The 57,671-nt window shown below is 45.6% G+C and carries 47 protein-coding genes (1 of these 47 running past the window's edge); 21 read left to right on the plus strand and 26 right to left on the minus strand.

The window, feature by feature from the left end; all coding sequences use genetic code 11:
• Positions 1-105 precede the first annotated feature (105 nt).
• Complete coding sequence (locus Q4Q49_RS14220) at positions 106-555, minus strand: DUF4826 family protein (protein ID WP_311999656.1); 450 nt, start codon at positions 553-555, stop codon at positions 106-108.
• A gap of 280 nt (positions 556-835) precedes the next feature.
• On the opposite strand from Q4Q49_RS14220, the gene Q4Q49_RS14225 reads away from it, so the two are divergent.
• Together Q4Q49_RS14225 and Q4Q49_RS14230 are read left to right on the plus strand one after the other, a co-directional pair.
• Positions 836-1,870, plus strand: coding sequence for a Glu/Leu/Phe/Val dehydrogenase dimerization domain-containing protein (locus tag Q4Q49_RS14225; protein WP_311999657.1), 1,035 nt, complete (start codon positions 836-838; stop codon positions 1,868-1,870).
• Between the two features lie 192 nt (positions 1,871-2,062).
• Positions 2,063-2,407: a hypothetical protein gene (locus Q4Q49_RS14230; protein ID WP_006081947.1), complete on the plus strand. Its 345-nt coding sequence runs from the start codon at positions 2,063-2,065 to the stop codon at positions 2,405-2,407.
• Positions 2,408-2,545: 138 nt separating this feature from the next.
• Here Q4Q49_RS14230 and Q4Q49_RS14235 read toward each other — a convergent pair whose 3' ends face one another.
• The 4 genes from Q4Q49_RS14235 to ppsA all read right to left on the minus strand — a co-directional run bounded on the left by Q4Q49_RS14235 (position 2,546) and on the right by ppsA (position 9,208).
• Positions 2,546-2,962 carry a MarR family winged helix-turn-helix transcriptional regulator gene (locus Q4Q49_RS14235; RefSeq protein WP_006081948.1) on the minus strand — a complete coding sequence of 139 codons (417 nt, stop codon included), beginning with the start codon at positions 2,960-2,962 and terminating at the stop codon, positions 2,546-2,548.
• A gap of 148 nt (positions 2,963-3,110) precedes the next feature.
• On the minus strand, positions 3,111-3,581 hold the full coding sequence (locus Q4Q49_RS14240; protein ID WP_311999658.1) for a DUF1285 domain-containing protein: 471 nt from the start codon (positions 3,579-3,581) through the stop codon (positions 3,111-3,113).
• 117 nt (positions 3,582-3,698) lie between these two features.
• A complete protein-coding gene (locus Q4Q49_RS14245; protein WP_311999659.1) occupies positions 3,699-6,740 on the minus strand; it encodes an FAD-binding and (Fe-S)-binding domain-containing protein in 3,042 nt (1,013 codons plus the stop codon).
• A gap of 98 nt (positions 6,741-6,838) precedes the next feature.
• The gene (gene ppsA / locus Q4Q49_RS14250) at positions 6,839-9,208 is read right to left on the minus strand and encodes a phosphoenolpyruvate synthase (RefSeq protein WP_311999660.1); all 2,370 of its coding nucleotides are present in this window, start codon (positions 9,206-9,208) and stop codon (positions 6,839-6,841) included.
• A gap of 124 nt (positions 9,209-9,332) precedes the next feature.
• On the opposite strand from ppsA, the gene Q4Q49_RS14255 reads away from it, so the two are divergent.
• From Q4Q49_RS14255 to Q4Q49_RS14270, 4 genes are all read left to right on the plus strand, one after another.
• Positions 9,333-10,145, plus strand: a complete 813-nt coding sequence (locus Q4Q49_RS14255) for a pyruvate, water dikinase regulatory protein (protein ID WP_106650736.1) — start codon at positions 9,333-9,335, stop codon at positions 10,143-10,145.
• Positions 10,146-10,327: 182 nt separating this feature from the next.
• Positions 10,328-11,392 carry a 3-deoxy-7-phosphoheptulonate synthase gene (locus Q4Q49_RS14260; RefSeq protein ID WP_311999661.1) on the plus strand — a complete coding sequence of 355 codons (1,065 nt, stop codon included), beginning with the start codon at positions 10,328-10,330 and terminating at the stop codon, positions 11,390-11,392.
• Positions 11,393-11,591: 199 nt separating this feature from the next.
• Complete coding sequence (locus Q4Q49_RS14265; protein ID WP_006081955.1) at positions 11,592-12,056, plus strand: acyl-CoA thioesterase; 465 nt, start codon at positions 11,592-11,594, stop codon at positions 12,054-12,056.
• Positions 12,057-12,275: 219 nt separating this feature from the next.
• Positions 12,276-12,938, plus strand: a complete 663-nt coding sequence (locus Q4Q49_RS14270; protein WP_311999662.1) for a response regulator transcription factor — start codon at positions 12,276-12,278, stop codon at positions 12,936-12,938.
• 64 nt (positions 12,939-13,002) lie between these two features.
• Here the strand turns inward: Q4Q49_RS14270 and cysB are convergent, their stop codons facing one another.
• A complete protein-coding gene (gene cysB, locus Q4Q49_RS14275; RefSeq protein WP_106650738.1) occupies positions 13,003-13,986 on the minus strand; it encodes an HTH-type transcriptional regulator CysB in 984 nt (327 codons plus the stop codon).
• Between the two features lie 228 nt (positions 13,987-14,214).
• On the opposite strand from cysB, the gene zomB reads away from it, so the two are divergent.
• Positions 14,215-14,994, plus strand: coding sequence for a flagellar motor control protein ZomB (gene zomB / locus Q4Q49_RS14280; RefSeq protein ID WP_006086247.1), 780 nt, complete (start codon positions 14,215-14,217; stop codon positions 14,992-14,994).
• 223 nt (positions 14,995-15,217) lie between these two features.
• On the opposite strand, the gene topA is transcribed toward zomB, so the two are convergent.
• Positions 15,218-17,860 carry a type I DNA topoisomerase gene (gene topA / locus Q4Q49_RS14285; RefSeq protein WP_311999663.1) on the minus strand — a complete coding sequence of 881 codons (2,643 nt, stop codon included), beginning with the start codon at positions 17,858-17,860 and terminating at the stop codon, positions 15,218-15,220.
• 330 nt (positions 17,861-18,190) lie between these two features.
• Here topA and astB point away from each other — a divergent pair, with 330 nt between their 5' ends.
• A complete protein-coding gene (astB, locus tag Q4Q49_RS14290; protein WP_311999664.1) occupies positions 18,191-19,525 on the plus strand; it encodes an N-succinylarginine dihydrolase in 1,335 nt (444 codons plus the stop codon).
• Positions 19,526-19,631: 106 nt separating this feature from the next.
• Here astB and Q4Q49_RS14295 read toward each other — a convergent pair whose 3' ends face one another.
• The gene (locus Q4Q49_RS14295) at positions 19,632-22,070 is read right to left on the minus strand and encodes a hypothetical protein (RefSeq protein ID WP_311999665.1); all 2,439 of its coding nucleotides are present in this window, start codon (positions 22,068-22,070) and stop codon (positions 19,632-19,634) included.
• A gap of 222 nt (positions 22,071-22,292) precedes the next feature.
• On the opposite strand from Q4Q49_RS14295, the gene Q4Q49_RS14300 reads away from it, so the two are divergent.
• The 4 genes from Q4Q49_RS14300 to Q4Q49_RS14315 all read left to right on the plus strand — a co-directional run bounded on the left by Q4Q49_RS14300 (position 22,293) and on the right by Q4Q49_RS14315 (position 26,384).
• On the plus strand, positions 22,293-23,615 hold the full coding sequence (locus Q4Q49_RS14300) for a dicarboxylate/amino acid:cation symporter (protein ID WP_311899639.1): 1,323 nt from the start codon (positions 22,293-22,295) through the stop codon (positions 23,613-23,615).
• A 210-nt stretch (positions 23,616-23,825) separates the two neighbouring features.
• A complete protein-coding gene (locus Q4Q49_RS14305; protein ID WP_259541658.1) occupies positions 23,826-24,185 on the plus strand; it encodes a hypothetical protein in 360 nt (119 codons plus the stop codon).
• A 184-nt stretch (positions 24,186-24,369) separates the two neighbouring features.
• Positions 24,370-25,044 (plus strand): response regulator, encoded by a 675-nt coding sequence (locus tag Q4Q49_RS14310; RefSeq protein ID WP_106650745.1) that lies wholly within the window; start codon positions 24,370-24,372, stop codon positions 25,042-25,044.
• Positions 25,035-26,384, plus strand: coding sequence for a sensor histidine kinase (locus tag Q4Q49_RS14315; RefSeq protein ID WP_311999666.1), 1,350 nt, complete (start codon positions 25,035-25,037; stop codon positions 26,382-26,384). Before Q4Q49_RS14310 ends, Q4Q49_RS14315 begins: the two co-directional genes overlap by 10 nt.
• An 81-nt stretch (positions 26,385-26,465) precedes the next feature.
• On the opposite strand, the gene Q4Q49_RS14320 is transcribed toward Q4Q49_RS14315, so the two are convergent.
• A complete protein-coding gene (locus Q4Q49_RS14320; protein ID WP_311999667.1) occupies positions 26,466-27,161 on the minus strand; it encodes a 2OG-Fe(II) oxygenase in 696 nt (231 codons plus the stop codon).
• Positions 27,162-27,279: 118 nt separating this feature from the next.
• Here Q4Q49_RS14320 and Q4Q49_RS14325 point away from each other — a divergent pair, with 118 nt between their 5' ends.
• On the plus strand, positions 27,280-28,542 hold the full coding sequence (locus Q4Q49_RS14325) for an HD-GYP domain-containing protein (RefSeq protein WP_028759711.1): 1,263 nt from the start codon (positions 27,280-27,282) through the stop codon (positions 28,540-28,542).
• Between the two features lie 161 nt (positions 28,543-28,703).
• Here the strand turns inward: Q4Q49_RS14325 and corA are convergent, their stop codons facing one another.
• The 4 genes from corA to cobB all read right to left on the minus strand — a co-directional run bounded on the left by corA (position 28,704) and on the right by cobB (position 31,658).
• A complete protein-coding gene (gene corA / locus Q4Q49_RS14330; protein WP_028759710.1) occupies positions 28,704-29,651 on the minus strand; it encodes a magnesium/cobalt transporter CorA in 948 nt (315 codons plus the stop codon).
• A 127-nt stretch (positions 29,652-29,778) separates the two neighbouring features.
• Positions 29,779-30,150: a hypothetical protein gene (locus tag Q4Q49_RS14335; protein WP_028759709.1), complete on the minus strand. Its 372-nt coding sequence runs from the start codon at positions 30,148-30,150 to the stop codon at positions 29,779-29,781.
• A 330-nt stretch (positions 30,151-30,480) separates the two neighbouring features.
• Positions 30,481-30,930 carry an ATP-binding protein gene (locus tag Q4Q49_RS14340; RefSeq protein WP_286994283.1) on the minus strand — a complete coding sequence of 150 codons (450 nt, stop codon included), beginning with the start codon at positions 30,928-30,930 and terminating at the stop codon, positions 30,481-30,483.
• Positions 30,927-31,658, minus strand: coding sequence for a Sir2 family NAD+-dependent deacetylase (gene cobB / locus Q4Q49_RS14345; protein WP_311999669.1), 732 nt, complete (start codon positions 31,656-31,658; stop codon positions 30,927-30,929). Before cobB ends, Q4Q49_RS14340 begins: the two co-directional genes overlap by 4 nt.
• A 257-nt stretch (positions 31,659-31,915) precedes the next feature.
• On the opposite strand from cobB, the gene fur reads away from it, so the two are divergent.
• The gene (gene fur, locus Q4Q49_RS14350; RefSeq protein ID WP_106650752.1) at positions 31,916-32,347 is read left to right on the plus strand and encodes a ferric iron uptake transcriptional regulator; all 432 of its coding nucleotides are present in this window, start codon (positions 31,916-31,918) and stop codon (positions 32,345-32,347) included.
• Between the two features lie 82 nt (positions 32,348-32,429).
• Here fur and Q4Q49_RS14355 read toward each other — a convergent pair whose 3' ends face one another.
• The 10 genes from Q4Q49_RS14355 to sdhC form a co-directional block, all read right to left on the minus strand.
• Entirely contained in the window at positions 32,430-32,927 is a 498-nt protein-coding gene (locus Q4Q49_RS14355) for a GNAT family N-acetyltransferase (protein ID WP_261273128.1), read from the minus strand.
• Between the two features lie 97 nt (positions 32,928-33,024).
• The gene (rnk, locus tag Q4Q49_RS14360) at positions 33,025-33,432 is read right to left on the minus strand and encodes a nucleoside diphosphate kinase regulator (protein WP_311999670.1); all 408 of its coding nucleotides are present in this window, start codon (positions 33,430-33,432) and stop codon (positions 33,025-33,027) included.
• 380 nt (positions 33,433-33,812) lie between these two features.
• Complete coding sequence (gene sucD / locus Q4Q49_RS14365; RefSeq protein ID WP_107947892.1) at positions 33,813-34,685, minus strand: succinate--CoA ligase subunit alpha; 873 nt, start codon at positions 34,683-34,685, stop codon at positions 33,813-33,815.
• Positions 34,685-35,851 carry an ADP-forming succinate--CoA ligase subunit beta gene (gene sucC, locus Q4Q49_RS14370; RefSeq protein WP_107947894.1) on the minus strand — a complete coding sequence of 389 codons (1,167 nt, stop codon included), beginning with the start codon at positions 35,849-35,851 and terminating at the stop codon, positions 34,685-34,687. Before sucC ends, sucD begins: the two co-directional genes overlap by 1 nt.
• A 105-nt stretch (positions 35,852-35,956) precedes the next feature.
• Complete coding sequence (gene odhB, locus Q4Q49_RS14375; RefSeq protein ID WP_220590442.1) at positions 35,957-37,147, minus strand: 2-oxoglutarate dehydrogenase complex dihydrolipoyllysine-residue succinyltransferase; 1,191 nt, start codon at positions 37,145-37,147, stop codon at positions 35,957-35,959.
• Between the two features lie 31 nt (positions 37,148-37,178).
• Complete coding sequence (locus Q4Q49_RS14380; RefSeq protein ID WP_311999671.1) at positions 37,179-40,010, minus strand: 2-oxoglutarate dehydrogenase E1 component; 2,832 nt, start codon at positions 40,008-40,010, stop codon at positions 37,179-37,181.
• Positions 40,011-40,224: 214 nt separating this feature from the next.
• Positions 40,225-40,932: a succinate dehydrogenase iron-sulfur subunit gene (locus Q4Q49_RS14385; RefSeq protein ID WP_106650759.1), complete on the minus strand. Its 708-nt coding sequence runs from the start codon at positions 40,930-40,932 to the stop codon at positions 40,225-40,227.
• A gap of 11 nt (positions 40,933-40,943) precedes the next feature.
• A complete protein-coding gene (sdhA, locus tag Q4Q49_RS14390; RefSeq protein WP_063884037.1) occupies positions 40,944-42,710 on the minus strand; it encodes a succinate dehydrogenase flavoprotein subunit in 1,767 nt (588 codons plus the stop codon).
• Complete coding sequence (gene sdhD / locus Q4Q49_RS14395) at positions 42,711-43,058, minus strand: succinate dehydrogenase, hydrophobic membrane anchor protein (RefSeq protein WP_220590444.1); 348 nt, start codon at positions 43,056-43,058, stop codon at positions 42,711-42,713.
• Complete coding sequence (gene sdhC, locus Q4Q49_RS14400) at positions 43,052-43,447, minus strand: succinate dehydrogenase, cytochrome b556 subunit (RefSeq protein ID WP_311999672.1); 396 nt, start codon at positions 43,445-43,447, stop codon at positions 43,052-43,054. The genes sdhD and sdhC overlap by 7 nt, the downstream gene beginning before the upstream one ends.
• 415 nt (positions 43,448-43,862) lie before the next feature.
• Between sdhC and Q4Q49_RS14405 the strand changes: the two genes are divergently transcribed.
• From Q4Q49_RS14405 to Q4Q49_RS14420, 4 genes are all read left to right on the plus strand, one after another.
• Entirely contained in the window at positions 43,863-45,149 is a 1,287-nt protein-coding gene (locus tag Q4Q49_RS14405) for a citrate synthase (protein WP_006081983.1), read from the plus strand.
• A 298-nt stretch (positions 45,150-45,447) separates the two neighbouring features.
• On the plus strand, positions 45,448-46,512 hold the full coding sequence (locus tag Q4Q49_RS14410; protein WP_006081984.1) for an efflux RND transporter periplasmic adaptor subunit: 1,065 nt from the start codon (positions 45,448-45,450) through the stop codon (positions 46,510-46,512).
• A 12-nt stretch (positions 46,513-46,524) separates the two neighbouring features.
• Positions 46,525-49,782: an efflux RND transporter permease subunit gene (locus tag Q4Q49_RS14415; RefSeq protein WP_259510541.1), complete on the plus strand. Its 3,258-nt coding sequence runs from the start codon at positions 46,525-46,527 to the stop codon at positions 49,780-49,782.
• A complete protein-coding gene (locus Q4Q49_RS14420) occupies positions 49,779-52,826 on the plus strand; it encodes an efflux RND transporter permease subunit (protein ID WP_006081986.1) in 3,048 nt (1,015 codons plus the stop codon). The genes Q4Q49_RS14415 and Q4Q49_RS14420 overlap by 4 nt, the downstream gene beginning before the upstream one ends.
• A 129-nt stretch (positions 52,827-52,955) precedes the next feature.
• On the opposite strand, the gene yqfB is transcribed toward Q4Q49_RS14420, so the two are convergent.
• Positions 52,956-53,273 (minus strand): N(4)-acetylcytidine aminohydrolase, encoded by a 318-nt coding sequence (gene yqfB, locus Q4Q49_RS14425; RefSeq protein WP_311999673.1) that lies wholly within the window; start codon positions 53,271-53,273, stop codon positions 52,956-52,958.
• Positions 53,274-53,623: 350 nt separating this feature from the next.
• Between yqfB and Q4Q49_RS14430 the strand changes: the two genes are divergently transcribed.
• Positions 53,624-53,821 (plus strand): DUF2986 domain-containing protein, encoded by a 198-nt coding sequence (locus Q4Q49_RS14430; RefSeq protein WP_011847029.1) that lies wholly within the window; start codon positions 53,624-53,626, stop codon positions 53,819-53,821.
• A gap of 246 nt (positions 53,822-54,067) precedes the next feature.
• On the opposite strand, the gene Q4Q49_RS14435 is transcribed toward Q4Q49_RS14430, so the two are convergent.
• Together Q4Q49_RS14435 and Q4Q49_RS14440 are read right to left on the minus strand one after the other, a co-directional pair.
• A complete protein-coding gene (locus Q4Q49_RS14435; protein ID WP_311999675.1) occupies positions 54,068-55,615 on the minus strand; it encodes an MATE family efflux transporter in 1,548 nt (515 codons plus the stop codon).
• Positions 55,616-55,662: 47 nt separating this feature from the next.
• Positions 55,663-56,517, minus strand: coding sequence for an ion transporter (locus Q4Q49_RS14440; RefSeq protein WP_311899649.1), 855 nt, complete (start codon positions 56,515-56,517; stop codon positions 55,663-55,665).
• Between the two features lie 172 nt (positions 56,518-56,689).
• Between Q4Q49_RS14440 and Q4Q49_RS14445 the strand changes: the two genes are divergently transcribed.
• Positions 56,690-57,202: a murein L,D-transpeptidase family protein gene (locus tag Q4Q49_RS14445; RefSeq protein ID WP_106651838.1), complete on the plus strand. Its 513-nt coding sequence runs from the start codon at positions 56,690-56,692 to the stop codon at positions 57,200-57,202.
• Between the two features lie 173 nt (positions 57,203-57,375).
• Positions 57,376-57,671: the beginning of a VOC family protein gene (locus Q4Q49_RS14450; RefSeq protein ID WP_311999676.1), read on the plus strand. It continues 385 nt past the right edge of the window; only the first 296 of its 681 coding nucleotides appear in the window; its start codon is at positions 57,376-57,378; its stop codon lies beyond the right edge, outside the window.

A 57,671-nucleotide genomic window follows, 5' to 3' on the forward strand; every position in this document is an offset into this window, starting at 1 on the left:
CCACTCGCTCTTAAGCGAGTGGCATTACTCAGTTGAGTGCCTTATGGTTATTTCAGTTATCGGTATCAATCAACGCAAGAGACTGTTGTATCAACTCATTTGAATTTAAGCATTCCACAGTTTATCGTCATTGTGCATACGATATAAACTCTCGGCGCGCGATACCAGTAATTGCGCAAATTTAGCTTGAGTGGCATCACGGGTTGCACCCGAACGCACTAAGTATTCCGCCTGCATTTGCCACATCATAGAGAAATGACGTACCGCATCACGGGCCGTTGCCGCCACTTTCACATCGACGAAATCCGAGGGTAAATCGCCCGACATTACCCAATAGGTTTTGTTGCTGGGACGTTTTGATTCCATTTTCCAAATCGCCATGTAAGGCGCAAGATAACGACTTTCATCGGCCAAGACTTTAGTTGGGATCACGCCTTTTTCAGCGAGGAAACGATTCGCTTTTTGAAATTGAGTTCTGACCCACTCTTGACGCAGCTTTTCTATTTCTTCCGCTGATAAATTCTGTTGAGTTTGGTCGACAGCTTGTTCAGTCATACTTCCGTCCTATCTTATTGTTATAACGCGAATCTAATTCTTGGGATCAGTACGCGATTCATTCTATTCGTTACATTAAATTCAGTACAATCCATTTTCAACCGCAAAGCTTACGTTTACGTAAAGTGGAAAGCTAAATTGCCACAAATAATGTATTTATTCGGTCATTATGCATGGTTGAGAGTATCGCTAAATGCTATGGTTCTGCAATAAATATAACAAGCAGTCGATAGAGGCTCATCTCGTCGGCTTTTTCATTGTGTATAGCGGAGAAATTCACGTGGCTGTATTTAATCATGTATCCTTTGACGAACATGAACAGGTCGTATTCTGTCATGATAAAGAAAGTGGCTTAAAGGCCATTGTCGCCATCCATAACACCAACCTTGGCCCTGCCGTGGGTGGTTGCCGGATGTGGAATTACCAATCGGATGATGAAGCCCTGACTGACGTATTACGCCTCTCTCGTGGCATGACTTACAAAAACGCCCTTGCCGGTTTAACCATGGGCGGCGGCAAATCAGTGATCATCGCCGATCCTAAAAGACCAGACCGCGAAGCCCTATTCCGCGCTTTTGGCCGTTTCATCAATAGCCTCGGCGGCCGCTATTATTCCGCTGAAGATGTTGGCACTACTACGGCTGATATCATGATCGCCCATGAAGAAACCCCTTATATGGCAGGTCTTGAAGGCAAGAGTGGCGACCCATCACCGTTCACCGCCCTTGGCACTTATTTAGGCATCAAAGCTGCGGTTAAACATAGACTCGGTTTAGACAGCCTAAAAGGCCTTAAAATCGCCGTTCAAGGCGTAGGTCACGTAGGCTATTACCTGTGCAAACACTTACATAACGAAGGCGCTGAACTGATTGTTACCGACATTCATCAAGCCTCGTTAGACAAAGTCGCTACCGACTTCGGCGCTATTGTTGTCGCGCCTCAAGAAATCTACGCGCAAGATGTGGATGTGTATGCTCCTTGCGCCCTTGGCGCAACTTTAAACGATGCGACCTTACCGCAACTGAAAGCCAAAATTGTTGCTGGCTGTGCCAACAATCAATTAGCTGAAGTACGCCACGGTGAACAGCTGAAAGAAATGGGCATACTGTACGCGCCAGACTATGTGATCAACGCAGGCGGCATTATCAATGTGTCATTCGAAAAAGATTACGATGCGGCGAAATCGACCGCTAAAGTAGAAGAAATTTACAACACCCTGCTGAAAATCTTCAGCCAAGCTGATGCACAGAACCGTACAACCGGCGCTGTAGCTGATGAAATGGCGAAAGCCATTATCGAAGCCGCAAAAAAGTAATTTTTCTGCCCGCGTAACATCCCCAAAAGCGACCTCTGGTCGCTTTTTTGTTATCTAAAATTTAATCTAACGCTAAGCTCATGGTTTAGCCGCGCTTTTAATTTCGACACAGAATATTCATTAAATCACGCTGGAAAACGTCATATTTGTCTGCTTGAATTAGCCTATCAGGTCCCAGCACAGGATAGCGCTATGATCCGTTTCAAGTATGATCTCAACCAAGATGTAGTTGAACTGCAAGCCAGCAATTGGAGCGGTTTAGAGCGGGTCTTTGTCAACGGTCAGATGGTGTCGCACAAACTGAATTTTAAGCCTCAGAGCGAACACACTATTCAACTTAAAGACGGCGCACCTTGCAAGTTTGAACTGCTTATCGATCCCCAAACCGATGAGTTGATGTGCCGGATTTATAAGCAGCACACCCTCGTCGCCAGCCTAAAACAAGGCAAAGAAAATTTGTTAGCCAGCCGCCGTTATTTGCAACACTCAGTAATAGCCGTCAGCTTACTGTGCGTCTTTGCACTTTATTTGAATTGATTACACCAGTTTAATCCCGCGAAGTGACAGATGAATGATGGAATTAAACTGGAGAAAATGAATTTAGACAACCGCATACAGATAGCAGCGAAAACGGCTAAACCGCAGTCTCCCTCCATACCGAATGAATCCGTATCATTAAGCCAAGCGATTGATCTTATTTAACAGTAAGACGAACTGCTGCTGCTCCTCATCACTGAGGTTAGACAGGAATTTTTCGTTGACCCGCTCAGCTTCGCAAATCAGATCTTGCTCTAACGCTTTGGCTTCATCGGTCAAAAAAATTTGAAAGGCGCGCCGATTATCGGCTTCTTGATGGCGGGTAATAAGACCTTGTACCTGCAACTGATCGAGTAAACGCGTCATAGTATAATTTGCCACATCGCAACGCTTAGACAATTCAGTTTGGCTGATGCCTTCCTCTTGCCACAAAGCAAATAGCACAGGCCACAGTTTTATATCGAGTTGATATCGCTTAAGATGCAGATCGAGCTCATTTTGCAGCTCGATATTTAAGTGGGAAACAAGATAGCCTAAGCTTTCATGACGATTCAAACAGCACCTCCTACAACAAAGGTTTTAACGCGTTTTCACTTACTCTGTGCGCAATCATAAGAACCCAGAGTCAGTTTTAATACTACCACTTAACCCGCAATAAACTAGTTAACACCACAGCTAATTATGCGATTAACCTACGAACTCACTACTCATTTAAATCATATAAATTGAATTCATTCACAAAATTATAGTAACAGGCACGGCCTAATTTTCCCCATAACCCGCGCTCAAGCGGCAAATAAACACTGTCATCGGTGAGCTTCATCTGCCTTATATCCACATCGTGGTGCAGTGTTTCAATGCTAGTTCTCACATCAAGCAGAGAATGGGGTTGTGCTCGCTCGAAATCGACAATCAGCAGCGGCGCATCTTCAACCCGTACTCGCACCTTCTCCACTGGGGTAATTAAAAAATACTCATCATCGATGCAATGCAAAATACTGGCGAACAACTTAGCAAACTTTGCTGGTAGCGATGTACCTAAATACATCCAATCACCCAAGGCGTTAATGTCAAACAATGGGACTTCACTGCACAATGGCGCAACCGAGGTTAGCCTACTATCGGCGGCGAATTGTTTAAGTGTGTGCTCAATACTGTCTGTCATCTTTTCCATCTGCGGTCTCCATCATCCATAAAAAACCAGCCTCGCGGCTGGCTTTAGTGTGACATTCAACACTGGGATATGCTAGTGAGGATAATAACAAGCTCACTAGCTAAGCGATAAACACCACTAGATATTTGCTAACTCAAGCAAGGCCTCCAGTGGATGTTTTGGCTTGTAACCGGCAAAACGTTTTACTTGGCTCCGGCAAGAATAGCCCGACACTAACACTTGCGGCTGTTCAATTTTTGCTAGCGTTTGCTGCCAAGACATCTCAAACAAGGCTTTAGAGCGCTCTAAGTTTTCCGCCTCATGGCCGTAGGTTCCGGCCATACCACAACAACCTAAATTGACTGCGCTTAACTTAGCACCAAAATGGGCGAAGATTTTAGTCCACTCGTTGGCAGTATTTGGCTTGGCCGTCGATTCAGTGCAATGACTAAACCAGGTATATTGCTTATTTTGTGGCGCTTTCGCGGGTAAATCCTTGATGACATTCAGTAGCCATTCGTTAGCTAACTTGACCTCAAAAGTACCGCGATTAGCCCCTAAGACTTCGCGGTATTCGTCGCGATAACACAAGACTAAGGCAGGATCGATGCCGACCATCGGCATGCCCAGTTTATGAACTTGATTCAAAAAATCTGCACTCGACTGCGCCGTTTTCGCAAACTTATCTAAAAATCCCTTGATATGCGTTGGCTTACCATTGGGTTTATAGGGCAACAACACAGGTTTTAACCCAAGCTTTTCAATCAACTGGATAAAGCGCAGCACAAGACCTGAGTCATAGAAACTGTTAAAGGGATCTTGTACCACCAACACAAACTGTGAGCGCGCCTCTTCTGGAATTGCCTGTAGTGCCGCTAAGTCATAACCGCGGCTTGCATGACCATCGAGTCTTTGCTTCAAGGTCGGCACAGATAACGCAGGCGCATCCACATAACCAATCGCCTTTTTAATCACCCATTGGCTCAATGGATTTTGCGCGGCAAAGTTAGTGAGACGCGGTGCCGCGGCCATTAATGGCAAACTATCTTCGATACCTGCAACAAGATAGTCCTTAGCCGGTCTTAAATAACGTTGATAGTAGATATTAAAGAACTGCGCCCTAAACTTAGGCACATCCACTTTGACTGGACATTGTCCAGAGCAGGCTTTGCAGGCCAAACAGCCCTTAAGCGATTCCATCACCTCGTGGGAGTAATCATAATCACGTTTGGCATTGATGGTATTTTGAATGCGCTGCAATATACCAAAAGGTTTCGCTTTTGCGAGGGCATTAACATCAACCCCTTCAGCCTCAAGTAGCCTTAGCCACTCTCTCATGAGTCCTGCACGTCCCTTAGGCGACTGTACTCTATCGCCTGTCACCTTAAACGATGGGCACATGGGCGAATAGCTACTGTAATTAAAACACAAGCCGTTGCCGTTACAATTCATCACATCGGGGAACGCATCCCGTACTTCGATGGGAATTTGTCGGTCAAATTTACCGCGCTTAACACTGTCAACATCGTAATAGAGGGCGCCAGTCTGTTTAGGCGCCACCAGCTTGCCGGGGTTTAATCGGTTGTCGGGGTCGAACAAGCCTTTGATATCTTGTAGAACGCCGTATAGTTCATCACCAAAGACAGCAGGACCGTATTCACCACGCACGCCTTTACCGTGCTCGCCCCACATCAGGCCGCCATATTTAAGCGTCAGTGCAGCCACTTGATCGGAAATGACCCGCAATAGTTTTTCATCTTCAACATCGCACATATCAAGCGCAGGCCGTACATGCAACACGCCCGCATCCACATGACCGAACATACCGTATTGCAGATTATGGCCATCGAGTACTGCGCGAAACTCCATAATATAATCGGCGAGTTTTTCGGGCGGCACCGCAGTATCTTCCGCAAAAGCGATAGGTTTACGACGTCCTTTAGTGGCGCCGAGTAAGCCAACGGCTTTTTTGCGCATGCCGTAGATTTTTTCGATACTTGGCTTGTCTTGTGTCACTTGGTAACCCAATACGCCGCACTCGCCTTTACTGATCTGCTCAGTCAACACAGCTTCCAAACTCGCCAGCTTTTGCTCAACTTCGACCGTGTCACCGGCAAATTCGACCATATTGAGGCCATCAATAACTTTACCAGGCACTTCTTGGATCAGATCCGATACCGAGTGCCAGACAATATCTTCGCGGGCTAAATTCAGCACTTTTGAATCGACGGTTTCGACCACAGTCGCCCGCGCGGCGACTAAGGATGGCGCATGACGCAATGCCGATTGGAACGAATCGTACTTAATGTTCACCATAGCGCGCTCGGTCGGCAGCGGGGTGAGATTGAGTTTAGCTTCGGTTATCACCGCAAGCGTGCCCTCTGAGCCCGTTAAAATCCGAGATAAATCGAATTGTGTCAGGCTGTCGTTCCACACGTGTTTTAAGTCATAGCCCGTGAGGAAACGGTTAAGCTTAGGAAATTGGTTTTCAATCTGAGTACGCTTTTCGCGGCATACCGCCGCCACAGCAGAAATCAGTTTCTGCCCCAGCGGATTATCACTGACGTTATCTGGGTTACACAGTAGTCCCGCATCTAGGGGGTGTGTATCCAGCACACTGCCATCAATCAACACACTGCGAAGCGCCAGCACGTGATCTGAGGTCTTACCATAAACCAGTGAGCCCGCACCCGAGGCATCGGTATTGATCATGCCACCAATCGTGGCGCGGTTTGAGGTGGATAAATCGGGACTAAAAAAGAATCCATGGGGACGCAATACATCGTTGAGCGCATCTTTAACGACACCAGCTTCGACTCGCACCCAACCTTGCTCAGCATTCACTTCGAGCACGCGGTTCATGTAACGCGACACATCTAAAATCAAACCATGGGTGAGGGATTGTCCGTTGGTGCCCGTACCACCGCCCCGCGCACTAAAGGTCACGCTGCGAAATGCGTCGCTGGCGGCCAGCGTCAATGCAATTTGGATATCCTGCTGATTTTTAGGATATAACACGGCTTGAGGTAAAAATTGATATACAGAGTTGTCGGTGGCTTGCACTAAACGTGCGCTGTAACGTTTGTCTATATCACCGGAATACTCACTTTGCTCCAGTGCATCAAGGAATGCCACATATACTGGTTCTAATGTTTGTTGATGTGATAGCAGGGGTAACATAGATGGCTTCTGTCAATTATCGTTATGGCGCCATTATAAACAAAAAAAAGCCGCTAAAAAGCGGCTTTTTTAACAAGTTTATAAAATGACTATCTAGATCAAGCGTGCGCTTCGGCTAAATACAACCAAGTATCAATCACAGTATCAGGGTTTAATGACACTGTATCTATGCCTTGTTCTACCAACCAAGCGGCAAAATCAGCGTGATCTGAAGGTCCTTGACCACAAATACCTATGTAAGCGCCCTTCGCTTTAGCCGCTTTAATGGCTAATGAAAGTAGCATTTTAACGGCTTCATCACGCTCATCAAATAAGTGGCTGATGATACCTGAATCACGGTCAAGGCCGAGTGTCAGCTGAGTTAAATCGTTTGAGCCGATAGAGAAACCATCGAAATGCTCAAGGAATTGGTCAGCTAACAAGGCGTTTGAAGGCACTTCACACATCATGATGACGCGTAAACCATCTTTGCCGCGCTCTAAACCTTGCTCTTTGAGCAGGCCGACCACTTGTTCAGCTTCTTTCACTGTGCGAACGAATGGGATCATGACTTCAACGTTTTTCAGACCCATGTCATTACGAACGCGTTTGATCGCTTCACACTCAAGCGCAAAACAGTCACGGAAGGATTCAGAGATATAACGGCTTGCACCGCGGAAGCCCAACATTGGGTTCTCTTCTTCTGGTTCGTATCTGTCACCGCCAACCAAGTTTGCGTATTCGTTAGACTTAAAGTCTGACATACGGACGATCACTTTCTTCGGATAGAAAGCTGAACCTATGGTCGCAATACCTTCAACCAGACGGGCAATGTAGAACTCAACTGGAGATTCATAACCTGCGATCATCTCGTTGATTTCAGTTTGCAGCGCAGCGTCTTGTTGATTGAACTCAAGCAGTGCCTTTGGATGAATACCGATCATACGGTTGATGATGAATTCTAAACGCGCTAGACCCACGCCTTCGTTTGGCAAACGGGCAAAATCAAATGCACGATCAGGGTTACCCACGTTCATCATGATTTTCATTGGCAATGTAGGCAGAGAATCAACACGGTTTGAAATCACTTCAAACTCTTGTTTACCTTCGTAGATAAAGCCAGTGTCACCTTCGGCGCAAGAAACAGTCACGATTTGACCATTCTTGATACGGTCAGTCACGTCACCACAACCTACGACAGCTGGCACACCCAATTCGCGGGCGATAATCGCCGCGTGACAGGTACGACCGCCACGGTTTGTGACGATAGCACTTGCGCGCTTCATGATAGGTTCCCAATCTGGATCTGTCATGTCAGTCACTAACACGTCACCTGGTTGGATTTGATCCATATCGGCGATTGACGTTAATACTTTGGCTACGCCGGTTCCCACTTTATGACCGATAGCGCGACCTTCACAGATCACAGCGCCACGGCTCTTTAAATGATAACGCTCAATCAATTGCACATCTTCACGGCTACGAACCGTTTCTGGACGCGCTTGAACGATATACAATTTGCCGTCGTTACCGTCTTTTGCCCACTCGATGTCCATTGGACGACCATAGTGTTGCTCGATAATCACAGCTTGTTTTGCCAACTCTTCAACTTCAGCGTCATTGATTGAGAATTGACGACGCTTGTCAGCACTCACGTCTTCAATTTTCACTTGTTTGCCGTGAGCAGCATCATCTGAATACACCATTTGGATGAGCTTGCTACCGATATTACGGCGCACAACAGCCTTATGACCTAAGGCTAAAATGGGTTTATGAACATAAAATTCATCAGGGTTTACCGCGCCTTGAACAACCATTTCACCCAGACCAAAAGATGAAGTGATAAACACGACATCGTTATTGCCAGATTCAGTGTCCATAGTGAACATCACACCTGAAGCCGCTTTGTCTGAACGAACCATGCGTTGCACGCCAGCAGACAAGGCAACACCGTGGTGTTCGTAACCTTGGTGAACACGGTAAGAAATCGCGCGGTCGTTAAAGAGTGAAGCGTAAACGTGCTTGATAGCCGTCAGTACAGATTCAAAACCTTTAACGTTTAGGAAAGTTTCTTGCTGACCCGCAAAAGACGCATCTGGCATATCTTCTGCTGTTGCAGAAGAACGTACCGCGAATGACGCTTCGCTAGTTTCAGCGGCAAGTTTATCGTAAGCTTCACGAATGGCTTGCTCTAATGCTGGTTGAAATGGGGTGTCGATAACCCACTGCCTGATCTGTGCACCTACTTTAGCCAGCGCATTGACATCATCTACATCCAGTGTGGCTAGAATGTCATAAATCTTCTGGTTAACTCCGCTTTGTTCAAGGAACTCGTTGAACGCATGGGAAGTTGTCGCAAATCCGCCAGGTACTTGAACACCGGCATTGGCCAGATTGCTGATCATCTCGCCTAGAGAAGCATTTTTACCGCCAACTAAGTTGACGTCACCCATGCCTAATTCTTGATACCAGAGTACGTATTGCTGCACAGTTCTATCTCCGCAAGTTTATTTCAGTGGCCCCTTCACACGAGGGCAGCGGCATTTTACACTCCTGCCGAACACGCGTAAATCTATAATTTTATTTGTAATTTTATTACTACAAGAGGTCAGTATGGCACCAAAAGTATTCTATATCTCCGACGGGACAGCGATCACAGCTGAAGTTTTTGGTCATGCGGTTCTCTCGCAATTTCCATTAGAATTTGAGTCACTTACAATTCCATTCGTTGAAACTCTGACGAAAGCGGAGCAAGTTAAGCGACAAATTAATGATTGTTTTATTACAACAGGTGAGCGGCCGTTAGTGTTCCATTCCATCGTCAAACCAGAAATTCGCGACATTATTTATTCGAGTGAAGGCTTAGATTATGATTTTTTGAATACTTTCGTGGCACCACTCGAACAACATTTAGGGGTTTCAGCTTCTCCGGTGCTACATCGCACCCATGGAAAAGCCAATCACGGCTATGAAGCGCGAATTGATGCCATTAATTTCGCCATGGATAATGATGACGGCCAGACCATGAAACACATGGATCAAGCCGATCTAGTTCTACTTGGGGTCTCACGCTGTGGCAAAACGCCCTCTAGCCTGTATTTATCGATGCAGTTTGGAATCAAAGCAGCAAACTACCCTTTCACCGAAGATGATATGGATAACCTCAAGTTACCTGAAGCGTTGAAACGCAATAAGAAAAAGCTGTTTGGTTTAACGATTGACCCCGTGCGTTTACATGAAATCCGTCAGAGTCGAATGGAGAATAGCCGCTACTCGTCACTCAAGCAGTGCCGCTTAGAAGTCAAAGAAGTCGAAATGCTATTTAAACGTGAACGCATTCCTTATATAGATACAACGAATCATTCCGTGGAAGAAATTGCCACCAAAATCTTGGATGTCACGGGCCTAGAACGCCACATGTTCTAAGCTTGTAGAGCAAAAAGCAGCAAGATAAACCGAGTGAATTTAGCTTAATTGAATCTAACTTAAATCAAATTCATTGCACAGTTGCCGACAATTAACACAATTGGCGCTGTGCAACTCGTTTCGATTCGTTATAATCCGAGGCAATCTGGCGAAAAGCGCCGCACGCAAGCTCGGTATTTTGAATGACCATAAAAACAGACGAACTACGCACTTCCTTATTAGCAAAAGTCATCTCACCTGCGCAACTGGCATCTGAGTTCCCATTAACTCAAGATGCGGCCGATTATCTGGTTCAGCAACGTCGTGAAGTCGAAGCCATTATTATGGGTGAAGACCAACGTCTATTGGTGATCGTAGGCCCATGCTCAATACACGATACTAAAGCTGCATTAGATTATGCTCAGCGTTTAGCTATATTACATCAAGAATTGAAAGATGATTTGTGTATCTTAATGCGGGTCTATTTTGAGAAACCTCGCACGGTTGTCGGCTGGAAAGGATTAATTTCGGATCCCGATCTTGATGGCAGTTTCGAGCCAAACAAAGGCCTACGTATTGCTCGCGAGCTACTGCAACAAATCACTGAATTAAAATTACCTATTGCCACCGAATTTTTAGATATGGTGAACGGTCAGTACATCGCCGATCTCATTACTTGGGGCGCAATTGGTGCACGCACCACTGAAAGCCAAGTTCACCGTGAAATGGCCTCGGCACTGTCTTGTCCTGTTGGTTTTAAAAATGGTACCGATGGCAATATCAATATCGCCGTCGATGCAGTGCGCGCCGCGCAAGTTCCGCATATTTTCTATTCACCGGATAAAGATGGCGCAATGGCGGTTTATCGTACCCACGGTAATCCGTTTGGTCATATCATTCTGCGCGGCGGCAAAACGCCTAATTACCACGCCGAAGATATCGAAAAAGCACGTCAACAACTTGCCTCTGTTGGGGTCACTCAACGTATGGTGGTTGATTTCAGCCACGGTAACAGTGAGAAAAACCACCTTAAGCAGCTTAACGTCGCCGATGAAATCATGGCGCAAATGCGGGCAGGCAGCACTGCCATCGCCGGTATTATGGCTGAAAGCTTCTTACAGGAAGGCAACCAGAAAGTCGTTGTAGACCAACCACTCTGTTATGGCCAAAGCATCACCGATGCCTGCTTACATTGGGATGACTCAGAAGTCCTGTTGCGTAAACTGGCAGCCGCTTCCCGAGAGCGAAAAGTACTGTTAGCGAAATAAGCCTGACGCTCGAAAAAATGTCCGAAGCGATATACATTTCCAATAAAAAACCGATCTTAGATCGGTTTTTTTATTAAGAGCGGTTTAATAATCTTCAGCCACATTCATAATGAGCGTTAAAGCCAGTGCATTTCTATCTTTAAGAATTAAAAATCTCTATAATTCTGCCTTATTTTGCTGCATTACCTTAGGTTGCTGTATGTCGCTTACGCCCATTTCTCCAAACACCGAAAATACCTCCCGAACCGAAACCCCTGAAGCACAATTCCCAGAAGCGATTCAAACGCGAATCGATTCCTCAGAAGCGCGGGTTATCAAGGCGGTATTTCCATCCATCACTAATCATCACAATACCTTATTTGGTGGTGAAGCTTTAGCGTGGATGGATGAAACAGCCTTTATCGCTGCGACTCGTTTTTGCCGTAAAACCTTAGTAACTGTGAGTTCCGATAGAATCGATTTTAAAAAACCGATCCCCGCAGGCACATTAGCCGAACTGATCGCGCGGGTGATCCATGTCGGTAACACCTCATTGAAAGTTGAAGTGAATATCTATGTCGAAGACATGTATCAAGACCATCGAGAGCATGCCATACGTGGTGTGTTTACCTTTGTTGCGGTTGACGAACAACGAAATCCCACCCAAGTGTGGACATACGAGTAGTTTGTAGACGATTGAAAGACACTGAACCGCCCGTCATCTCGGGCTTTTCATCGCGACGTTGCAATTTAAATATGTTTTTTATAACACCGACCAAAGTCTAACAACCAGAAACATATCAAAATTTTGTCCTGATTCATGAATAAAGCAATAGGATCCTTGATTACTTTTCTGTTACATTGAGTTCAATCTTCACGCGCACCGAACATAATCATAAAAGCCATGAAGCTAGAAAACTTAAATATTATTATCGCAGACGATCACCCATTGTTCAGAAATGCACTACGTCAAGCGCTGACCACAGCGTTTGAACATGCACAATGGTTTGAAGCCGACAGTGCTGATGCACTGCAATCTGTATTGGATGTCCGTAGCGTCGACTACGATCTTGTACTGTTGGATCTGCAGATGCCAGGTTCACACGGCTACTCCACCCTTATCCATCTTCGCTCACATTATCCCGATTTGCCCGTTGTAGTGATATCAGCCCACGAGGATATCAATACCATTAGCCGTGCAATTCATTATGGCAGCAGTGGTTTTATCCCCAAATCGGCCTCGATGGAAACCCTCAAAGAGGCGCTAAGTGCAGTGTTATTCGGGGATATTTGGTTACCTAAAGGCACTGAGATTATTGATATCGATGACGATGCCGTTGATAAAATGGCCAGTAAATTATCCGATCTCACGCCGCAGCAATATAAAGTGCTGCAGATGTTTGCCGAGGGTTTGTTAAATAAGCAAATTGCCTACGATCTTGGCGTTTCAGAAGCGACCATTAAGGCGCACGCGACTGCCATTTTTAGAAAACTGGGCGTTCGCAACCGTACCCAAGCTGTTATAGCACTTGCTCAACTTGAAATGGATAAAGTCGATTTATCTTAATCGCTCATCTCACAAAAATGCCGCTTAAATTAGCGGCATTTTTATGTCGGCAACTCGTCGCCAATTAACGCATTGGCAAATTTTTATCAGCAAACATTTCATCGATAAGCTGCTGGTCCCGTAAGGCGACGGCTTTCTCCACTACGTCACGGGTTAAATGCGGCGCAAAGTGCTGAATAAAATCATACATATAACTACGCAAGAAGCTGCCCTTCCTGAAGCCAATTTTAGTCGTACTGTGAGCAAACAAATGGCCAGCATCAATCGCCACTAGATCTTTATCAATATTAGGGTCAATCGCCATAGAGGCGATAACGCCCACACCTAATCCCAAACGGACATAGGTCTTCAGCACATCGGCGCTGGTCGCACTAAAGACGACACGCGGCTCTAAATTGGCACGATTAAAGGCTTTCTCAATTTCAGAGGCTCGGTCAAAACCGAACACATAGGTCACTAAGGGGAAGCGCGCTAACTCTTCGATGCTAATCGGATTATTTAAGCTACGAGTCGCAAGGGGATGATCTTTAGGCACCACGATGGAGCGATTCCAGTGATAACATGGCAGCATAATCAAGTCGGAATACAAATGCATTGCTTCGGTCGCAATGGCGAAATCCGCATCACCGCGCGCGGCCTGTTCGCTGATCTGCGCCGGCGTCCCTTGGTGCATGTGTAAATTCACTTTAGGGTAACGATCTATAAACTGGCGAATGATCGTCGGCAATGCATAGCGCGCCTGAGTGTCTGTCGTGGAAATATTTAACTCGCCTTGATCGGGCTTAGTATATTCCTCAGAAACTTTTTTAATGCTCTCAACTTTACCCAAGATATCATTGGCAATGCTGATCACTTGCAAACCTGCAGGTGTGACATGGGTTAAGTGCTTACCGCTACGACCAAATATTTGGATCCCCAACTCATCTTCAAGCATGCGAACTTGTTTACTGATCCCAGGTTGAGAGGTATACAAGTTTTCAGCTGTCGCCGATACATTGAGGTTATGTTTTACGACCTCAGCAATATACCTGAGTTGTTGCAGTTTCATCTTATTTCCTTGTTTCAAACACGCAAAATGCCATTAACAACTGAGCCCTCAAAGCACTCTCAGCTATAATCAATCGTTATAGTATATAGTAAAACTTAAAGCAAATAGGAATATAGAGCACAAGTCTGCAGATTCATACGACAGAAATGATAACCTAGGCTAAGATAACTATGCTAGTTTATTGATTTATTGTAGCATTAGCTCAATTGGATAAATAATGGAACATCTATGTCATTCACCTTGGTTCTGATCCTCATCGGTGCGCTTTTACTGCTTGTTATCGGAATTAACGTATTACAACAACAAAAAGAACGCGTAGAGGCTGAGCGGCGCATTGAATTTGCCCGTCAAAGAGCAATTATCGATGAAACCGAAGCTGTGTTATCAAACACAGGGATGATGCCTTGTAGCACGAATATTGTGTTGGTTTTGTACCGTCGCGTGCAAGATGCCTTGCAGGCTGCGACAGCTATTAGTAATAGCCAACAACAGTCTGATTACCAGCGCCGACTAGCCGATATCAACAATCAAATAACAACCTTACAGTCTGGTCAACCTCAATCACCACCGATTGAGAATTTCAGACTACCCGATAACGACAAACAAATTTTAGCGCTAGTGCAAACCTTGAAAAAGCTCAAGGCGATACTTAGAGCAGAACATAACAAAGGGAAAGTCGACCCGAGCATTTTTGCTCAGGAAGAAAGTCGTATCGACAGTTTACAGCTCAGGATCAATGTTGACTCCATGCTTTCCCGTGCAAGAGCGGCCAGTTTTATGAAGCAATATGGTTCATCAAAACAAATGGTGACCAAAGCACTATCGACATTGCACGCGATTAAGGCACAAACACCTAATGATCCTTTCATAGGTCGTAAAGTGGATGAGGCTAAACAATTGCTTGATGAGATTATGGGCGCACAGAAACAATCTGAACCCAGTGCTCCTAGACCTAAGAATGAAGAAGATGATATCGACATGCTGTTTCAGCCGAAAAAGAAATGGTGATCAGTTACTGTGTGCTTACCTTTAAGTTGAATTAGCGGCACGTCTTACACTCGTTCTTCAGCGTTATTGGGCGTGGTGAGTGAGTGCGAGTAAAGCGAGCAACATTTTTGGCTCATTATCTACAGCAACAAATCAGTCTCTAAAGAAAATCGAAACAAAAAAGCCAGGTCATCATTGACTTGGCTTTTTTATTCTCTTGCCGTTAAGCTAACTCAATCCGCCGCTATGCGCTTTTCTTGGCTTTCTTGGTAGTCTCACTCACCCACTTGCCATTGACGTAATGCGCTGACCAACCAGTGGCTTTACCGTCGACTTCAGTCGCAACGTATTGCTCTTTCGTCTTACGGCTAAACTTCACCGCAGCTTTATTGCCTTCGTCATCAGTTACGGGGGCATCGGCTAAATACTGGTATTTAGGCCACAGTAGCTCACGGTATTGAACCAGCTCTTCAACCAGAGGTGCGCGGGTTTCCCGTGATTTAGGGAAAGTGCTGGCTGCTAAGAAGATCCCTGCTGCACCATCACGTAATACGAAATGGGCATCCGATTTGCTGCATTTCAGATCAGGCAAATAGATAGGATCTTCTTTTGGTGGCGCAGCCTCACCGTTCTTCAGTAATTTACGGGTATTTTTACATTCGCTATTGGTACAACCAAAATACTTACCAAAACGGCCGTTTTTCAGTTCCATGTCGTGGCCACAGCGATCACACTCAATCAGCGGACCTTCATAGCCTTTGATCTTGAATTGGCCTTCTTCGACTTCATGGCCTTCACAAATTGGGTTGTTACCACAGACGTGTAGCTTACGCTTCTCATCAATTAGGTAACTGTCCATTGCGGTGCCGCAAATACCACAGCGATGCTTAGCACGCAGCGCATCAGTCTCGGCATCTTCACTGTTTTCACTGATCGCCTCAACGCCAGGTGTGAGGTTCATCGTTGTCTTACAACGCTCTTTAGGCGGTAATTCATAACCTGAACAACCCAGGAAAACACCAGTCGTTCCTGTACGAATACCCATAGGGCGACCACAGGTTGGGCACTTGATATCCGTCATTACCATTTGGTTAAGACGCATGCCACCTTCTTCGGGATCGAGCTCCGCTTTTTCTAATTGCTTAGTAAAGTCAGCATAGAAACCATCGAGCACTTTTTTCCAATCTAACTCACCGCGAGCCACATCATCTAATGTTTGCTCCATGCTGGCGGTAAAGTCATAGCTCATTAAATCAGCAAAACTGCCGACTAATCGCTCGCTGACAATTTCACCCATTTTTTCGGCATAGAAACGACGATTCTCAACTTTTACATAACCCCGATCTTGAATCGTTGAAATAATAGTTGCATAGGTCGATGGGCGGCCAATACCGCGTTTTTCTAATTCTTTAACTAAAGAAGCTTCGCTGTATCGTGCAGGCGGTTTCGTAAAGTGTTGTTTAGGTTGCAACTCTTTTAACGCTAATACATCGCCTTGTGCCACAAATGGCAACGTATTGTCTTCTTCGTTTTTCTTCTTGAGTGCTGTTTGCACGCGAGTCCAACCATCAAAACGTAAAGTACGTCCCGTTGCTTTGAGCTCATAGTCACCCGCTTTTACGGTCAACTTAGTGGCATCATATTGGGCTGGCGTCATCTGACACGAAACAAACTGTCGCCAAATCAGCTCATATAAGCGCTGAGCGTCACGCTCCATGTCCGATAAAGTCGCCGCTTGGACATGAACGTTCGATGGACGAATCGCTTCGTGAGCCTCTTGTGCGCCTTCCTTAGAACCGTAGCGAATCGGTTCAGCGGGTAGATATTTATCACCAAATTCTTTGGCAATCATATCACGCAAGTTTTCAACGGCTTCTTGACTCAAATTGGTCGAGTCGGTACGCATATAAGTGATATGACCAGCTTCATAAAGTCGCTGAGCCATCATCATGGTCTTCTTGACACCGAAACCTAAGCGTGTACTCGCGGCCTGTTGCAATGTCGACGTAATAAAGGGCGCAGAAGGTTTGCTTTGGGTCGCTTTGTCTTCGCGGGCCAGCACGGTAAAACTCGCCGCCGATAACGCTTGAACCGCGGCCATAGCTTGCTGTTCATTGATGGGATTAAAGGCAGCATCTAGATGCTTAACCACTTCCATCCGCAAAGCTTCTTGGGCTGGCGTATTGAGCTCTGCATGTACATCCCAAAACTCTTCAGGCACAAAAGCTTTAATTTCGCTTTCACGTTCAACCACTAAGCGAACGGCAACCGACTGCACTCTACCTGCGGACAAACCGCGAGCGACTTTTTTCCACAGCAGTGGCGACACCATAAAACCGACAACTCTGTCTAAGAAGCGACGAGCTTGCTGGGCATTAACCATGTTAGTGTCGAGTGTCGACGGCTTGCTAAAGGCCTCTTGAATCGCAGACTTAGTAATTTCGTTGAAAACCACACGCTGATACCGTGAAGGATCACCGCCAATCACCTCTTGCAAATGCCAGGCGATAGCTTCTCCCTCACGGTCTAAGTCGGTTGCGAGATAGATTTGGTTGGCAGAATCGGCAAGTGCCTGTAACTCTTTAACGACCTTTTCTTTACCCGGCAAAATTTGATACTTAGCTGCCCAGCCCTTTTCAGGGTTTACGCCCATGCGAGACACCAGCGCTTGCTGATCTTTCACCTTTTTATATTGAGCTTTTTCTTCTGGCGACATTTTCTTAACTTCGGCAGCGGATTTAACCTTTTCATTGCCTTCTGAAGTCGATGATGTCGGCAGATCACGGATGTGACCTACGCTCGATTTAACGATGAATTCTTTGCCAAGATATTTATTAATAGTCTTAGCTTTGGCCGGTGATTCGACAATAACTAGCGATTTACCCATAGTTTAATTTGCGCCAAAAAATCTCAAGAAGGTGGAAATTGGCACCATATATAGAGGGTTGTACTGATAGTTTCAAGTTAATCCCTCTTTTATATGTACCAGCGAGTCACTTTTTAATCAAAGTTGAAAAAATGTAAAAATATAATATGCGTAATTAAAAACTAATATTTCATTATTTGCCAGCAAGCAAGAAATAGTTATGCATTTATCGTGAAAAAGTCGCTTTGAGCACAAAACCGTCCGCTTGTGCACTCGAAAAGCTTCAGTATACTGGGTTCCCTCAGGGACCATATGAACAAATAATAACTTTCCCTATCACAAGGATAAGCAATGAAGCACTTTGAAGCGAATTTTGATGGACTCGTTGGACCAACACACAATTACGCAGGGTTGTCTTTTGGCAATGTCGCCTCTCTCAGCAATGCCGCCTTAGTTTCCAACCCCAAAGCTGCTGCGAAACAAGGACTCCAAAAAGCCAAAGCACTTGCCGATATGGGCATGGTTCAAGGCATGTTAGCCCCTCAGGAGCGTCCAGACCTCTACACATTGCGCCGAATTGGATTTTCCGGCTCTGACGCCAATGTATTAAAACAGGCTGCGAAAGAAGCGCCTATGCTGCTTAATGCCTGCTGCAGTGCATCCAGTATGTGGACTGCCAATGCCGCAACTGTCTCACCAAGTGCAGATACGCGTGACGGCAAACTGCATTTCACCCCAGCAAATTTAGTCGATAAACTGCATCGCAGCATCGAGCCCCTCACAACGGGGCGCATATTAACAGCAACTTTCAGTGATCCCCACTATTTTCATCACCATAGTCACTTACCTGAGCATAATAGCTTCGGTGATGAAGGTGCGGCGAACCACACTAGGCTATGTATCGAGTACGGCCATGCCGGTGTAGAATTGTTCGTTTATGGACAAGAAGCCACCAATCCCAATGCCCCTAAACCGCAAAAGTATCCAGCAAGACAAACCTTAGAGGCATCGATGGCAGTGGCACGCTTACATCAGCTGGAAGAGGATAATTGCGTCTTCATCCAGCAGAATCCTGATGTCATTGATCAAGGCGTATTCCATAACGATGTTATCGCAGTCGGTAACCAGAATGTGCTGTTCTATCATGAACAAGCCTTCTTAAATACCCAACATAAAATTGATGAAATTAAACGTAAGCTCAATACCGAACTGTATTTCATTGAAGTGCCCACCGCCAAAGTGGCGATTAACGACGCAGTCAAAAGCTATTTATTCAATACCCAGATTATTACGCTTCCCTCTGGTGAAATGGTCATTGTTGCCCCAACTGATTGCCAAGAAAATCCCGCCGTATTTGCCTATTTGAATGAACTACTGACACTAAACACCCCCATTAAGCAAGTGCTTTACTTCGACGTAAAACAAAGTATGCAAAACGGCGGCGGTCCCGCCTGCCTGCGTTTACGTGTTGCGATGAATGAGATGGAAGTCGCGGCAGTAAATCAACACACATTAATGAATGATGCCTTATTTGCGCGTTTAAACCTTTGGGTAGACAAACATTACCGTGACAGATTAACCACCCTAGATCTTGCTGACCCTCAGCTAATCATCGAATCTCGAACAGCTCTGGATGAACTGACACAGGTCATGAAACTAGGCAGCGTTTATCAGTTCCAGCGTTAAGAAATTAACTCCTAGTTTTTAGCATTTCGTCATAATAAAGCATTGACATACCTAAAATAGAAAAAGCACCTTAGGTGCTCTTTCTATTTCTAAATAAATTCCAGATTTATTTAATTCTAATCGGAATAGAAAGCACCTGAGTCACTAGTCCACTAGGGGTTTCAACCTCAGCAATAAAAGTACCAGTGTTAGGTTCCTCTTCACCTTTCAGTGTCACACTAAACTCACGCCCTGCATTATAGTTACTACTTGGCCATGTATATTGAGCACTACTAGCAACAGAACCAGCACTCGCTTTAAATCTAACAATACTGCCTGCAGGCATTTGTTGGTTGTGTAAATCAGATATTGTAAAATAAACAGTAGCGGCATCTTTACCGATTATATCAATACTTTGATCTTTGCTTATACTGTAACTATCGTCGATCAACACGTCAGCAACAGGTGTCGCATAGGCAGTACTACCTGACATAACAATGACTAAACTGCCTCTCACATAGAGTGATTTTGAATCTGTAATACCATCAGCACAAGCAGCATGTGCCGGCTCAGAGCAGAGTACACCGTTATATTTGCTATCTTTTACATCAAAAACACCATTCGAATTAAAATCTATTAACTCTTCCAATTCCCCACCAAGTTGTCCACCTGCTTGTTGAGGATTAAAAAGGCCATCTTCGTTGTAATCATTAAAAGCATCATCTAAATCAAATGACTTGCCACTAACATCTTTTTGAGTCAAAAAAGCTGTTACTTCAGAAGAGTCAAAACGGCCGTTACCATTTAGATCTGGAAAGGACTCTTCACCAATCGCTGTTGCAGTTATTGTCGCTCTACCACCATATTTTTGGCCATAGTAATTGCCTAAGTTAGATGCGAGAGTTGCAATAGGGTTACGAATTAATGCTCCTGTAGAATCAATAAGAGACTGTCCTTCTGGCTTTGCTAACTGACTTGTCCAAGCAACACTACAAGTACCTTTAACTGTCTGACAGGCATCTTCAATTGAACCACCTTCCGTGGTAAAAGAAACTGTTGTTCCATCAGGTACAGGGTTATTGAAAGCGTCAGCCAAGCGTGCGGTAACAGTGACTTTAGTCCCATCAACGTCCCATCCTTCAGCATTCAAGAGAGTTGCTGAAAGCGAAAAACTGTCTTGATCAGGTATACCTGTAGAAATGATAAGCTGGCTTGATTGACTAGAAATAACTGGCGAAGAGCCTGCTATTGTACCTGTTACCCTCACCGAAGTCGCAACAGTACCAGTTCTAACCACAGTCTGAACAATACCTTGATTGTTAGTCGTCGCACTAGATGGGTCAAGCACTATGCCTCCAGTCGTAGTGTTTAAACTAAAGTTTACTAACTGGTTACTCACCGGATTACTATTCGTGTCAAGTACCTTGAATTTAACTTCGGAAGATTCTGAGCCGCCTGTTCCTAGAATAGCGATATTTTGCGGTGTAGCTGTCATGAATATAATGCTTCCCACGTTAGCAGGAAGTACTTTAATCGTGCCCGTAGCAGAAAGATTTAATCCACCTGCGTTAGCAGTGACATTAATAGGATCATCTCCAACACAGCCCTTTGCAAGATAAGTGGTTGTAGCAACACCATTCACAGAGGGTACGGGTGAACTTATTATTGCTTCTGGTGATGATTTAGTTGAACAGGCCGAGGAAAACTTAACATCAACAGGTTGGGTAAAAGGCTTACCTTGATCGTCCTGAATAACGACAGAAATAGTCGCGGTACCACCTGCGGTTAAATCACTAGTACTAACACTTGCTTTACCAGCGATAAAAGGACTTCCACTCCCCATGACTACATTTGTAGCACCAACAACCACGACTGTACTACCTTTCTCGCCACTTGCTAATGAGGCAACAATGGTTCCAGCACCTAAAGTATTACCAGCATAAATATCAACACTTGCAGTCCCCTGACTATTTGTTACCGCAGTTTTGATAGGAAGGTCCCCAATATCATTGTCAAAGGTCACTATCGTGGGTTTATTAATACCAGTGATAGTAGCAGTTAACTTACCTGGATTTAAGGATGTGATAGTTTGAATAGGTAAACCTGTAGTATCAGTTAAGGCTAAATTAACTTGCGCCCCACCACCAGCTTCGCCACCATCGCCTTTCATGACAAAACCAATTTTACCGGATTCTCCTGTGTCAACTTTACCTGTAACTGTGCCAGCCCCAGCAATAGTCGCAGTATTCAGAATAATAGTCGCAACACCCTCATTATTTGTTAATGCAGTTGCTGCACTAGGATCAAAAGACCCTATATTAGAATTACTAAGAGTAAAGGTAACGAGTTCACCAGCCAAAGCACCTAATTTAGAATCAATAACTTTAGCTGATACTGTTGCAGGTGCTAAAGCAGAAATATCTGCATTAGAAAGACTAAGAGTGACAGTCACGACACTTGGCGTCGGCGTTGTCCCACCATCATCGGAGATGCTGCCTCCACCACCACATGCTAATAATAAAACTGAACAAAACCCTGCGAGAAAAACCTTATACGCTGACTTCATTGTCAGGCTCCCTGTTACTCTGATGATGATACTTAAGCTAGACGCTTATTACTTATAGGCTAACATTACACAATTTTCACCAATTTTACTCGCTACAACCTTATTTTATTTCACAAATAACACAAATACTTTAACGCTATTTGTCATTTCATCTTCGCCGTTTTCTTGCTAGTCTTGTGAGCGCCAAAAAATAGAATGTATAAAAAACACACAGGACTCCCCATGGCAATTTCGATAAAAAATAAACTCGGCCTTACAAGTAAAATTCTGATCGGTATGGGAACAGGTATTGTCTTAGGTCTCATACTCCGCAATGCCTTTCCAGAAAGCGATATCGTAAAAGACTATATTACCGAAGGTTTTTTACATGTTATCGGTACCATTTTCATCTCCAGCTTAAAAATGTTAGTTGTTCCTTTAGTCTTTATTTCATTAGTTTGTGGCACTTGCTCACTGAGTGAGCCTTCAAAATTAGGCCGTTTAGGGGGCAAAACCCTTGCTTTCTATTTATTCACCACCGCAATTGCTCTCGTAGTTGCGATTGTCAGTGCCGTACTTATACATCCTGGGAACGCTTCACTCGCTTCAGAAAAAATGGAATACATTGCCAAAGAAGCGCCCAGTCTTTCAAGCGTGATTATCAATATAGTCCCCACCAATCCGATGCAGGCATTGAGTGAAGGAAATATGCTGCAAATCATTATTTTTGCGGTTATTTTTGGCTTTGCTATTGCCCATATTGGTGAGCGAGGTAAACGAGTTGCGGCTTTGTTTGAAGATTTAAATGAAGTCATCATGCGCGTCGTGACACTGATTATGCAATTGGCACCTTATGGTGTGTTTGCGCTGATGGCAAAATTAGCATTAACGCTCGGTTTAGAAACCTTTGGTAGCGTAGTTAAATATTTCTTCGTGGTTCTCGGTGTATTACTGGTCCATGCATTTATTGTTTACCCGACACTTCTAAAACTCTTCTCAGGCCTCAATCCATTAATATTTATTCGTAAAATGCGCGATGTGCAATTGTTTGCCTTCTCAACAGCAAGTTCAAATGCCACTTTACCTATTACCATAGAAGCCTCTGAGCATAGATTAGGTGTCGATAATAAGATTGCTGCCTTCACGCTCCCCTTAGGTGCGACCATTAATATGGATGGCACTGCAATTATGCAAGGTGTGGCCACTGTATTTATCGCCCAGGTTTTTGGCATTGAACTCTCGCTCACCGATTATGCCGCTGTTGTTGTGACAGCAACATTGGCATCCATTGGTACAGCTGGCGTTCCGGGTGTTGGACTTATCATGCTGGCCATGGTATTGAATCAAGTTGGATTACCGGTTGAAGGTATTGCATTGATTATCGGTGTTGATCGCCTACTCGACATGGTACGTACCGCAGTTAACGTGACGGGCGACTGTGTCGCAACAGTGATTATTGCGAAATCTGAAGGTGAATTTAACGAGCAAGTGTTTAACAACACACAAGCGGGTAAGGCTGCTAGAAGTTTTGATGAGCAAGTTCATCATTCAGATAAATCTAACTAGCCTTAGTTAAATACCCATCACGCCCAGCCTCTGTGTTGGGCGTTTTTATTTATATTTTTTGTTCACACTTAAACCTGCGCTGTTTGTTTACATTAATGATGCCAATTCATTTTTCTAAAATTAGTAAAATGTGAACATGCCAATAGTACGGAAGTTTGTTTTTAGATACATTATGTTTACTATTTTGATACGTTAATTGGAGTTGAACAAATGTGGTGGAGAAGTCTTTGGATCCTGATAGCGTGCTGGCTATTGTGTGCCCACTTCGTACGTTATGAACAAATCAACTTTGCTATCCCCTTTGCAATAGCCCCCTTAGCTTTATGCTTTAATTCGGTTTATTTACTGCGTTTATTACAAGTTCTATTATTTGTGAGTGTCTTTACCGTCTGGGGTGTCACCACGATTGAAGCGATACAAATGCGTTTAGCGCAAGAAGCGCCTTGGTTGAGATTATCTTTTATTATGATGGCGGTGATGCTATTTACCTTAGGTGCAATTATCTGTGGTAACGGCATTTTGCGGATCAGAAAACAAAAGTCTCCTTGGGGGAATTCACCGATACGCTAATACTTTTTGCGGTGATACTTTCTTATTCAACAATAAATAAGTTCTTATTTTGACCACACGTTCCGCTCGGTCAGCAAAGGTTAAGTTCGACTAAGATATGCTAAGACTCTATTTGGTTACCAGTGTGATTTTGCGTAGACTGCTTTGCTAAGGCTTAGATCATCCACATTAAGGCATGTATATTATGAGAATTTTGGTTGTTGAAGACGATCCTATTTTATCCCACCACTTAAAAGTGCAATTAAGCGATCTCGGCAATCAAGTTCAAGTGGCGCTCACAGCCAAAGAAGGTTTCTATCAGGCCACAAATTACCCGATCGATGTCGCAATTGTCGATTTAGGATTACCCGACCAAGATGGCATTAGCTTAATTGAACAACTCAGAGAAGCCGATCTTAAAGCGCCGATATTAATCCTCACCGCACGTGTCAATTGGCAGGATAAGGTCGAAGGCCTAAATGCCGGAGCCGATGACTATTTAGTTAAGCCCTTTCAAAAAGAAGAACTCGTCGCTAGGTTAGATGCCTTAGTACGCCGCAGTGCAGGCTTTGTTAAACCGGTAATTTGCAGTGGGGAATTGAAGCTCGATCTCGCCGCCAAACAAGTCACCTTGAGTGATGAAATCATGGAAGTCACGGCCTTTGAATATTTAATCCTCGAATATTTAATGCGTCATTGCCACGAGGTAGTTGCCAAACAACGTTTGCTCGATGTGATATATGGCGATAAAGAAGGCGATCCAAACACCATTGAAGTCATGGTCAGCCGGCTGCGCAAAAAACTGACCCGCGATGGCATTGATAATCCCATCGTCACCATTCGCGGCCAAGGATATAAATTTAACCTGCCATGCAATTAAGATTAAAATTTAAGAAACGTCTGCTGACGCGGATGTTTCTCACCTCACTATCGATTATTGCCTTAGTGGGTTTTGGGCTCGCATGGATGGTCAATATCCTGCATGCGCAGAATAGTTATAACGAAGAAACCGCACAACTCATTGCCGAAATCCCCCAAGTCGCCGCCGAATTACGGGAGCACGATCTCATCCCAGATACCAGTGCGTGGCTAGAGGAAAATAATAAGCAAGAACGCTATGTGATTGCGAGTTGTGATGAAAAATTCAAACAGGTTTGGACTTCATCCCTCGCGGTAGACCGTGGCTTATTTGATACTTGCGAGCGTTTTAACGAAATTCGCAACGACTCACCGCCCTATTATCTTACTATGGCCGATGACAGAGGTTACTTCGTCTATTTGCTCGCGGTGGAAATTGCTAGCGTACATTACAACCTGCTCGTCCTCAAAGATGCCGCCAAGCTCGAGCAGGAATACAGTAAGTTCAGTAAACGCACTTATATTCGACTCGCCATGGTATTAGCCTTAGCGTTAATTCTATTGGTCAGCGCCGCCTATTGGGGAATGCGCCCCTTAGTACGGATGCAGAATGAACTGCAATCGATTAACCAAGGTAAGAGTAAATCACTTTCTGAGGGTTATCCTGTTGAACTCGAAGGCGTAACTCAAGCACTCAACCAAATGCTGCAACAATCGAGCGCCCAACAACAGCGCTATCAAAATGCCATGAATGACTTAGCACACAGCCTTAAGACCCGCTTAGCCGCTGTGCATGCCATCACAGATGACGCCAGTTTGAGTAAACAATCGGCGAGCGAAAAAATCATGGAACAAGTCAGCCAGATGGATCAGCTGGTCAAATATCAATTAAAACGCGCCATGTTAGGCCGCCAAGGCCTGAAGCAAGAACAGACTGTGATTGCGCCCTTAGTCGATCAATTAGCGCAAATGCTATTTAAGATTTACCGCGATAAGCAAGTGCAGTTCTCAGCGAGCATTTCCCCTTCCTTAATGTTTCCCGGCAACAAGGGCGACTTGATGGAGCTGTGTGGCAACCTGATGGAAAACGCTTTCCGCTTATGTATCAGCCAAGTGCATGTATCGGCTGAGATTAATTCACAAGGTGAGTTTGAACTTATCGTCGAAGATGATGGCCCAGGTGTCGAAGAAAGCCTTAGACAGAAGATTATCCAACGCGGTGTGCGGGCCGATACCCAGTCACCAGGACAAGGTATCGGATTAGCCGTCTGTGATGAAATCGTTCACAGCTACGGTGGTAGTTTAAAAATTGAGGAAAGCCGCTTAGAAGGTGCACTCTTTAGGATCCGTATCCCTGTTTAAGGACAGGGATAGCTCACAACAAAGGCTAAATACGAATAGTTAAAACAAGGATGTGTAACTATGTGTAAATAGTGAACTTTATCAGGCAATCACAGCGTATAACTGCTCAGCTCGATTGAACATGATCCAAGAGGTAGCAATGTATTTGTCACCACTCACGGGTTTATTGCCCCTATGCGTATGAGTGAATCCCGCAGGCGCTATCACCATAGTGCCTTTTTTGGGGGAGATTTTACGCTGTTGATAATAAAATTCGGTTTCGCCGCCCTCTTCCACATCATTTAAATAAAACATATAGAGCACGACGCGATGCAGAGCTTCATTGTGGCCATTCTGCGGGAATTGCTCCGAATGCCAATGGGGATAACCGCCTTTATTTTGCTGATACTTTTGAATATTAATACTGCCACTGCGATACAAATACTTCACTAAGCCATCGGCCCTAGGCGCACCCAGCGTCGCAAAATTAGTCGGAGTTAGCGTCACTGGTTGGCCCTGCTCATCACTCACTGACACAGCAACCGCACCCATTAATGCCATTGAATACTTTGTGAAATAATCTACCGCGCCCTTTAAGGTATAACCTAAGAGTTCGTTTCTGATAGGCTGCAGGTCGACGAAACTATCTAAGGTCAAATCGCGGCTGATCTTCTTCTCCAGATCGACGCCATTGCCCGTGTGTCCATCAACAACGCCAGCATGTTGCTCAAATGCCAGAATGAGACGGTCACACAAGTCATTCGGCAACGCATTAGGGTATACTTCAATAAAGTCCATACTTCCTCAATGGAGTGGCAACTTACTAGGCTTACTATGCTGACATGTTAGTTAAGTAATTGTAAAGCAGCATCATTGAGATAAAATAACCCACATTACGCTTCACGATAACAAGAATATGAAAAAAAGCTGTAAAGTTTCAGTCCATCAACTTCAAGTCGGCAACTTTGTGCGTTTGCCCGTGGCTTGGAAAGATCATCCCTTTTTATTCAGTAGCTTTCATATTAAACAAGCTGCGCAAATCGAGTTGATTAAAAATCTGGGCATCGAACATGTCATCGTCGATTTAGAACGCAGCGACGTCGCCCCGATACATGCTGATGCGGTCAACCCTATCAAATTGCCGCCAAGTGCTGAAATCAATGTGCTTAAAAACGACATGGATCAATACAAGGCTGAGCAAATCGAAGTACAAAAAAAATTACGCCGTGACATTAATAAAACTGAGCAAAATTTTACCCGCTCAGTAGCCATGATGCGCAGCCTCATCTCTAAGCTACGTAATCGCCCCTTAAATGCGGTCGATGACGCCAAAGATTTGGTGCACACCATAGTCGAACAGCTGCTCAACTCAGATAACTTAGTGCTGCATTTGATGAGTGATGCTAAGCAGGATGAAAGCATTTACTACCACTCCTTGAATGTTGCGATCCTCTCTATGCTGATCGCCAAAGAAATGGAATGGGATAGAAGTGAAATCGAAACGGTCGGTCTCAGTGCCCTGTTCCACGACGTGGGTAAATTAAAAATTCCACCACAAATTCTAAAAAAATCGACACCTTGGTCAGCACCAGAGCTTAATTTTATCAAGCAGCATCCATTACTTGGGATTGAACTGCTCAAATTAGCCGATAATTTTCCCCAAGCAGCCTTACCTGCAATCACCAATCACCACGAGTTTCTCGATGGCAGTGGTTATCCCAAAGGCCTAAAGGAAGAGGCTCTCGATAAGGTATCGCAACTGATTGCGGTAGTGAACGAATATGACTCCTTGTGTTACCCAAGCCAACAGGGCAAAGCCAGAATGCCCTACGCCGCACTGGGGCATTTGTATAAGCAATACAAAACTAAGCTAAATCAAGAGTATATTGGCAAGATGATCAAGATGCTGGGCATTTATCCCCCAGGCAGTGTAGTGGAATTATCCAGCGGTCAATATGCCATGGTGATGTCGGTTAACTTAACTAAACTGCTATGCCCTAAGATATTGGTTTACGATGCGTTAGTTCCTAAAGACCAAGCGCCTATCGTTGATTTAGAGATTGAAGGGATCAGCATAGTGCGCTGCTTACCACCTGCGGCACTTCCTGAAAAAGTCCACGAGTATCTAAATCCGCGCGAGCGAGTGAGTTACTACTTTGGCGGCGATAGTCGTAAGTAGTTGATTAAGAAACTGGCTTAACGATTATGTCTAACGAGCTTCACTCATTGAATAAAAGTCATTGAATGAACATGATTAAATAAAAGTGATAAAAATAAGGGTCGAATATTGCATTCGACCCTTATTTTTAATTCGAGAAATCAACACAGCTAGCGCCAGACTTATAACCAATGCTTACGTTTAAAGAAGAAGTAAGTACCTGCGGCACTGGCTAACATCATCACAATCGCCATAGGGTAACCGTATTGCCACTCAAGCTCAGGCATGCTGGTAAAGTTCATCCCATAACTACTGGCAATCAAGGTCGGTGGTAGAAACACCACAGCGGCAACCGAGAAGATTTTGATGATTTTGTTCTGTTGCAGACCACTGAAACCCATGGCCGCATCGAGCAGAAAGTTTAACTTATCGAAAATAAACTGACTGTGGGGCATCAGCGACTCGATATCCGACAACATTTCCCGCAAGTCCTTTAAATGTTCATCGGATAACTGGCCACGATAATAACGCTGCATATAACGCAGTGAGCGCTGAGTATCGAGCAAACTTAATCGGATTTTACCATTAGAGTCTTCTTGCAGAGTGATGAGTTTAAATACATCGTCAAGTTCGTCGTTATCAAATACTTGCTCACCGACATTTTCAAGTACAGTGTAAACGTCTTCAATTAAGTCAGATAAATAATCCACTTTCAGATTAAATAATTCGAGAAACAATTCCTGCGGTGTCGATACTTCTAACCGCCCTAAACGCAAATAGTTACGCAGCAAACGGATAAGACCTACGTCTTCTTCACGAATTGTCAGTAAAAAATTGCTACGAAGGTTGAAGGAAACGTTAACGCCGCGCACATCTTGGCCGACACGCTGTGGGAATAACGAATTAATATGCAAGCCGTCACTGTTTTGATAAAAACGTGCTGAGGCCTCAATTTCATTGATATCTTCTTCGTCAGGCACTTCTTCAACAGAAAAATGACTTAACCACTCTCGCTCCTCATCATCGGGTTTATACAGATCTAACCAAATGGTCGATGCGGGAATACTGTCCAGTATGCCGAGCTCTGTCACAGTAAGGTGACGATTATCATAGACATAAGCAGTAATCATTTGTCCTCCTGAAAAAAAACTTAAGTTAACGATTCCACTTAAGTGCAGGCTAAAAAATTGTCGCTAGTTTACCGCATAAGTTGGCAATGAAAAGGCGTGCAAGGTAATTTAGTAAAATAAATATGCCTTAATCGGTTTCGATAATAGCCAACCGTTCTTGGGTCGAAAAGCGAATATGGATGCCATCGATAGTGACCATTTTCGAGTCTGAGATATCCCCTTTTCGCACACGATACTCGCCGTTATTGTCGGCATTCGGTGACACAATTCTCACAGTGACAATTCTATGCTGATCGCGCCAATACCAAACACTGTAACTCAGCAGGCTAAATCCAATCACTACAAACACACCCGTCAACAGGTATCGGCGCCACAGCGGTTCACTAAAACGCTTTGAACTGAGATTAACAGCCTGAGGTTCAATCTGACGCTTGCGTTTCACCAGTAAAAACCAAGCGCCAGCAATGACTAAGACTGTTAGTAAAATTTTAATGAGCATGGCTCTTCCCTCTGATAAACGTCCGCTTGTGCTCAATGGTCTCGATCAAGCCAGCTGCAATCTTGCATTGACCCTTCAATGCCACGCAAGTTAGCGCATTATACGCAGACTTATGTGGATAAACTGTCTTTGGGATCAAGCTTAAAGTGCACAGTCAAATAGATAAGGCGAATGTACGAGCCATACAAATGCACATAGACATCGACATAGACAAAGCAGAACGTTGAAACAGAGTACAACAGACTTATGACAGGGCGAAAACACCGCGGGACCTATACCTAAAATTGATTGCTACAGATCACAACACTCAATATAAGTAAGTACCTGAAATTAAAAATCTTCAAATACCTTCGCCATCCGCTGAATTTGTGCCAAAGGAACGCCGTGGCGATTACGTTTCGCGCATTCCTGCTGATGAGCCAGACGGCTTGGTTCACCCACAAGCACAATTCTAACTTGATAACCTAAGGCTTTTGCCGCCGCTTCATAGGCCATGTATTCCCAGTGGCACAGATTGGTATTGTCACAAATCACCACGGGCTCACTTGAAGAAAGTGCCTGAATAAACCCAGTCAAATTACATTGATGAAACTCAGGTAATTTCTTGGCATCGAAACGGTATTCATCTTCATGGTAGAAAAAACTATCGGTCGAAAATACGCCACGTTGCCGCACGCCAATGGCTTTTTCTAAAGGAAGGGAAAGAATGTAAGTTTCAACCCAATGTGACTTACCACTGCCCGGTAAGCCACGCATTATAATCGCAACTTTTTCGCTCATGCGTTCGACTCACTGCCAATCACTCGACCCGCTAAAATGGTATCAACCAACTGAGGCACTAACTCCCCCGCTTTTCCTGTGAGGTGATATTGAAACTGACTGTGTCTATCGGGTGCCATCATATTCACTTCAACCGTTTGCGCTCCGTGATGATTAGCGGTATCGACAAAGCCTGCGGCAGGATAAACAGTACCAGAGGTGCCAATGGCAATAAACAAGTCGCAGTTATCGAGCGCATCGTGAATTCGATCCATCCCTAAGGGCATTTCACCGAACCACACCACATGGGGGCGCAAACGCTGGGCAGGAATACAGCAGGTACAACAGTTATCGGCACCAAAAGGCTCACGTAAAATAAAAGTCTGACGCGAACGCGGACAACGGCCTTTGGATAGTTCGCCATGCATGTGCAGCAATCGACGTGAACCCGCACGCTCATGCAGATCATCAATATTCTGGGTCACGACCAATAACTGGCCTTGAAATTCTGCCTCTAACTTTGCCAAGGCAAGGTGCGCGGCATTGGGCTCAACCGTACCACTGTGCAATTGCTGCCAACGACTATTGTAAAAGCGTTCCACAAGTTCAGCATCACGTTCATACCCTTCAGGTGTGGCAACGTCTTCAATATGATGTTCTTCCCACAAACCATCTTGATCGCGAAAGGTGCGTAATCCCGATTCCGCAGAGATCCCCGCGCCGGTTAACACCACAATTTGCTGGTACATGCCGATTCCTTATTATTTTATTTATTTGAATTATTCTTACTGACTTTGGCAGCCGTGAATATTATTCCTTGGTATAACCATACAAAAACTATGCTTGAATTGCCGCAAAATATTGTGATTTAACGCCTATTGACACAATTTATCTGCATATCGCGCTATAAAGCCAGAACAAAGGTTTAAGTTTTCAACCTGAGCCCCTATAATGGCAAACACTATCCACGGATGAACCTATTGGTTCTGCAATCAAGAGATTAGCAATGACAGATGGAAATCAAGCGCTAAAAAAAGCGGGTTTGAAAATTACCCTGCCACGAGTCAAGATCCTAGAACTGATGCAAGGACCTGAAAACCAACATATCAGTGCAGAAGATTTGTACAAGAAGCTGCTGGATTTGGGTGAAGAAATTGGTCTAGCCACCGTCTACCGTGTGTTAAACCAATTTGATGATGCTGGCATTGTCAGTCGTCACCATTTTGAAAGCGGTAAAGCTGTTTTCGAACTCTCAACTCAGCATCACCATGATCACTTAGTTTGCCTGTCGTGTGGCAAAGTGATTGAGTTTTCAGATGAAGTTATCGAACGTCGTCAAGATGAAATTGCCATGAAACACAACATTAAGCTGACGAATCACAGCTTATATTTGTACGGCACTTGCACCAATGATACCTGTGAGCATAACGACGCTTAGTCGACTTCAGCTTTCATCGCCGAGACACAAAAAACCAGCTTTAGGCTGGTTTTTTTATTGGATGATGTTAATCGGCAAATCGTTATAATAGCTTGGCGTAGATATTCACTTTATGGCCCATAAACTCATTTTGCTCGCGCCAGTGCATGCCTACGCGCTTAGCCACGCCTTCGGAGCCGAGATTCCCTTCTAAGATAAGTGCAATTGTCTGCTCTATGCCAAAACGCTTAAATTCGGCTAATGCAGCAGATGCGGCCTCAGTGCCAATCCCTGTGCCCCAATACTCAGGGAAATAACGATAACCCAGTTCGACTTCATTAAATTCTGCAATGAATTTCGGGCCACAAAAACCGATCACACGTTTATCGGCTTTATGCTCTACCGCCCAGCGACCAAAACCATGTTGCTGATAATCGGTTTGGATCACCTGGTGAAATAACTCAACCGCCTGCTCACGAGACGTAAAAGCAGCAGTGGGAATGTATTTCAGCATCGCCGGATTACTGTTCATCAAATACAGGGCTTCACAATCTTGCTCAGTAAATGGCCGAATAATTAATCGTTCAGTTTGGGTTATCATCTTTACTCCTTCAAAAATGGATCGCTTAATACATCAGCCTATCGATAAATGGTTACTATTGGCGTAACGTCAACGACACTACGCCAGAACCTTAAGCTTAACGGTGGTAATCACCACTGCGCTCAGGCTGATACAGGATTTCTTCAATACGCACTTTTACCATAGAACCACCAGGGCCTGGCCATTCAATCTCATCGCCTTGAGACAACCCTAATAATGCACTCCCCACCGGCGCCAAAATAGAAATCGTGCCCGCGCCATTGATGTCTTTTGGATACACTAAACGTAAACAGAAGGTTTCATTACTGGATGAAACGCTAAACTTCACTTCCGAATTCATGGTCACCACATTTGCTGGCATCTGAGATGCAGGCACGATATCGGCCCTCTCTAATTCAGCCTCCAATGCCGCTTTGCCCGGAAACGCATTTGCCGGCAGTGACTCCAATAATCGCTCTAGTCTTTCTAAATCGATTTCCGAAATAATGATTTTAGGTGTTTTCACAGTCTTTCCCTCGTAAAGAAACGTGATGTTCAAGCCGTGACTCAGGCTAACATCGACTCAGTGGCTTACCCTCCCCCAATGCGGTAAGCCCCATAATACAAATACGCTCGCAGCGATAGGCTGCAACCGTGTGATAAAAATTTGAATTCAAGATATTTTGCAGAAACAGCACTGAAGCCATAAGCACTTAGCTCATGGTTAATGGCTCTCATCACGCTATGCTCGCCCATGGCGCAGGCGACTGCTGAGTAGAGAAGCATCAATCTAACCCGTAGAAGAAAAAATATCTAGTCTTCATGGTGTTAGCTCAATCCCATTCCTGTCTTATACAGCCAATAAAAAAGGCGCCTTAGGCGCCTTTTAGTATCGAACGGTTTAGCCTACCAACCAGTACGAGTACGCAGCGCTTTGCCGATATCAGCTAGCGAGCGGACAGTTGTCACGCCAGCTGCTTCTAATGCAGCAAATTTGTCTTCTGCAGTACCTTTACCGCCAGCGATAATCGCGCCAGCGTGGCCCATACGCTTACCAGCAGGTGCAGTTACACCGGCAATGTAAGACACAACAGGCTTAGTTACGTGTGCTTTGATGTAAGCAGCCGCATCTTCTTCAGCGTTACCACCGATTTCACCGATCATTACAATCGCTTCAGTCTGTGGATCGTTTTGGAACATTTCCAATACGTCGATGAAGTTAGTACCTGGAATTGGGTCACCACCGATACCTACGCAAGTAGATTGGCCGAAACCTTCATCAGTCGTTTGCTTAACCGCTTCATAGGTCAGAGTACCTGAACGAGAAACGATACCCACTTTACCTTTTAAGTGGATGTGACCTGGCATGATGCCGATCTTACATTCACCTGGGGTGATAACACCTGGGCAGTTAGGGCCGATCATGCGAACGCCAGTTTCTTCAAGCTTCACTTTAACTTGCAGCATGTCCAGTGTAGGAATGCCTTCAGTGATACAAACGATAAGCTCAATGCCACCGTCGATAGCTTCAAGGATGGCGTCTTTACAAAATGGTGCCGGTACATAGATCACAGAAGCAGTCGCGCCAGTAGCAGCAACAGCATCTTTTACCGTGTTAAACACTGGTAGACCTAAGTGAGTTTGACCGCCTTTACCAGGAGACACACCACCCACCATTTGCGTACCGTAATCGATAGCTTGTTGTGAGTGGAATGTACCTTGACCGCCAGTGAAACCTTGGCAAATTACCTTGGTATCTTTATTGATTAAGACAGACATTATTTGCCCTCCGCAGCTTTAACTACTTGCTCAGCCGCGTCAGTCAGACTGGTAGCTGCAATGATATCAAGACCTGATTTAGCTAATACTTCACGGCCAAGTTCAGCGTTAGTACCTTCTAAACGAACCACAACAGGTACTTTAACGCCCACTTCTTTAACGGCGCCGATAATACCTTCTGCGATCATGTCACAACGTACGATACCGCCGAAAATGTTAACCAGAACCGCTTTCACATTGCTGTCAGACAGAATGATTTTGAAAGCTTCTGCTACACGTTCTTTAGTCGCGCCGCCGCCTACGTCTAGGAAGTTCGCTGGCTTGCCACCGTGCAAGTTAACGATATCCATAGTACCCATAGCCAGACCAGCACCGTTCACCATACAGCCAACGTTACCGTCTAATGCTACGTAGTTCAGTTCGAACTTAGCCGCGTGAGCTTCACGCGCGTCATCCTGTGATGGATCGTGCATGCCTTTGATTTTTGGTTGACGGAACAGTGCGTTACCGTCGATACCGATTTTACCATCTAGGCAGTGTAGGTTGCCTTCAGTGGTAATAACCAGTGGGTTGATTTCTAATAGTGCGAAATCATGATCAACGAACATAGTCGCCAGACCCATAAAGATCTTAGTGAACTGCTTCATTTGCGTTGGGTTTAAACCTAACTTGAAGCCAAGATCGCGAGCTTGATAACCTTGTGGGCCAGTCAAAGGATCGATGATTGCAGTGTGGATGAGTTCTGGCGTTTCTTCTGCCACTTTCTCAATTTCAACACCACCTTCAGTCGACGCCATGAACACAACGCGACGAGTCGCGCGGTCAACAACGGCACCTAGGTACAGTTCGTTAGCGATGTCAGTGCAGCTTTCTACTAAAATTTTAGCAACTGGCTGACCTTTCTCATCAGTTTGATAAGTCACCAGATTTTTGCCTAACCAGTGTTCGGCAAAGGCTCTGATTTCTTCTTTATCGCCAGTGACTTTAACGCCACCCGCTTTACCGCGGCCGCCTGCGTGTACTTGACACTTAACAACCCATAAATTTCCGCCAATATGGCCTGCCGCTTCTACAGCTTCTTGGGCTGTATCACATGCAAAACCTTCTGACACTGGTAAACCATATTCGGCAAATAAGGATTTTGCCTGATACTCATGCAAATTCATGATGATCTATCCGTATACTTCTAATCAAATCCAACTGGCCCATTTGGGCCAGTCACGAGGGTATGTCTGGCTATTTCTTTAAGCGCAAACTCTTAGCGAGTTGTCTTACAGATCAAGCAGCAGACGAGTTGGGTCTTCTAGGAAGTCTTTAATCGCAACCAAGAAACCAACAGACTCACGGCCATCAACAATACGATGGTCATATGAGAGTGCTAGGTACATCATGGGCAGGATTTCAACCTGACCATTAACTGCCATTGGGCGGTCTTTAATGGCATGCATGCCTAAAATCGCGCTTTGTGGCAGGTTAAGGATTGGGGTAGACATCAATGAACCGAAAACACCACCGTTAGTCACAGTGAAGTTACCGCCAGTCATATCTGCCACAGTCAGCTTACCGTCGCGGCCTTTGATGGCTAAATCACGAACCGCTTTTTCGATTTCAGCTAAGTTCATGGTATCTGTGTCACGTAACACTGGTGTTACCAGACCACGTGGTGTTGATACTGCGATGCTAATGTCGAAGTAGTTGTGATAAACGATATCATCGCCATCAATAGACGCGTTGACTTCTGGGAAACGTTTCAGTGCTTCTGTCACAGCTTTGATGTAGAAAGACATAAAGCCTAAACGGATACCGTGGCGCTTTTCAAAGATATCTTGGTATTGCTTACGGATATCCATGATGGGCTTCATGTTCACTTCGTTAAATGTCGTGAGCATAGCGGTAGAGTTTTTCGCTTCTAACAAGCGGTTAGCGATTGTCTTACGCAGACGTGTCATTGGCACGCGCTTCTCGCTACGGCCAGCCGCTAACGGAGCCACAGCAGGTGCTGCTGGCGCCGCTGCTTTAGGGGCAGACTTAACAAAAGCTTCAACGTCTTCTTTCGTAATACGACCACCCACACCCGTGCCTTTTACTTTGCTAGCATCAACATTGTGCTCGGCCAGTAAACGGCGTACTGATGGGCTTAACGCATCGTTAGATTCGTCACTTGTCGCAGCTGCTGGCGTTGCCGCTTCTGCTTCAGCTTTAGTCACTTCTTGGCCAGAAACTGCACCCGCGATGAACTTAGCGATCACTTGTTCACCTAAAACAGTGGCGCCTTCTTCAAACAAAAACTCGCCAATGTGGCCATCTTCTGGCGCAACCACTTCAAGAACCACTTTATCGGTTTCAATATCAACCAGGTTTTGATCACGAGAAACTTGCTCGCCCACTTTCACATGCCAAGTGGCAATCGTGGCATCGGCAACAGATTCTGGTAGTACAGGTACCTTGATTTCGATACTCATGAAAAACTATCCTTTTATAAAATGTCTATTACTACAGTGTGATTGTAAGTTTCAGGGCACTGTTCACTAAAGATTCTTGCTGATGTGTATGCAACTCAGGGTAACCACATGCTGGCGCAGCTGACGCTTCACGGCCGGCATAAGTTAACTGTGCACCTGCAGGAATCGCGGCCCAGAAATGGTGTTGACTCGAGTACCAAGCACCTTGGTTCTGTGGCTCTTCCTGACACCAAACAAAATCTTTAACATGTTGGTAATCAGCCAAAGCAACGATCATTTCATCATGTGGGAACGGATATAACTGTTCAACACGAATTAACGCTACGTTAGTGATGTTTTCTTTACGACGTTTTTCCAGTAGTTCGAAGTAAACTTTACCACTACAGAAAACAACGCGATCCACTTTGCTTGCTTCCAAGGTATCGATTTCACCGATCACATTTTGGAAACTACCACTGGCCAATTCTTCCAAACTGGACACGGCTAATGGATGACGCAGCAATGATTTAGGCGACATCACGATAAGTGGTCGACGCATTGGGCGCACCACTTGACGGCGCAACATATGGTAAACCTGTGCAGGTGTTGAAGGCACACACACTTGCATGTTGTGGTTAGCACACATTTGCAAGAAACGCTCTAAACGGGCGCTTGAGTGCTCTGGGCCTTGACCTTCATAACCATGGGGCAACAACATAGTCAGACCACATAAACGGCCCCACTTTTGTTCACCCGATGACAAGAACTGATCAATAACCACTTGCGCACAGTTGGCAAAGTCACCAAACTGGGCTTCCCAAATGGTCAGGCCGCCAGGTTCTGCCGTCGCATAGCCGTATTCAAATGCCAATACTGAGGCTTCAGATAACACTGAGTCAGTAATATCAATCGGACCTTGCTCATCGGCAATGTTGCGTAGTGGCATGTAAGTCGTGCCATCGTTTTGATTGTGCAACACAGCATGACGATGGAAGAAAGTGCCACGGCCAGAATCTTGACCTGTGATACGAACGCGCTTGTTGTCTTCCAGAATCGAGGCATAAGCCAAGGTTTCTGCAAAGCCCCAATCGAGTGGTTTCTCACCTTTTGCCATAGCAACACGGTCGCCATAAATCTTAGCAACACGGGATTGTAATGGATGGCTTTCAGGAACGTAGCTCAATTTGTCCGCAAGGTTTTGTAAACGTTCTGCCGACATCGCAGATTCAAACGCTTCGTCCCACTCACGACCAATATAAGGTGTCCAGTCAACAGAATGCAGCGTCATTGGACGCCATTCTTTCACCACACAATCACCCTGATCTAATGCGTCACGGTAATTATTGATAAGACCAGTCACCTCATCGGCAGCAATCACGTTTTCAGCGATTAACTTGTCTGCATAAATCTTACGTGGCGTTGGGTGTTTCTTGATCTTGGCATACATCAGCGGTTGAGTTGCACTTGGCTCATCGGCTTCGTTATGGCCATGACGGCGATAACAGACTAATTCAACCACCACATCACGTTTGAACTCGTTACGATAATCAACGGCTAACTGCGATACAAATGCAACCGCTTCGGGATCGTCAGAGTTAACGTGGAAAATCGGCGCCTGAACCATCTTAGCGATGTCAGTACAATATTCCGTTGAACGCACGTCCGCATGGTTAGACGTAGTGAAACCCACTTGGTTGTTCACTACGATGCGAATGCTGCCGCCCACTTTAAAACCGCGGGTTTGAGACATGTTGAATGTCTCTTGTACTATCCCTTGACCCGCAATGGCTGAGTCACCGTGAATAGTAATAGGCATGACTTGTAAGCCATCCTTACAACCGCGACGGTCTTGGCGGGCACGTACCGAACCAATGACCACAGGGTTAACGATTTCAAGGTGCGATGGGTTAAAGGCCAGTGCTAAATGCACATTGCCGCCCGGCGTTTCGAAATCAGAGGAGAAACCTTGGTGGTACTTAACGTCACCCGAACCGTGGGTATCAGCATGCTTACCCGCGAACTCATCAAACAGTTCAGCAGGACGCTTACCTAATACGTTAACCAGTACGTTTAGACGACCACGGTGAGCCATACCTACTACGATTTCTTTAGTACCCGCTTCACCTGCACGATAAATAATTTCGCGCATCATAGGCACTAACGCATCGCCGCCTTCTAACGAGAAACGTTTCGCACCAGGGAATTTAGCACCTAAGTATTTTTCAATGCCTTCTGCGGCGTTTAAGCCTTCAAGAATGCGTGTCTTAACACTTTTATCGTAGTTAGCTTTACCTAAGGAAGGTTCGAGACGTTGTTGGATCCAGCGTTTCTCATCGGTATCGGTAATGTGCATATATTCAGCACCGATAGAACCACAATAAGTGGCTTTCAGTGCTTTTACCAAATCCGCAAGCTTCATGGTTTCGCCACCATGAGCAAAAGAACCAGTATTAAACTCACGATCCATGTCTTCTTTAGTCAGGCCGTGAAAGGCAGGATCTAAATCGGCCACAGGTTCGCGTTTCCACAGTTCTAGGGGGTCAAGGTTAGCACCTTGATGACCACGGAAACGATGGGCGTTAATTAACTGCAGGACTTTAACTTGCTTAGCATCCAGTTCAGGATCCGTCACACGAGCAGAGCTCTTATGGCGTCCTTCTAACGCTAAACTGCGAAAATAATCACGTACTTTTGAGTGAGCAGCTTCAGGCGCATCAACAGAGGCACCGTTCACAGGAGGGAGATTATCAAATACCGCACGCCAATCATCAGCGACTGACTGTGGGTCTTCTTGATAGGCTTCATACATCTCTTCTACGTAGGTCGAATTTGCACCACTTAAGTGAGATGATTCGAGCCAGGCTTTCATGATGCCTTGGTGCATTTCTATTCCTTTCAAACTTTATACACGTGCTTAGCCATAGTATTAAATATGCAGTCTGTAGAGATTACCTTCGACGCATAATTTCTGCCGCCCCTAGATGTCCAGATATACGGCGCGTTGTCTTCCATTACATACGCAAAAGAGTCACCTTCTGCTACCAGAAAGTGACTCTTCAAGAGCTATATTATTATTGGTTTCAGCTCGGGTTCTCGCATTACACTGCTCGCTTCAACAGCATGGACTTAATATGACCAATTGCTTTAGTCGGATTAAGACCTTTTGGACAAACGTCAACGCAGTTCATGATGCCGTGGCAACGGAACACGCTATAGGCGTCGTCCAGCTCAGATAAACGTTCTTCTGTTGCTGTATCGCGACTGTCGATCAAGAAACGATATGCGTGAAGCAGACCGCTTGGACCGATAAACTTATCAGGATTCCACCAGAATGATGGGCAAGCCGTAGAACAACAGGCACACATGATACATTCGTACAGACCATCTAAATGAGCACGCTCTTCAGGTGATTGTAAGTGTTCACGGGCTGGTGCTTTCTCATCATTGATGAGGTAAGGCTTGATCTTCTCATACTGCTTATAGAACTGAGTTAAATCAACAACTAAGTCACGAACAACTGGCATACCTGGTAATGGGCGTATTTCTAATTTCTTGCCTTTGAAGGTTGAAATTGGGGTAATACACGCCAGACCATTTTTACCATTCATGTTCACACCGTCAGAACCACACACACCTTCACGGCATGAGCGACGGAATGACAGAGTCGGATCTTGCTCTTTCAACTTAATCAGTGCATCGAGCACCATCATGTCAGAGCCGTCAGCTACTTCTAAGCTGTAATCCTGCATATACGGTTTAGTATCTACGTCAGGATTGTAGCGATAAACTGCAAATGTCAATTTCATCTTTGCAACTCCTAGTAGGTACGTTTCTTCGGTGGGAATGCTTCACGTAACTTAGGTGCCATGTTCACTGCACGACGATCCATAGTTTCAGTCACAGGGTCAAATAAGCTGTGGCATAACCAGTTCTCATCATCACGCTCTAAATAATCTTCACGTGAGTGAGCACCGCGACTTTCGGTACGGAAGTTAGCCGCATAAGCCGTGGCGATTGCCGTTGCCATCAAGTTATCTAACTCTAAACATTCAATACGTTGAGTGTTGAATTCACGAGAGTTATCAGACAATTTAGCATTTGCAAGACGTTCACGAATCACTTTCAACTGCTCTAACCCTTCAGCCATAGCATCGCCACGACGGAATACAGAGAAGTTTAATTGCATACACAGTTGCAGATCCTTACGGATTTGCGCTGGATCTTCGCCATCTTTGTTGCTTTCCCAACGATTCAGACGTGCCAGGGATGCTTGAATATCCGCATCGCTTGCGTCTTTTGGATCGTCAGTCTCATCCAAAGCTTTACCTAAATGCTGACCCGCTGCGCGGCCAAAGACCACTAAATCGAGCAATGAGTTACCACCTAAGCGGTTTGCACCGTGAACAGATACACAGGCAATCTCACCCACAGCAAACAGACCGATAACATCTTGTTCAGTGCCGTCTTCATTCTTACGAATAACTTGACCACTGACCTTAGTTGGCAGACCGCCCATCATGTAGTGACAGGTTGGTAATACTGGGATTGGACCATCGGCCGGATCGATATGGGCAAAGGTACGAGACAATTCACACACGCCTGGTAAACGTGCTTCTAATGTTTCTTTACCTAAGTGATCAAGCTTGAGTAAACAGTGTGGACCTAATGGACCGTCTAAACCACGACCTTCGCGGATTTCAGTCATCATTGAACGCGCTACCACGTCGCGTGATGCCAAATCTTTCGCGTTAGGGGCATAACGCTCCATAAAGCGCTCGCCGTCTTTGTTCAGCAGATAACCGCCTTCACCACGACAACCTTCAGTCACAAGTACACCCGCGCCGGCGATGCCAGTTGGGTGGAATTGCCACATTTCCATGTCTTGCATTTGCACGCCAGCACGCATTGCCATACCGACACCGTCACCGGTGTTGATATGCGCGTTAGTAGTAGAAGCGTAAATACGCCCTGCACCACCGGTCGCTAGAATCGTTGCTTTGGCTTTGAAATAAACGATATCACCCGTTTCAATTTCAATCGCAGTACAACCCACAACAGCGCCATCATCGTTTTTAACGAGATCTAATGCATACCATTCTGAGAAGACTTGCGTCTTATGCTTAACGTTTTGTTGGTATAAACAGTGCAACAAAGCATGACCAGTACGGTCGGCAGCTGCCGCAGTACGTGCAGCCTGCTCGCCGCCAAAGTTCTTAGATTGACCACCAAATGGACGTTGGTAAATCGTGCCATTTTCGAAACGAGAGAAAGGCAAACCCATTTGCTCAAGTTCAATAACGGCTTCAGGACCGGTTTTACACATGAACTCAATCGCTTCTTGGTCACCGATAAAATCGGAACCCTTCACGGTATCGTACATATGCTGTTCCCAATGATCTTCATGGGCGTTACCTAACGCAACAGTGATACCACCCTGCGCAGATACGGTATGAGAACGAGTTGGAAATACTTTTGATAAAAGCGCACAGCTTTTACCTTCTTTGGAAATCTGCAGCGCTGCACGCATACCAGCGCCACCGGCACCGATCACTACAGCATCAAATTCGCGTACTGGAATACTCACTTAGACACCCCACACAATAACAATGCCGGCCGCTAAATAACAAAATACGGTAACGACAAAGGTGAACTGTAAAACACCACGTAACGACGTGCACTTGACGTAATCTGTCAGCACTTGCCATACACCAATCCAAGCGTGTACGAGTAATGCAACCAGCGTCAGAAGTGTAAACACTTTCATTGGCAGAGCGCTAAAAAGGCCATGCCAGACGTCGTAGGTGAGAGGGGAACTACATGCAATAAAGCCAACCAAGAAAATGGTGTAACAGGCGAGGATCACTGCACTAGCGCGTAGTAGAATAAAGTCATGAACACCACTGCGTCCAAAACTTGCTGCATTGGTTACCATACCCAAATCCCCGCTATGATTGAAAAGGCTACCGTTAAGGCAAATACAGCTTTCGCTGATGCGGCACCCGATGACAATTCTTCCCAACGACCGGTATCCATTACTAAGTGACGTAGGCCACCAAACAAGTGATACGCCAGTGCAGTCATAATGCCCCACAGGATGAACTTCAAAACGAAGTTATCAAATAGAGATTGTACGCCAGCGAAACTTTCAGCTGATGCTAAAGATGAATTTAGCAACCAAATGAGAATGCCAACTGCGAACAGCATGATGACACCGGAAACACGGTGAAGAATTGACACAATCGCTGTTGCAGGAAAGCGAATGGTCTGCAGATCTAAATGGACAGGTCTTTGCTTTTTCACGTTCTGCTCACTCAGCTCCATTGAGCATTTTTTTTGTTATGTGAACCGCTTTTGTACAAACTTTAAACTGGGATGTGAATCACGGCAAAAGTAAACACAAAAGCAAAGTTTAAACAAACAGTTAACTATCTGAGCACGCACTCATTTAACATGTAAACAAAGGGTGCTTTATAATCGTTGTTTGCGGCCCTTATTGGGCGAGGCAAGTATACTCGCGGCAAATGTCAAATACAAACATCACAGAATGCAAATTATGTTTTTTTGACGATTTTTTACTGTAAGTGCCAGTTCCGCATGGGAAAGTAAAGGCATTTATACCATGGTCTAACAAATTAAAACGCTTATTTAAATTGAAATGTGATCTAGAATGGCTGTAAAGTAATGGCGGTTTGACATGCCGCACTCACAGATAAGAACTAAGTAAGGAGAACGGGGTATGGCTGATTTAAAAGCCAAATTAGAATTACCAGGGAACGACTCGATAGAATTGCCAGTAAAGCAGGGAACCGCTGGTTTTGACGTAATCGACATCAGTAAACTTGGCAGCAAAGGTTACTTCACTTTTGATCCAGGTTTTCTTGCGACTGCCTCCTGTGAATCTGCAATTACCTATATTGATGGTGATCTGGGTATATTGTTACACCGTGGCTATCCAATCGATCAACTCGCCGTTGACTCCGATTACCTAGACCTGTGTTATCTGCTGCTTTACGGTGAACTGCCGACTAAAGCGCAATATACTGAGTTTGTACATACAGTTAAAACCCACACTATGGTTCACGAGCAGCTAGCCTTCTTCTTTAGAGGTTTCCGTCGTGATGCTCATCCTATGGCCATGTTATGTGGTGTGACGGGTGCATTATCTGCATTTTACCAAGACTCTCTGGATGTTAACGATCCGCGTCACCGCGAAATCGCCGCTTATCGCTTAGTCTCAAAAATGCCTACGATAGCAGCCATGTGCTACAAGTATTCTTCAGGCCAGCCATTCGTGTACCCACGTAATGACTTAAGCTATGCGGGCAACTTCTTAAGCATGATGTTTGCTGTGCCATGTGAAGAATACATAGTTAACCCTATCGTTGAACGTGCAATGGACAGGATCTTCATTTTACATGCGGATCATGAACAAAATGCATCGACTTCAACCGTACGTTTAGCCGGTTCTTCAGGTGCTAACCCATTTGCGTGTATCGCAGCGGGTATCGCGTCTCTTTGGGGCCCTGCACACGGCGGCGCTAACGAAGCCTGTTTGCAAATGTTAGAAGAAATCGGTTCAGTTGACCGCATTCCTGAATTCATTGAACGTGCTAAAGACAAGAACGATCCATTCCGTCTGATGGGCTTTGGACACCGTGTTTACAAAAACTTTGACCCACGTGCCAAAGTTATGCGTGAAACCTGTCACGAAGTGCTGAAAGAACTGAAAGTTAAGGATCCACTATTGGATGTAGCAATGGAGCTTGAGCGCATTGCGCTTGAAGACGAATACTTCATTTCTAAGAAGCTGTATCCAAACGTCGACTTCTACTCTGGCATCATCATGAAAGCCATTGGTATTCCAACCAGTATGTTCACTGTGCTGTTCGCACTGGCACGTACTGTAGGCTGGATTGCACACTGGAAAGAAATGTTAGATCAACCAGGCCACAAAATCAGCCGTCCACGTCAGTTATACACTGGCGAAACTGCGCGTGATTTCGTCGCACAAGACAAACGCTAAGTCCCACGACTTACGCATTAAAAAGCGCCTGAGGGCGCTTTTTTCATATCAAACAATCCCCTTTGACACTCCCCTTGTTAGACAAAATACATTGTTGCAATTGCCTACTTGCGTAACCGCTGTTAACCGCCTTTAGTTATTCTCATCACTTTTTAAACTTTTTAGCTACATTTAGTGGAACTCGCACATTAGCCTTAACTTAAATATAGCTTAACTATATGAAATTAGGCTATATTTAATATTGGCACGGTTTCTGCTATCAAATGGCATCACAATAAAGACAACAGGTAACACACTTATGGAAAAGTCAAACATTGCTAAATTTGCCCTACCCCTGCTAATGATTTCAATGCTAGCAGCCTGTGGTAAGGAAGAAGTGGCTAAAAAAGAAGAAAAATATGCCATTCCCGTCGAAACCACCACAGTGATGCAAGGAAACGTTTCATCTTTCTACAGCACAACAGCCACCTTAGAAGCGCCTCAAGAAGCCAATGTCGTCAGCCGCATTTCTGGACTCATTGAATCATTGGCCGTTGAAGAAGGTGACCGCGTACAAAAGGGCCAAGTGCTCGCCGTTATCGATGCCAAAAGACAGCAATACGATTTAGACCGCTCAGAAGCCGAAGTTAAAATCATTGAGCAGGAATTGAATCGTCTGAAGAAAATGGGCAACAAAGAATTTATCAGCGCAGATTCGATGGCCAAACTTGAATATAACTTGCAAGCCGCCATCGCCAAGAAAGATCTTGCCGAGCTACAAGTCAGAGAAAGCCGCGTACTGTCCCCTATTAGCGGCGTCGTCGCTAAACGTTATGTGAAAGCAGGCAACATGGCGAAGGAATTTGGCGACTTGTTCTACATAGTCAATCAAGATGAACTTCACGGTATAGTCCATCTGCCAGAGCAACAACTTGCCAGCTTAAGACTCGGCCAAGAGGCACAAGTGTTCAGCAATCAACAAAGTAAAAATGCTATCCATGCCAAAGTGCTGCGGATAAGCCCGATTGTTGACCCACAAAGCGGCACGTTTAAAGTGACATTAGCCGTACCGAATCAAGAGGCGCGCCTAAAAGCAGGGATGTTTACCCGTGTTGAGCTTAAGTATGACACCCACGAAAACGTGATTACGGTTCCCTACAGTGCACTGATCAACCAAGATAACAGGCAAGCTTTGTATGTTATCGATGGCACTAATGCTAACCGCCGTGAAGTCGAGATTGGCTACCGTGAAGGTGACTCTGTAGAAGTGATTGCAGGCATTAACCCAGGTGAACAAGTCGTGACCCGTGGCCAGCAAAACTTGAAAGACCAATCCTTAGTCGAAGTGATCACCCCACTCGATCTTGCTTCCGCTAAGAACTGATAGGAGCCTTTCATGTCAATTATCAGCACTTCCGTTAAACGGCCAGTCACGGTGTGGATGTTCATGCTGGCGGTGATTTTATTCGGTATGGTGGGATTTTCCCGCTTAGCGGTGAAGTTACTGCCAGACTTAAGCTATCCCACATTAACCATCCGCACTATGTATGACGGTGCGGCGCCAGTAGAAGTTGAACAGCTCGTCTCTAAACCGATTGAAGAAGCCGTTGGCGTGGTCAAAGGCTTACGTAAAATCAGTTCTATTTCGCGCTCAGGCATGTCAGATGTAGTGCTCGAGTTTGAATGGGGCACCACAATGGACATGGCGAGTTTAGATGTGCGCGAAAAACTCGACACTATCGCCCTGCCTTTGGACGTTAAAAAGCCATTATTACTGCGTTTTAACCCCAACCTTGACCCGATCATGCGTCTCGCGTTGTCAGTACCCAATGCCTCAGAAGCCGATCTTAAGCAAATGCGCACCTACGCAGAAGAAGAGCTTAAGCGTCGCTTAGAAGCGCTTTCTGGGGTCGCCGCCGTGCGTTTATCTGGCGGCCTAGAGCAAGAAGTACACATTCAGCTCAATCAAGAAAAACTATCGCAACTTAACCTCAATGCCGACGACATTAAACGTCGCATTAATGAAGAGAATATTAACCTCTCTGCCGGTAAAGTGATCCAAGGTGATCGCGAATACTTAGTGCGCACACTTAACCAATTCAATTCACTAGATGAACTTGGCCAAGTGATCGTCTATCGCGACGAGCAAACCTTAGTACGTTTATTCGAAGTCGCTACGATTACGGATGCCTATAAAGAACGCAGTGATATCACCCGCATCGGTAGCCAAGAATCGATTGAACTGGCGATTTATAAAGAAGGTGATGCGAACACTGTCGCCGTCGCCAAAAAACTGCGCGATGAACTTGTCAAAATCAATCAAGATCCTAAGCAAAACAAACTCGAAGTGATTTACGATCAATCCGAGTTTATCGAAAGTGCGGTCAGTGAAGTCACCTCTTCGGCGCTAATGGGCAGTTTATTGTCCATGCTAGTGATTTACCTGTTCCTGCGTAACATCATCCCAACGCTGATTATTTCCATCTCGATCCCCTTCTCGGTTATCGCGACCTTTAACATGATGTATTTTGCCGATATTAGCTTAAACATCATGTCATTAGGTGGTATCGCGCTGGCCATTGGTCTATTAGTCGATAACGCCATTGTGGTATTAGAGAACATTGACCGCTGTCGTAGCGAAGGCATGAGTAAGTTAGACGCCGCAGTCACTGGAACTAAAGAAGTAGCTGGCGCGATTTTCGCCTCCACACTGACGACCCTTGCGGTGTTTGTGCCCTTAGTCTTTGTCGATGGGATTGCCGGCGCCCTGTTCTCCGACCAAGCGCTGACGGTCACCTTTGCCCTGCTGGCCTCGCTATTAGTCGCCTTAACCTCTATCCCTATGCTGGCATCGCGCGAAGGCTTTAAAACCTTACCCGCACTGATAAAAACCACGCCTAAGGATAAACCCACCACTAAAATGGGTAAGTTTAAACACTATAGCGCGACTGTGTTCTCCTTCCCTATTCTATTAATGTTTAGTTACTTACCAAGTGCATTGTTGACCTTAGTGCTGATTTTAGGCCGCTTCTTCTCCTGGCTCATCGGTCTAATCATGCGTCCTTTGAGTTCAGGATTTAACTTTGTCTATCACAGTATCGAGAAGGTTTATCACAAGCTGCTGGCCTCGGCGCTGCGTCAACAAATGACCACACTGCTGCTCACCATTGCGATAACGGGCGCATGTATTAGCCTGTTACCTCGCCTAGGTATGGAACTTATTCCGCCGATGAATCAGGGCGAGTTTTATGTGGAAATCTTATTGCCTCCGGGTACGGCGGTGAGTGAAACCGACAAGGTTTTACAACAACTCGCGTTGTCTATCAAGGACAGACCCGAAGTCAAACATGCCTATAGCCAAGCCGGTAGCGGTGGTTTGATGACCTCGGATACTGCTCGCGGTGGTGAAAACTGGGGCCGCTTACAAGTGGTACTGACAGATCACAGTGCCTATAACGCGATCACTCAAGTGCTGCGTGATACCGCGCGCCGCATTCCTGAACTTGAAGCAAAAATTGAGCAACCTGAGTTATTCAGCTTTAAAACGCCACTGGAGATTGAGCTCACGGGTTACGATTTGAACTTGCTCAAGCGCAGTGCCGATAGTCTAGTCAAAGCATTATCCGCATCGGATCGTTTTGCTGACGTAAATACCAGTCTGCGCGATGGTCAACCTGAGCTGAGTATCCGTTTCGATCATGCTAGGTTAGCAGCGCTCGGAATGGATGCGCCAACAGTGGCGAACCGCATTGCTCAGCGCGTTGGCGGTACTATTGCCAGCCAATACACGGTACGTGATCGTAAGATTGATATTCTGGTGCGCAGTGAACTCTCCGAGCGCGATCAAATCAGCGATATCGATGCCTTAATCATCAACCCGAACAGCAATCAACCTATTGCTTTAAGTGCGGTTGCCGAAGTGTCATTACAATTAGGCCCCTCGGCGATTAACCGTATCAGCCAGCAACGTGTAGCACTGGTGTCGGCTAACCTCGCCTACGGTGACTTAAGCGATGCGGTGGCACAGGCGCAGCAAATACTGTCGCAACAGGTGCTACCGGCATCAGTACAAGCCCGATTTGGTGGTCAAAATGAGGAAATGGAGCATTCATTTCAGTCACTCAAAATTGCCCTTATCTTAGCGATTTTCTTAGTGTATTTAGTGATGGCGAGTCAGTTTGAGTCACTGCTTCATCCCTTGCTTATCCTCTTTGCCGTGCCTATGGCATTGGCGGGTAGCGTGCTGGGTCTGTATATCACCCAAACCCATTTGAGTGTGGTGGTGTTTATTGGCCTTATCATGTTGGCGGGTATCGTGGTGAACAACGCGATTGTGCTTGTGGATCGCATCAACCAACTGCGTAGCGAAGGTGTTGAAAAACTCGATGCTATTCGCGCCGCCGCTAAATCGCGCCTACGCCCTATTATGATGACAACGCTCACCACCACCTTAGGCTTATTGCCGATGGCGCTGGGGTTAGGCGATGGTTCAGAGGTGCGTGCACCTATGGCGATTACGGTGATCTTTGGTCTGAGTTTATCCACTTTACTGACCTTAATTGTGCTCCCGGTGCTCTATGCTCTGTTCGACCGTAAAGTGTATGACGTTGCAGCCACAGATATCGCGCATGACGTTGAGGAGGCTCGCCCATGAACCTCACCCGTTTAGCCATTAAGCGTCCCGTGACCACCAGCATGTTCTTCTTTGCTATCTTGCTATTTGGTCTCGCCTCGAGTCGTTTGTTACCGCTGGAAATGTTCCCCGGTATTGATATTCCGCAGATTGTGGTGCAAGTGCCCTACAAGGGCTCAACCCCCGCTGAAGTGGAGCGCGATATCACTAAAGTGCTGGAGGAATCACTCGCCACTATGGGTGGGATTGATGAGCTCGAATCAGAATCTTCCCAAGAAGGCTCTGAAATCGAAATCAACATGAAGTGGGGTGAAAACGTTGCGACTAAGAGCCTAGAAGCGCGGGAAAAAATCGATGCGGTGCGGCATTTACTGCCCAAGGACGTTGAGCGAGTCTTTATTCGCCAATTCTCCACCGCCGACATGCCAGTGCTCACGATACGTATATCGAGCGACCGCGAGCTGTCAGGCGCATTCGATTTACTCGATAAACAGCTCAAGCGTCCGCTTGAACGTGTTGAAGGTGTCTCTAAGGTTAGCCTGTACGGCGTTGAACAAAAGCAAATTGAAGTACGTATCAATGCCGACCGTCTTGCCGCCAGTGGATTTTCCGCCACCGACTTGCAAGCCCGCCTCGGCAGAGAAAACTTTGTGATTAGTGCTGGCACACTTAGGGCCAGTAACATAGTTTATCAAGTGTCGCCGAAGGGCGAGTTTAGAAACCTTGAGGATATCAAAGCACTGGTGTTGATCCCAGGATTGACCTTAGGCGATATTGCAGATGTGCAGTTTGCCTTGCCAGAGCGTATCGAAGGGCGCCATTTAGATCAGCACTATGCTGTCGGTTTAGATGTGTTTAAGGAATCAGGCGCTAACTTAGTCGAAGTGTCTGAACGCGTACTTAAGGTCATCGAACTAGCGAAGCAAGATCAACAGTTCCAAGGTATTCGGCTGTTTATCATGGAAGATCAAGCCTCTGGGGTTAAATCATCCCTGATGGACTTACTGTTTTCGGGTTTAATCGGCGCCCTGCTGTCCTTTGTGGTGCTGTACTTGTTCCTGCGTAATCTGAAAATGACCTTAGTGGTCGTGTCGTCTGTGCCGATTTCCATCGGTATGACGCTCGCCGCCATGTATTTACTCGGTTACAGCTTGAATATCCTCTCTATGATGGGACTCTTGCTCGCCATTGGTATGTTAATTGATAACGCTGTAGTAGTGACCGAGAGCGTGCTGCAGGAGAAACAGGGCAAATCACCCAAGGATAATGAAGAGTCAGTGATGACTGGGGTCGATAAAGTGTCCCTCGCCGTATTGGCGGGCACTATGACCACTGCCATCGTATTTTTACCCAATATTTTTGGCGTGAAAGTGGAACTGACGATTTTCCTCGAGCATGTTGCCATCGCGATTTGTATCTCGCTGGCGGCATCGCTACTGGTTGCTAAAACCTTGATCCCTTTGATGTTGACTAAGTTCCACTTTGACATCGCGCCCGAGAAGGATGCCGGTAAGTTACAGCGCTTCTACAACAATACGCTTAACTGGGTATTGCTGAGGCCTTGGCGTTCAGGCTTTATTGCGGTGGCCATTCTCGCGTCTACCGCTCTGCCGCTATCTATGGTCAAACAGGATCAAGAAGACAGCCAGAGCAAGGAACGGATTTACATCAACTATCAAGTGGAAGGTCGGCATAATCTCAATGTCACTGAGGCAATGGTCAATCAAATGGAAGAGTATCTTTATAAAAATAAAGAGGAATTTCATATTGATTCTGTCTACAGCTACTACTCATCCGACGATGGTTCATCGGTGATATTGCTGAAGAAAGACTTACCTATGCCATTGGATGAGTTGAAAAAGAAAATCCGTAGTGGCTTCCCTAAGTATTCGATCGCCAAACCGCAATTTGGTTGGGGCAATGACAGCTCTGGTGTGCGCGTGACGCTCACTGGGCGCTCAACCTCTGAGCTGATTAACTTAAGCGAACAAGTGATCCCTTTACTGCAAAATATCAAAGGAATGCAAGACGTTCGCTCTGAGCTTAACGGTGCGCAACAGGAAGTGGTTATCCGCATCGATAGGCAAATGGCGGCGCGGTTAGATTTAAAACTCAATGAAATCGCTTCGAGTATCTCTATGGCACTGCGCGGTTCACCGCTACGCTCGTTCCGCCACGATCCCAATGGCGAACTGCGCATCGAAATGGCCTATGAGAAAGAGTGGCAAAAGTCGCTCGAAAAACTCAAGCAGTTACCAATAGTGCGCATCGACCAAAGGGTGTACACCTTAGATAACTTAGCGAAGATTGAGATCCAACCTCGCTTCGATACCATTAAGCACTTTAATCGCCAAACCTCTTTGTCGATTGGCGCAAACTTAGAAAACCTCACCACGGAAGAAGCGCAAACTAAGATCAAGCAAGTGATGGAAAATATCCATTTCCCTAATGGCTACGACTATTCACTGCGCGGTGGATTCGAGCGTCAAGATGAAGATCAGAATGTGATGGCAACCAATATGCTATTGGCTGTTGCGATGATTTACATCGTTATGGCGGCGCTATTTGAGTCGCTGTTATTGCCGACGGCGATTATCACTTCAATCCTATTTTCGATCACAGGGGTATTCTGGGCGCTGTTTATCACGGGCACGCCTATTTCTGTGATGGCCATGATAGGCATATTGATTTTAATGGGAATTGTAGTGAATAACGGCATAGTTCTGGTGGATCAAATTAACCAGATGACGCCGGATCTCGACAAATTGTCCGCCACCATTCGAGACGTGTGTATCACGCGTTTGCGCCCAGTATTGATGACAGTGGGCACCACAGTGTTGGGCTTAGTTCCACTGGCGATGGGTGAAACCCAAATCGGTGGCGGCGGCCCGCCGTATTCGCCCATGGCAATCGCCATTATTGGTGGCTTGTCGTTCTCGACTTTGACTAGCTTGTACTTAGTGCCCTTGTGCTACCAAGCCTTGTATCGAATGCGCCATCGTGCCGCCATTCGTTTAGGCCAAGCCGACCGGGTAGCTCAAAAGTTACTACCTTGGACAGTGTAGCCAGCAAGCACAACTGAATATGCTTCTGAAGCACATGACATTAAAACAATGAACAAAAAGGCTGCAGCGCAGCCTTTTTTATTTACGCATTTAGCGAGAATTTCTCACTGCACATTTTACTGTGACAGATTACTGCGACAAAATCCTAAAGCGGATCATAAACAATTGCTCCAGACCGGGATAAATCTCTGCAATCACATTGCATAACTGTGGCAGAGTCATATTCTCTTGTTTGGCATGCATCTCGGTGAGCTCAGTTAACTTTACTGGCGTGACATCGATAATCTGGATATCACAAAACCAGCGGTCAGTTTCAAAGGTGGAAACAGGCAGAATTTGCCCCGTTATCACATGGGATTCGGCTTCATCGCGCAGGGTAATGGTTTTCGCGCCACTTAAGATATCGTGTTCAAAACGCTCGAAAAAAGTGATTTTATTAAGTAACACAGCTTATCCTCGGGTAGTACAGGAGCAATAAAAATGACATTAGCGTCAGTTTATCGAACTAATAATGCGGGGCAATATAATGGCTTTTAACGCCTACTGACAGCAGGTAGCGCAAAATACTCGACATCGATTGCACTCATCCCTGTACTGCCCATTGAGTCAAACTCCCGTGAAAACGCGCTATTGCAAAATTGACCGCCAAAAAGTTGCGGTTCTTTTCGACAATTTTCAGTAAAACAATTCAGCAAAACATAGTCAGTTAGCTCAGATTGAGTTAGAATCCGCCCTCAATTGAGCCCTTGGCCTCATATTCCTGCGCATAGCGGGTGCGAAACGAAATTAGAGACGTCATGAACAAGAAACAAAAGATCATCAAGAAAATAGCTAAACGCGCTAAGGCCAGACTGAATAAAGTCGATCCCGTGACTATCGGCTCACCAGCGAAATCAGGTTACATCTCTAAGGCCGATCGCGCAAAAATGGCGGCATTAGAAGCCACGACTGAACAAGTCGAAGGCCAACAAGACGCGCCAAGCATTGAAGAATAAGCAGTACTGAAGAATAAGCGTACCGCAGAATAACGCTTTCTAGCGGCGTATTGTTGTGCATTGTTAACCCGACTAGATTAACTGCAAACGCCGCTTTAAACAAAAATGCCACAAGCAATCTTGTGGCATTTTGTTTTTCTGTATTCCTAACGGCGCGCCGTGAACCTGCTTGAGTGTTTATATTTGATTCAACAAGGTGCTTTGTCAGTGCATCGGCACTAAAACAAGTGAACCTCTTACCGCTAGTCAGTTCGGCTTTTTACCTTCTTCCAAATACGTTATCGGCAATACCGACTCACTCTCTTGCTCCTCGGTTAATTGCGCCATCTGCACACAGGAGGATGAAAGCGGATTGGTCGCGCTCGGCAAGTTCTCCGACACACAGTTAGCGATTTCTTCTTCCTCAGTCAGCGCAACATTGCGGGAAACAGCATTGACGCCACCGACATTCGCCATCGCGGAAAACTGGGCCTGCGCCGCCACTTTATCCACTAAACGATAAGCAACCCATACACCTAAGGTGCCAAACAAAATAGACCCTAATATTTGCCCAATCAATACGCCGTAAACTCCGCCCCAGAGTGCACCAAAATACACAAAAGGCACTGTGCCTAAGGTGGCTTTACCGACGTTAAACAGGGTGGAATATTTAGCCTTGCCGAGGTTATTAAAGGACGCATTTGCTACAAATAAAATCCCCGAAAAGATAAAGAAAACCGCGATATAACTGCAGAAGAAGTGGATAAGGTCCGCGCTGTCACCCTTCATATCAAACACATTGACCAAATGCGACTTAAGCACAAACAGCAGCAGAGACATCATCAACACATACACCGTACAAAACTGGATGGCGCGGGTTAAACTCTCGCGCACTCGGTCAAACTGCCCCGCACCGAAGTTTTGCCCAACAATAGGGCCAATCGCGCCTGAGAGCGCAAAGATCATCCCAAAGGTCACAGGGATCAAACGCCCTAATACCGCCCAGCCCGCCACATAAGCGTCACCGAAATCGGCAATGGCTCGGGTCACAAAGGCATTACCGATAGGCGTCGCCACATTGGTTAACATCGCAGGGCCCGCAATGGCAAAGATGGGTTTAAGATCGGCGACAAAATGCGCCTTATCGAAATGACCTAACAACTTATGCTTCACCACAACGCCGCGGCCAGCAATTAAAAATACCGCCACCCGCGCTAAAACGGATGCCAATGCCGCACCTTCTATCCCCATGGCGAACAAGAAGATAAAAATCGGGTCGAGTACAGCATTAACGCCGCCGCCCGCTAAGGTCGACATCATGGATAACTTAGCATCACCCACGGCGCGCAAAGCCCCGCCGAGCGCCATCGCAAGACAAATAAAGGGCAAGGAAGGCACTAAGATATACAAGTAGCTGGCAGCGAGCTCAGCCGTATGGCCACTTGCGCCCACTAAGGCAACCAACTCAGGGATGAAAGTAGTGACCACGCCGGCCACCAGCACGCTAATCAGCGTTGTCACAACAGCGCTATTGAGCAATAGCCGCTTTGCTAACACCACATCTTTTGCGCCAATCGAGCGAGACACTAAAGCGCCTAAAGCAATTGATAAGCCTATCCCAATGGATGTCGTGAAAAAGGAGATGCTGCCAGCATAACCCACAGCCGCCGCAAGCTCATGCTCCCCCAATAAACTCAGGAAAAAGATATCCAGTAAATCCACCACAAATAAGGCAGAAATCCCCACAGCAGCAGTCGAACTCATCACTAAGATGTGACGTAATATGGGGCCTTCAACAAACTTGGCTTGCGTCATACGGGTGTGTTACCTGCAAAAATAATAAGTGTTTGCTAAAACAATGACTAAGCGTCATTTTCAACGGGGACATCTAAGCTATCTAACTCGCATCCGCAGCGGCTACAGTACATGGCATCAAGATCGTGGCCGGTTTTATGACATTGATTGCACGAGCGTAAATCTCGATGGCGCCCCACTTCTTGGGATATCTCCGCGGTTAAAATCCCCGTAGGGATCGCGATAATCGAGTAACCAATCAACATAGTAAAAGCGGCAATCGCCTGACCTAATCCCGTTTTAGGGGTAATGTCGCCGTAACCGACAGTGGTAATAGTCACAATTGTCCAGTAGACAGATTTAGGAATTGAACTAAATCCATTATCAGGCCCTTCAACCACATACATTACCGCACTGAGCACCATAACGATCAAACTGACCGAGAAGAAAAATATAAAGACCTTACGACTCGACTGCATCATGGCTCTAAGCAACACATTCCCTTCACTCAAATAACGCAGTAATTTGAGTACGCGGAAAATCCTGAATAACCGGAGAATTCGGATGACTAAGGTAAAGTTAGCGCCAGGGATCAGTAACGCCAGATAACTTGGCAATACAGATAACAAATCGACTATGCCATAAAAGCTGCGGGCATATAACACGGGATGAGTCGCACAATACAAACGTAGGCCATATTCAAGGGTGAATATAATCGTAAAGACCCACTCCAAGACGCGAATAATCTGCCCGTATTCACGATGAAACACTTCTACCGTATCGAGAAACACTAGAGCGACACTCAGCACAATGCACACCATTAAGGCGATATCAAAATAGCGGCCAGCGGGAGTATCAGTACCAAAAATAATGGTGCGTAATTGACGTTTCAGTGGGCTTTCGGATTCGATATTTTCAGACATACAAACTTTGACTTCCTTGCAACAAACTGAGTAACTCTGGGATTACATCATAAATATCCCACGAGTCTGCCATGCAATTGCATTCAGCTCAAAATTATCTACTCACAGCAGGATAAAATTGCGGTATGATGCCGAAAAAAGCCAACAACTAGTGTTAATTTTCGAGGAATTCATGCGCGCCACCCTACTTTCCACATTGACCACCCTCACTGTGACTATCGCGGCACTCGTTTCACCCGGATTACATGCCTCAGGCATGGGTAAAGTGGATCTTGTGGTGATCACAAAATCCGAATCCAGTATGGCTTTATTGCGCGATGGCAAAATACTCAAACAATATCGCATTGCTATGGGCGACTTGCCCGCAGGACACAAATTAAAGGAAGGCGATCAACGCACACCACAGGGGCGTTATACCCTAGATTATAAAAAGCCCGACAGTGCCTATTATAAATCGATCCATATTTCCTATCCCAATGAAGAAGATAAACTCAGAGCCAAAGCCTTAGGCATTAGACCCGGAGGCATGATCATGATCCACGGTCAGAACCCTAAGTCGCCGCTGCCGCCAGAACAAGCTCAGCAATACAACTGGACCGACGGTTGTATTGCGATAACCAACGCCGAAATGGATGAAGTGTGGAAAGTGGTCGATGAAGGAACACCAATTGAGATTTGGCCGTAACTTTAGCCTACTTAGCCATGGCAACACGCCGATTAGATAATGTCACAACATCAAACACGCCCAGCTTAATGGGCGTTTTTATTTAGCCATTTACATCATATCGTTAGCTGTATTATCCCCGTGATTGTGTAAGGGATAAAAACTAACGGTAATACACATGCCTTGGAGCCTATATGTCATCATCCAATGAAGCTGCCACGCCGCAGAGCACAAGCATCAGCTATGAGCAATTAACCCAAAGCTGGCCCGCCTTCGAAGCACAAATTTTAGCCTTGCTTGAAACCTTAGACTTAGCGGATAAAGCACTGGTTTGCGATCATGTCGCGCTGCGCGTCAATTCCATCGCCAGTGCCGATGCGCTGCGCTATGCCTTTAGCCGCGTCGGTAAGATCATTTCAGACAATATCATCAATGGTCGTACGATTCTGATTATCGAACTGGATATCCCACTTACGCTGGGTCAATTTAG

This window comes from Shewanella sp. SP1S1-7 (assembly GCF_031932105.1).
Lineage (GTDB): Bacteria > Pseudomonadota > Gammaproteobacteria > Enterobacterales > Shewanellaceae > Shewanella > Shewanella baltica.

Excerpts from the sequence above, each read along its gene's own strand:
- Q4Q49_RS14385 (WP_106650759.1), bottom strand. The coding sequence starts at position 40,932 with ATGAAATTGACATTTGCAGTTTATCGCTACAATCCTGACGTAGATACT.
- Q4Q49_RS14255 (WP_106650736.1), top strand. The coding sequence starts at position 9,333 with ATGGCACCAAAAGTATTCTATATCTCCGACGGGACAGCGATCACAGCT.
- sucD (WP_107947892.1), bottom strand. The coding sequence starts at position 34,685 with ATGTCTGTCTTAATCAATAAAGATACCAAGGTAATTTGCCAAGGTTTC.
- Q4Q49_RS14380 (WP_311999671.1), bottom strand. The coding sequence starts at position 40,010 with ATGCACCAAGGCATCATGAAAGCCTGGCTCGAATCATCTCACTTAAGT.
- Q4Q49_RS14405 (WP_006081983.1), top strand. The coding sequence starts at position 43,863 with ATGGCTGATTTAAAAGCCAAATTAGAATTACCAGGGAACGACTCGATA.
- fur (WP_106650752.1), top strand. The coding sequence starts at position 31,916 with ATGACAGATGGAAATCAAGCGCTAAAAAAAGCGGGTTTGAAAATTACC.
- Q4Q49_RS14335 (WP_028759709.1), bottom strand. The coding sequence starts at position 30,150 with ATGCTCATTAAAATTTTACTAACAGTCTTAGTCATTGCTGGCGCTTGG.
- Q4Q49_RS14320 (WP_311999667.1), bottom strand. The coding sequence starts at position 27,161 with ATGGACTTTATTGAAGTATACCCTAATGCGTTGCCGAATGACTTGTGT.
- Q4Q49_RS14230 (WP_006081947.1), top strand. The coding sequence starts at position 2,063 with ATGATCCGTTTCAAGTATGATCTCAACCAAGATGTAGTTGAACTGCAA.
- Q4Q49_RS14300 (WP_311899639.1), top strand. The coding sequence starts at position 22,293 with ATGGCAATTTCGATAAAAAATAAACTCGGCCTTACAAGTAAAATTCTG.
- zomB (WP_006086247.1), top strand. The coding sequence starts at position 14,215 with ATGTCATTCACCTTGGTTCTGATCCTCATCGGTGCGCTTTTACTGCTT.
- Q4Q49_RS14340 (WP_286994283.1), bottom strand. The coding sequence starts at position 30,930 with ATGAGCGAAAAAGTTGCGATTATAATGCGTGGCTTACCGGGCAGTGGT.
- sdhC (WP_311999672.1), bottom strand. The coding sequence starts at position 43,447 with ATGGAGCTGAGTGAGCAGAACGTGAAAAAGCAAAGACCTGTCCATTTA.
- odhB (WP_220590442.1), bottom strand. The coding sequence starts at position 37,147 with ATGAGTATCGAAATCAAGGTACCTGTACTACCAGAATCTGTTGCCGAT.
- cysB (WP_106650738.1), bottom strand. The coding sequence starts at position 13,986 with ATGAAACTGCAACAACTCAGGTATATTGCTGAGGTCGTAAAACATAAC.
- Q4Q49_RS14435 (WP_311999675.1), bottom strand. The coding sequence starts at position 55,615 with ATGACGCAAGCCAAGTTTGTTGAAGGCCCCATATTACGTCACATCTTA.
- Q4Q49_RS14240 (WP_311999658.1), bottom strand. The coding sequence starts at position 3,581 with ATGGAAAAGATGACAGACAGTATTGAGCACACACTTAAACAATTCGCC.
- Q4Q49_RS14440 (WP_311899649.1), bottom strand. The coding sequence starts at position 56,517 with ATGTCTGAAAATATCGAATCCGAAAGCCCACTGAAACGTCAATTACGC.
- Q4Q49_RS14310 (WP_106650745.1), top strand. The coding sequence starts at position 24,370 with ATGAGAATTTTGGTTGTTGAAGACGATCCTATTTTATCCCACCACTTA.
- Q4Q49_RS14245 (WP_311999659.1), bottom strand. The coding sequence starts at position 6,740 with ATGTTACCCCTGCTATCACATCAACAAACATTAGAACCAGTATATGTG.
- cobB (WP_311999669.1), bottom strand. The coding sequence starts at position 31,658 with ATGTACCAGCAAATTGTGGTGTTAACCGGCGCGGGGATCTCTGCGGAA.
- Q4Q49_RS14305 (WP_259541658.1), top strand. The coding sequence starts at position 23,826 with ATGTGGTGGAGAAGTCTTTGGATCCTGATAGCGTGCTGGCTATTGTGT.
- Q4Q49_RS14325 (WP_028759711.1), top strand. The coding sequence starts at position 27,280 with ATGAAAAAAAGCTGTAAAGTTTCAGTCCATCAACTTCAAGTCGGCAAC.
- Q4Q49_RS14445 (WP_106651838.1), top strand. The coding sequence starts at position 56,690 with ATGCGCGCCACCCTACTTTCCACATTGACCACCCTCACTGTGACTATC.
- Q4Q49_RS14430 (WP_011847029.1), top strand. The coding sequence starts at position 53,624 with ATGAACAAGAAACAAAAGATCATCAAGAAAATAGCTAAACGCGCTAAG.
- astB (WP_311999664.1), top strand. The coding sequence starts at position 18,191 with ATGAAGCACTTTGAAGCGAATTTTGATGGACTCGTTGGACCAACACAC.
- Q4Q49_RS14420 (WP_006081986.1), top strand. The coding sequence starts at position 49,779 with ATGAACCTCACCCGTTTAGCCATTAAGCGTCCCGTGACCACCAGCATG.
- Q4Q49_RS14260 (WP_311999661.1), top strand. The coding sequence starts at position 10,328 with ATGACCATAAAAACAGACGAACTACGCACTTCCTTATTAGCAAAAGTC.
- corA (WP_028759710.1), bottom strand. The coding sequence starts at position 29,651 with ATGATTACTGCTTATGTCTATGATAATCGTCACCTTACTGTGACAGAG.
- Q4Q49_RS14295 (WP_311999665.1), bottom strand. The coding sequence starts at position 22,070 with ATGAAGTCAGCGTATAAGGTTTTTCTCGCAGGGTTTTGTTCAGTTTTA.
- sdhD (WP_220590444.1), bottom strand. The coding sequence starts at position 43,058 with ATGGTAACCAATGCAGCAAGTTTTGGACGCAGTGGTGTTCATGACTTT.
- Q4Q49_RS14270 (WP_311999662.1), top strand. The coding sequence starts at position 12,276 with ATGAAGCTAGAAAACTTAAATATTATTATCGCAGACGATCACCCATTG.
- Q4Q49_RS14315 (WP_311999666.1), top strand. The coding sequence starts at position 25,035 with ATGCAATTAAGATTAAAATTTAAGAAACGTCTGCTGACGCGGATGTTT.
- Q4Q49_RS14220 (WP_311999656.1), bottom strand. The coding sequence starts at position 555 with ATGACTGAACAAGCTGTCGACCAAACTCAACAGAATTTATCAGCGGAA.
- Q4Q49_RS14355 (WP_261273128.1), bottom strand. The coding sequence starts at position 32,927 with ATGATAACCCAAACTGAACGATTAATTATTCGGCCATTTACTGAGCAA.
- Q4Q49_RS14265 (WP_006081955.1), top strand. The coding sequence starts at position 11,592 with ATGTCGCTTACGCCCATTTCTCCAAACACCGAAAATACCTCCCGAACC.
- Q4Q49_RS14415 (WP_259510541.1), top strand. The coding sequence starts at position 46,525 with ATGTCAATTATCAGCACTTCCGTTAAACGGCCAGTCACGGTGTGGATG.
- Q4Q49_RS14410 (WP_006081984.1), top strand. The coding sequence starts at position 45,448 with ATGGAAAAGTCAAACATTGCTAAATTTGCCCTACCCCTGCTAATGATT.
- sucC (WP_107947894.1), bottom strand. The coding sequence starts at position 35,851 with ATGAATTTGCATGAGTATCAGGCAAAATCCTTATTTGCCGAATATGGT.
- topA (WP_311999663.1), bottom strand. The coding sequence starts at position 17,860 with ATGGGTAAATCGCTAGTTATTGTCGAATCACCGGCCAAAGCTAAGACT.